The following is a 57,671-nucleotide window of genomic DNA, read 5'->3' on the forward strand; positions in this document are numbered from 1 at the left end:
GACATTTCGCAATTGAGAGGGGTTAGTAAGGAGAGGTTTTATTCTCACACTAACATTTTCTTTTAGTCATAGCTATTACACCCCTCTGTATCTCCCCTGAAGGGGAGACTTTTGCTTCGCAATTAGAAATTATGGGATACTTTTGGAATCAGTTCTTATCGCTTGAAAAAGCTAATCTTCTTTTAATTTTCTGAAACTTGCCTTCCATCTTAATTTCAGCAAACAAGATACCTGCAAAAATCATTAAGCCACCTATAACAGTTCTTTCAGTTAGAGCTTCGTTTAAATAAAAATAGGCTGTGATTGCAGCGAATAGTGGCTCAAATGAAAAAATAATTGAGGTTGTTATTTCAGATATATACTTCTGATAATAATTCTGAACCGTATACATAAAAGCGGTGGCAAATAAAGCAGTGAAGATAATGGCCTGCCAAACCTTATACTCGTTTGGGAAATACAAGTCCCCTTTAATACTTGAATAGCTGATACAAATTATGCCAACTAGAAAGAACTGAGTTATAGATAGTAATATAGCATCACTCTTACCTGCATACCGACCCACCATGATAATATAACTTGCAAAAAGAATAGCTGATAAGAAGACCCAGCTATCGCCAATATTGAGACTCAAATGACTCCCTAATGTCAGAAAAGCCAATCCCATGGTAGCCAAAATTACAGCAATTATAATATTTAAACTAGGTAATCGTTTTTGGATAAGCGAAAGAAGCAGCGGAACAAACACAACTGATAAACCCGTAATAAAACCACCCTTAGATGCACTTGTATATTGCAAGCCTATGGTTTGTGCCAGGAAACTAAATAAAAGCGGTATGGCTAATAAAGCGCCATACTTTAAAGTCGCCCAGTCGTATTTTGCAAAGCGTTTAAAAAAAAGACACACTAACAAAAGCGTAGCCAATAGAAACCGATAGCCAAGAAAGCTGGCAACACTCATTAAGGATACGGCATCCTTAATAAAAACAAAGGTCATACCCCAGAATATCGTTCCTAATAATAAAAGCAAGATGGCTTTGATTTTAATATTCATATTTTAAATTTTAGAAGTTGAAATTTTGATTTGTTAGCCCATATGATAAGGGCAAAGCATTGACTTACATATCCCAAGTATGTGGGAACGAATAACAAAACCTGCAATTTCTTGTCTAAAAATTAAAACGAATAAAAAGCCTAAAATGGCATACGAGAATAGCTTCATAAGTCATTAATATTTAATGATGAAGCTATGGTACACAGAGGTGATCTATGATGAGCTAAGGTGAATTCCGAAATCTTCCATAGCATGGAATATCACCAATTACAAAATATTTAGATGCTCAATCTGGTGCGAATATATCCTTTTTTCATGAAAGACAAAAACAGGCCTATCAATTTCTGACATACTTTAAAATTGAGCCTAAAAAAAAGGTGCAGCCTCATGACTGCACCCACCTATTTTAACGTCAAATTAAAACAGTCTATTGTAGCTTAGTTGTAAGCTTCCTTTTTCCCATTGATAACTACAGATTTCAATTGCATAAGTGCATAGGCTTCACCAAAACATTCTTGACAGGTCTCTTGAATAAAACCAATGCCAGGTGCCAACCACACCGTCCCACCATAATCGATTAAATTATCATTATGGAAATTGAACATTAAACAATTGTCAATCACAATATCACCAATACTAACACTCGCCTCTCTATCGGCTAAGGTCACTTTCCCAGGGCCATAGTTCCAACTTGTATTTACCTCAGCAGCTAGATCAAATATCATTTCTTCCTTATTCGTTAATGCCTGGCTTATGACATAAACTTTATCATTCTTTACCCTGTAAAATCGAGACGTTTCGTAATCATTAAGCATCTCAAAATACGCTTGCCCATTTAGGCTCTGTATTTGTACCACTTCCCGCTTACCTCTGAGTTCAAATTCCCATTCGTTTCCGATATTCAAAGGGAAATAGTTAAGCACTGGTGCATAATCAATTTCATTTTTTTGACTCACTTCATTATCCTGATCACAAGACATAAAAGCAAATAGTAGTAAGCAAAAGATAAGTAGGTTTTTCATAAGATGAACATTTATGTTTCTTTCAAGATGACTCAATTCTAAAAAGGTTGCTTGGAATACAACTGTTTTTTTCATAAAGAGCACTTGACTTATTCTGTCCAGATAAATCGCGATGGATACAATACCCTAATTTTCAAAAAAAAAAGGTGCAGCCTCACGACTGCACCCACCTATTTTAACCCCAAATCAAAATAGATAAAAAACTCTTTACAGGTAAATAGAATGGCATATTATAATTACAACTGTATTAAAGTTTTACTTAAACAATTCTTGCAAATTTTGGACACTTGCAAATACAAACCTTTTAACTTTAATTATGATGAGAGAATACCATAAAGGTTGCGTCTGGTCCTTACTTTTTTTTATGATATACAATTCGACCAATCTTACACCTAGAAAAAGGAACAATCTAATTCATTCACCTATTGAGCTTTGCGATAATTCATTTCACCCTTTCAGGGCTTTAAAAAAACAATCATCAATTTACAAAGGGCTTTCCCCCTTTGCTAATCGATCTCACCCCTTTGGGGCTTGTATAACCTGACATTTTAAATCAGCGTCGAACTATTCATTGTATTTCTGCGATCATCCGCGCAATCTGCGGGAAATCATTTTAGTCATCCAATTATTCATCACTAATCGATAATTACGAATTAGCTTCAATCATATTTCATCTTAACAGATCTGTGTCAAAAATAATAATTCAAAGGCTCATTATTTGTAAGCTGGAAAACTAAGCTCTACTTGCGAGCCTTCCCCATATACAGACTCTATTGAGATTTTAGCCTGATGAAGACATATAATCTGACGCGTGACACTGAGTCCAATACCAGAACCATTCTCACGCGTTGTGAAAAAGGGCACAAAAATATTCTTGATATCTTCTGACTTGATTCCCACACCATTATCTATGATTCTAATCAAGGTCTGTTCTTCACAGTTTCTACAGGCAATCACCTGTATTATTCCCTTATCGCTTATGGCATGTTGTGCATTCTGAATCAGGTTAACCAAAACCTGTACCAAAAGTTTCTCATCGGCTTCAATAGATAGATCATCAGCCTCAATGGAAAAATCATATTGAATCCTAACATCATCATCCAAAATGAGTAGTGCTCTCACATGCTCAAACAAATGATGTATACTGACTGTTTTTATTTGTGGTTTGGGAATGCGTGTTAATTGGCGGTAAGAATCAACAAAATGCATCAAACCTTCCCCTTGCTCCTGGATCACTTGTAATCCCAAACGTGTTTTCGAAAGATTCTTTTCACCAATCACTGATTTGGCATCAATCTGTGAATAGGTGCGAGACAAAGTTTCAGAAAGGGAGGTTAGTGGCGCAATGGAATTCATGATTTCATGAGTTAAGACAGAAATTAATCGCTGCCAGGATTCCAACTCTGTAGCATCCATTTCACTTTTAATATCCGAGAAGGAAAGCAATTTCCAATTATCGGTGTTAAGTTTGATACAGGTACAGGAAACAAACAAATGCAGCGATTTTTGATTCACAGAAGTTTTCAACACACGACTCTCTCCTGCTTGGATGCTTTGAAAAAGCTCAACCAAATTTGGGTCCGTTTTAAGTAGGGCTTTTATACTCACCAAATGATGCACACCAAGCAATTCTCTTCCTTTTCGATTAATATTCTCAACCAATCCCTGAGAATTAAAGCTTAAGATACCCACCGCGGCATTCTCGATAATGGCATCGCTTACGATCTCCTTTTGCTGGTATTTCATACGCAGGTTCTTGATGATCTGATTCACAACCTGCATACTATCCCGTAAGTCATTAAAGGATTTACCTTCATCTGTATGCTGCAAATTTAGAGCTGTCTCGTCATTCTTAACAGCTAGAAAAAATTGACTGAGTAATCGATTGGTTGAATTCAGGTCATGCATCAAAGAGTAAACCAGATAAATAATCAATCCCAGTGGTGCAAAAGCCATATAAAGATAAGGACTCTCCCATATCAACCACCCCATGAAAATGGAAAGCAAAACAATAAGACCCAATTTTAGAATCAATTGCACAAAGAGTTTCTTATAGATCATACTTTTTCAATTTACTGTAGAGTGTGGGACGAGAAACGCCCAATTCACTAGCAATTCGACTCATATTTCCAGAATGATGCGACATTGCCAAGGCAATCTGTTCCTTTTCCATATCAGCTAAGCTAGCAGGCTTGTATTCCCTTTCTCTCTTTGTGGATTGATGGAATAAAAATTCATCGGCCATTAATTCCTTATTATCAGTCAGAATCACCGCCTTCTCAATGGTATGTTGTAATTCTCTCACATTGCCCGGCCAGGCATATTGCATGAGCTTATCTAAAGTCTTAGTAGAGAAACGAAGCTTGGGTTTACCGTACTTCTGAGCATACTTGCGCAGATAAAATTCAGCCAACACAGCAATATCCTCTCCCCGTTGGCGTAGGGGTGGCACATCGATGTGTATGGTATTAATTCTGTAGAGTAGATCTTCTCGAAATTCCCCATCAGCAACCATTTGTATCAAGTCTCTATTGGTGGCACACACCAAACGAATATCAATTTCTCTGATTTGGTTATCGCCCAGGCGAATCAATTGACGTGTTTGCAAAACAGACAGGAGCTTGGCTTGCATGGCTAAAGACAGGTTGCCAATCTCATCGAGAAATAGGGTTCCTCCCGAAGCCAGTTCGAATCGGCCTAACTTAACGGCCTTGGCATCGGTAAAAGCGCCTTTGGCATGACCAAAGAGTTCACTTTCGAATAAGGATTCGGAAACAGCGCCCATGTCTACGCTTATCAACACAGCATCCCGCCTTGCCGACTGAGCATGAATTTCTCTGGCAATCAACTCTTTTCCTGTTCCATTCTCACCCAATATGAGGACATTCACATCTGTAGCCGCGACTTTCTGTATGATCCTATTCAAATTGAACATGACCTTTGATCGGCCAATCATTTGCGTTTCACTCTTATTCAAAACTTGAGTTAGGCTCTGCTTTTCCCCTTCCAGGCGATCAATCTTTTGTTTGGACTGCCGTAACTGAATGGCCGTTTTGATGGTCGTGATTAGCTTTCGATTGTCCCAGGGTTTCAAAACAAAGTCAACCGCTCCCATCTTAATAGCTTTTACGGCCAGTTCCACATCACCATAAGCGGTCAGAAGAATAATACTGAGTTTGGGGTCGTGCTCCAATATTTTATTCAACCAAAAGAGGCCTTCGTTACCCGTATTTACCCCTGCGGAGAAGTTCATATCTAATACCACCACATCAATAGAGTGATTCTCTAGAGTACTCAACAAACAATTCGGATTTGAAAGTGTGATCACCTCATCAAACTCATCTTGAAGCAGGAGTTGTAAGGCCACCAAGACAGATTTTTGATCGTCAACAACTAAGATTTTACCAGTAGACATAATTTTATAACTTTAGCTCTTCAAATGTAAAAATAAGAAGCATACTAGTCAACATAGTGTAAAGTATTCTTACAGTCTTTTTTTTAATATTTTACAATCTAACTGCACAGACACAGCGACCTTAGACGACAAGCATCTGATTATCTAGGCCTAGAGTCTTATGGCATAGCGATTGAACAATTGTTTTAGAACATAAAGATGAGATCAATAATTAAAACTTGATTAGCATTCAATCAATAAAACAATCGTATCACAAAACCTATTGGCATGATAAAAATTAAAAACCTAAGCAAAAGATTCCAAACTGAAGAAGTTGAGACCACCGCTCTCAACCAGATTAATCTCGATATAAAAGAAGGCGAATTTGTTGCCATCATGGGACCGTCGGGTTGTGGCAAATCGACCCTACTCAATATATTAGGTATGCTCGACAGTCCTACATCCGGCGATTATTATTTTAACGATCAGGAGGTCGGCAATCAGAAAGAGAAGCAGCGCAATGCCATACGTAAGGGTAATATCAATTTTGTATTCCAAAGTTTTAACCTAATTGATGAGCTTAACGTTTTTCGTAACGTAGAATTACCACTCAACTACCTTAATGTAAGCAAAGCTGATAAAAAGGCTAGAGTTTTAGAAGTTCTGGATCGTATGAAGATTGGGCATCGCAAGAATCATTACCCGCAACAACTATCGGGTGGACAGCAACAGCGTGTGGCCATTGCTAGAGCTGTGTCTGCAAAACCTAAACTTCTACTTGCCGATGAGCCCACAGGTAATTTGGATTCTAAAACAGGATTGGAAGTGATGAATTTGCTTACCGAACTCAATAGCGAAGGAATGACGATTGTAATGGTAACACACTCCGAGCGAGATGCTGAGTTTGCACACCGCGTTATTCGCCTATTCGATGGTGAAGTGATGACAGAGAAAACCGCTAAAGAATTCGCTACTATTAATTACTAAGCTAACACCCCAAACCCATGATATTAAATCAAATCCTAAAGAACAAGAAATGGTACGGCATCAACACCCTTGGTATAGGGCTGGCCTTTGCTGTTGCCCTTATCATATTCACCCACGCCAAAAAAGAACTCTCCTACGATAACTTTCATTCAAAAGCGGATGATATTTATCGTATTCTCAATATAAATACTGAAACAAATGGACTACCGCTAACTACAGGAATAAGAGGGGAACTTATTCTTCCTCTTTACGAAAACTTCCCTGAAATTAAAGAAGTCACTAGGTTGATCCCTTCTCAAAATTCAGTCATAACTGCTAATAAAAATAAATTTTCCACAAAACAGATCTTTTTTACAGATAAGCACTTTTTTAAGCTCTTCGATTTTAAATTGATTAGCGGTAACAGAGAAAGCTTATTTGATCAACCCAATCAGGTGCTTATTAGTAAAAAGACAGCTTTGGCTTACTTTGGTACGGAAGAGGTTCTTGGTAAAGAGATTAAAATTCAAACTCAATATTTGTATTCCAAATCTGGCAGCTATACTGTTGCAGGTGTTATGGAAGACTTTCCAGACAATTCACATTTTAAAGCCGAACTGCTATTTTCTTTAAATAACAAGGAAGATCAATCAGATGCTTTTACTAATGCTTATACTTATCTTTTATTAAATAAAGAACGAGATTTAAGCTCACTAAAATCTCTAATTGATTTAGAGTGGAAGAATCATAATGAAAATGGTGAATCTGATCCAATCTCCCAATTAATGCCTTTAAGAGATATCCATTTATACAGTCATAATACTGATGAAATGGATATAAATGGTAGTATGACCTCCTTAATTATATTGATCATAGGTGCGCTAATTGTTTTTCTGATTGCTTTTATCAACTTCACCAATTTAAACTACGTGCAGTTTATTACTGATCTGAAAGATTTTAAAATCCATATGATCAATGGGGCATCTTATTCTAATTTAGCCAGGATCATTGTCACCCGATCACTTATTCCTATCAGTTTTGCTATCTTAGTGGGTGGGCTTTTAGCTTATAATTTTGATGCTTTTAGCGGTTCAGCTTTTAATCTTAGCATCTCAGGTTTAGATATGCTTTGGATAGCTTTCGTCTTTTACCTGATCTTTGCCTTAGCTTCTCTTCTACCATTGGTCACAACTAAAGTTTCGAAAGACCTAGCTCGTTCTCCCTACCAAGGATCCAAGAAGTTTGTAGCCTCATTGCTTTTCCAGTTTATGCTTTCCATTGCTGCAATTATAACAACCATTGTCTTGCACAAACAAATCGATTTGGTCAATGATCTGCATCCTGGCGATGAAAAATCATCCATAGTCATGATGCAGGATGTTCCTTTTCATATGATTCAAAAATATGAAGTCTTAAAGGAATCCTGTTTAAAGCATCCTGAAATTAGAAATGTTAGTGCAGCCTTTTACAAACCAGGACTTAATATGACCTATGCATTTCCTATTGAAATGGAAGGTGTTGATAAATCTGTGGAAACAAAACTGAATGTGTTTTCTATCGAGGCAGATTTTTTCAAGCTATTCAATATCAAACCTCTTGCTGGATCACTAGAAATGGGTATTACTTCATCCATTGGATGGGAAAGACTTGCTCTTGCGATAAATGATATGAACCCTAATCACGAAGCTACCCGGAAGATTTTTGATCAATACACTAAAGAACATCCTGGTTTTCAAGAAAAATATATTTTAAATCTATCAGCTCTAAAAGTTTTAGGCATTCAGAAGCCTGAGGATGCCATCGGCAAATCATTTAAATTTAATTTTGCTTCGCCTGAAATGTTTAAAAAAGGTAAGGTGATTGGAGTCATTGGTGACTTACACTACGGAGACATGTTCTCTAAGGAAAAGCCAATGGTAATGGCAGCCAAGAAGATGTTCAATAGTACGTTTATTGCCAAGATAGATCCCAACAGAAAAGCTGAGGCATTAAAGGTATTAACACAAGAATGGGAAGCTTTAGCACCTGATCATCCCTTCAAATATGAGTTTGTTGATGATTTGTATGAGCAAATCTATTTCAACCAATACAAAGAGATGCGAGCCTTAACACTGTTCTCAATCCTATCGATTATTCTATCCGTATTGGGTATGTTTGCTTTGTCTTCTTTTAGTATTCAACACAAAACGAAAGAGATTGGTATTCGAAAAGCTAATGGTTCCACATCATTTGAAATCCTGATGCTGTTGATCAAGGAATACACACAATGGGTGATCGTGGCCTTTCTTATTGCTTGCCCTATTGCCTATTATATCGCAAGAGATTGGCTCAGCAACTTTGCCTACCGTATTGAACTAAGCTGGTGGATATTTGCATTATCTGGCATCATGGCACTTATTATTGCCATACTAACTGTGAGCTGGCAAACATGGAAAGCTGCAATACAGAATCCTGTTGAAGCATTGAAATATGAATAAAAATAAATCGACTATAATTATGAAGAGAACTTTCCTATTAAAGGGAAAGTTCTCTTTTTATTTTAAGATAAAATGTAAACCAATATACATGACTAAACGACAGACATAGTTTGAAACTATAGTCCACAAGAAAATACTAATTTGTTTATCTTTGGGCTCACTATTTTCTCAAAACATGAACAAAACTCATATTATATTTGCAATAACTACACTTCTTAGCCTAATAAGTTGTGACAAGGAAACTTCTGAATACCCAAGAGAATATACCAGTCACTCTATTGTCGATATTACGATTAAAGTTTATACTAAAGATGGGGATATTAGCTCGAATCCTATCGGTAAAGATTTTATCGAAAGACATAAAGATATTATAAGCAAACTTGATACTAAAAAATTTGCAGGGCAAATGAAGGCGACTTACACCTCTGATTCTAATGTGGATATTGCTTTTGAGAACTATACTGGAATAAGAGATGTGCATCAAGAAGCAAACCTTGTATATTGGGAAGATAAAGAAATAAGCCAGATTTCTACAAAGGATAAGTTCAGTAATAAAACGTTCCTCTTACACAAACCTCTATATTATATTGAATCCGAGCTTCCAATTGCAACGGGATTTACAAAAAACACGGATTTCAAACATTGTTATTATTTAAAGTCAACAAAAGGAATGCTTAAATACCCACTGATCGAAATTTTATTCAAATATCAGAATGGGCTAAGTTATTTCTCAGAAAACAATAATGAATTTGATAAATCATGTGTATCAGAATTTACGGAAACAGATACCCTTCTTGTTCAACAAGCCTGGCTCGAAATGATCTAATCAAATACTTGGTTACATCTACATCCACCTGCTACAAAATAACAAATATCCATTGTCAATTGTAGTTCCCTTATTAACGCTAAAAGTGGAAATTATTTAAAATATTAATATAATGGGTAGGGTTTTCTCAATAGAGATTGTTGTTATCAGATAGAGTAATAAGCAAACATTCAAACCTATTATATGTTGATAAAATCTAAATGGCTAAAGCCCTTTACACAATTATGCTTTTTAAGTAGTATTCTTTTTATTTCTTCTTGTCGCACCTATTACGGAGATGGTCTTGCCGGAGGTATTTATACCCATATGCAAAGTCCCATGGCTGAAGGTGAAGAAAGCGTATCACGAAACTATTTTGGTGGAAAGTACAATAAGGATGTCAGCTATTACGAGAATGAAAAGAATGAATCTGCTGAACTTTCATACCATTATGCAGTATCAGAAGAACACGTCACTTATGCCATTGGCGCATTTGGTTTTTTAGGCAACTATCAGGTTAAAAACTTACCCAGCAAGTTTGAAGATTTTGATGGTGACCACTCTTACTATGGAGGAGGTATACGAGCAAAAATCGCTTTAAATATCCCCCTTAGCAGTAGGACTCACTGGCGTGTTATTGGTTTACAGAGCAGTTGGCATATAGAACGTGGCGACTACTCCCGCTTTAAAGATAAACTAAGACGATTGGAGAACATTGAGAATGGTGACGCCATTAACTCAGGAATTAACACAAGTCAAGATTTCTCAAACCTTTGTTTTTATCCTTATACCGAATTTGCCATCAAGCTAGGAGATGACTGGCAACTGACACCCCAATTTGGTTTTGGATTAAGGCTCAACGAACTGATGGCTTTACGAGGTTTTGCTGGTCTTAATATTTCTTACAAAGGCTTTCATATTTGGGGAATAGTTCAAGATGTTGGGATGAATTTGGATAGAGTTTTATTGAGCGATTTCAGTCAACGACAGATGGGTGATAACAATCACTTTCAGCTGGGCATGGCATTTAGTTTTTAAACTAAGAAATCACCAATAATCTACACGTTCACTTAGGCTTAATAAATAATCTTATGAAATCAAAAAAATTCAAACGCATACTTCTTAGCATTGTAGCACTCTTTATATTGATTGCTTTTGCAGGTATAATCAAGTTCAATGTTTTACAAGATGATATCTACGACGAAACTTCAGCTATTTCATCTGAGGACAAAGCGCTTTTTATTGGTTCATGGGTAGAACCTATACCAGGAACCCCAAATTCTATTCAGGGTTTTACGTTAAACGAAGATGGTACGGCCAGTTCTATAAATATGCACACACTTCTTTATCAGAAATGGGTTTTGAAACCCGTAAAGTTAATCCTAACAGCCAAGAGCATAGGCAATCATAGCTCCTCTATTGATGATGAGGAATATACCATAGAATTTGTTTGTAAAAATAGTCTGAAGCTAAACAATGGCTATGCGAGCTTTACTTATAAGAGGCAATAATGACATTCATTTATCTATTGGGTTTCCCTGTAGATTATCTCACCCTTTCAGGGCTTAACACAAAAAGAGAATTAATCTCCTATCAATTAAACAATCCAGTTATTCATCAATAATTACAAATCCCTCATTATTAATTATTTTTTTTGACCTTTCTTCATGTTGGCCTTTCCTTTAAGCTTTTTATCTTTGCAAGTTCAGAAAAAGCCTATGCAAACAATAGAACAAATACTAGAGAGTTTTGGTGATCGAATCTTATCTAGCCGAAAAATAGCCGCTCGAAAAGCACAATACGTACCCATCCCTTCCGATATGAATCCTGAACTTCAGGATTGTCTTCGTCAGATGGGATATGATCAGCTTTACTCCCATCAAGCTGAAATGTACAAACGAGCCATGCAAGGCGAAAATCTGGTTATTACAACAGGTACGGCTAGTGGCAAATCCTTATCCTTTTATTTACCCGTAATTCAGCGTATACTTGAGAACCCAAGCCGACGTGCTATTTTCATTTACCCTACCAAGGCTCTTACCAAAGATCAATTACGAAACATTGTTGATTTCGTGGAGTATTTTGGCAAGCATCGCATTCAGGCAGGTATTTACGATGGGGATACACCAGCTAATGAACGTAGCCGTATTCGTCAGGAGGCTAATATCATTCTCACCAATCCCGACATGATTAATGCGACCTTTTTGCCCAATCATAATCGCTATGGTTTCCCGCACCTGTTTGCCAATCTCGATTACCTGGTTATCGATGAGCTACATGCTTACAGAGGTGCTTTTGGTTCACAAGTTTCTAATGTGATGCGTCGCTTGTTACGTATTTGCAATTACCATGGCAACACACCTCATTTCCTATGTAGCTCTGCAACCATTGCCAATCCTGCCGAACTAGCCGAAAATATCTGCCATCAGCCCTTTGAACTTATCGACGAAGATGGTTCACCGGCTCCTGAAAAAGAAATTCATTTTTGGCAACCCGAATACATTAAGAAAGCGCAACGTAAACGCTCTGTAACCGAAGAATTGAAAGAACTCTTACCCAACTTGATTGGCAATATGGTGAGAGTGATCACTTTTTGCATTTCGCGCCGGGAAACGGAGATTGTCACCAAAGAATGTCGAGATATTCTTGCTCATGATCCTTTAAAGCTAGGTCCTGATATGTCTGATAAAATATCGGGTTACCGAGGAGGTTATACGCCTTTGGAACGTGCCCGAATTGAAAAAGATTTGCTTGAGGGAAATATTTATGGTGTTGTTTCTACTTCTGCTCTTGAGTTGGGTATCGATATTGGTGGTTTGGATATGGTTGTGATGGGTGGTTTTCCAGGCACACGTGCTAGTTTTTGGCAACAATTAGGCCGTGCAGGTCGTAAAGGGAATAAGGCTCACGCTTTACTGATGCTAAAAGAAAAACCCATGGATCAGTATGTGGGGATGCATCCAGAATGGCTACTACAGTCAGCATCGGAAAATGCGGTGATTGATAAGAACAACCTCTACATACAATTGGCTCACATTCGTGCCGCTTCTGCCGAGTTGCCTTTAACGATAGATGATATCGCAACTTTTCCCGATCTGGGAGAAATTATTCCTCTCCTGCAAAAGGAAGGTGAATTGAGTGAACATTATGGGCAATATCAATGGAGTGGTCAACTCTCTCCTGCTCATGAAATCAGTTTGAGAAATATGACCAGCGATACTATTAAAGTGGTTGACAGAGAAAAGGAACTCACCATTACCACGGTTGATTTGATACAGGCTAAGAAAGAATTTTATCCTGGTGCCATTTATTTGCACGACAGTGTGCAATACAAGAGTATTGATCTGGATTTGGAAGGGAAAACCGCTTGGGTTAAAGAGGTGGATTCCAATTATTATACTGAACCTCACAAGCCGGGTAATATCGATATTCTAATGGAGCATGATCAGCAGGAAGATAAACGCATCTATAGCTGCTTTGGTGATGTTCGTGTTAGTGTTCTCGTCTCGGGATATAAAATGGTGCAATTCAATACCCATCAGAACTTGGGTTACGAAGGTTTGACACAAATTCTTGAATCACAAATGGAAACCGAAGCCTGTTGGATTCAGATACCAGACAATGTGGTGCAAGTCTTCGTGGCTACTGGAAAAGCACCAAGTCTCGAAGCTTCAAAACAAGATGAGGAAGACAAACAAGTGCCTCGATTTGATTATACCGAAGGTTTAATTCATTGCCTAAAAGCCGCAGCATCCATGCGTGTTATGGCTACCCATTCCGATTTGGGTGGTGGTGTCTTTGGTTTTGCTCATCCCAAATCACATTTACACAAACATGCCATTATTCTCTTCGATGAATATCAAGGTGGTTTAGGTTTCTCTGAAAAAGCCTTTGAGTTTATTGGAGAAATTATTCAAAATGCAGGTCAATTGGTTAAAGATTGTCCTTGTAAAGAAGGCTGTCCAGCTTGTGTTGGCGATCATCGCATAAACAAACACCTTATTCTATGGGCCCTTCGTTCTTTCTATAAAGAAGTTCCCTTGCCTAAAGGTATCTACATAGATGGTTTGCCTGCTTCTTTGCCCAAAGTCTTAGAAAAAATTGAATGGCAGCAAGTAGAAAGTCAATGGCAGGAACTGTTGAATCGATTTGAAAAGGGAAAACACTTCGGGGCTCGCTTCTTAAAACAAAGTTCTGATTTCGAAATAAAAGGGACTGACCTTATTCTTTTCTTTGCGGATAGTAGTCTGAAATTGGCTCAAAAACCTGAAGTCATAAAAGGGCTTGAAGCAGAATTGGCTAGACTGATACAGCTACCCGAGCATTTCGAGTTACACTTACGTGTTGATGATGGCGAGGCTAATATCAAAAATCAATTGAAACTGCAACGGATTATGAATAACGGAAAGGGCTATTTGAATAATTGAGTAAAAGAGTAAAAGAGTAAAAGAGTAAAAGAGTAAAAGAGTAAAGTACAAAATTAAAAATTTCCAGACTTCGCATCAAACAAAGTGCTTTAAATAAGGGAATAAGTAACAATTGACAAACGTTAGAGTGAGTTTAAAACATCTACATAGAAAATTAAGAAACACGGAGTTTGAAGGCAATGAGTTTGATCCCATCTCTGCCTTCGAGGCTCAAGCTGTGCCGCATCAGAGTATTGTTATACCCAAGGATAGGTTTACAGAACCAAGTGAAAATTACACCTATGAAATTAAACAGGTCAGTGAAAGAAATTTAAAACTAGGACAGGCTCTCGAGACACTTAACACCTATCAATTACAGGCGGTTTTCTCTGAGGATAGTAAAGTTTTATTAAGTGCTATGGTAGGTAGTGGAAAAACCACTGTTCTTACGCATAAGATTCTCTATTTGCACTTTATCAAAGCCATTCCACTTTCCAAAATGATTGTGCTCACGTTTACCAATAAGGCTGCTCGTGAAATTAGGGAACGTATACTCTCTTTTTATGAAGATTCAGAAGCTATCCAGTCTGAGGAGCTACGCTATTTTGGTACTTTTCATTCGGTGGCCCGTCAGCTAATAAAAGAACACCCTCAATTAAGTAAATTGGGATTTTCACCCACCTTTTCTATAATGGATAAGGAGGCTCAAGAAGAATTTCTTCATCGTTTGATTCTTACACATGAGCTTGATGTTAAATACCAGAATAAACTGGATCAGCGATTGAAACTATATCGCAACGAGAAGCAGATTCTTTATGCAAATATGAAGAATGAAGATGATCTCCCTCAATTGCTAGACATATCCCGAAAGGAAAAACAAGCTAATAATCTGATGGATTTCGATGATTTAATCTCCATTGCCAATTGGCTTTTAAAACAAGAATGCCCACTTGAAGCGAAATGGGTTATTGTGGATGAGTTTCAGGATTGCAATAGCGAACAAGTTCAGCTCTTAAATTACCTTTCAGTAAAAGGCAGCTCTTTCTTTGCAGTGGGTGATCCCAACCAAAGTATTTATGCCTGGCGCGGCAGTACCGATCAAATTTTTGAGAGTTATATTGCAGACACAAGCTGTTGCATGATGCGTTTACCTCTGAATTATAGAAGTTCAGGTCAGCTATTGAGTGCTGCAGCCTGTCTACTCAACCAAGAACAAGAAGATCTGCAAGCTACGCGAACAGCTGGGAATAAGCTGCGATTGGTCAATCATTTCGACGACAACCAAGAAGCCTTTTATTATGCTCGTCAATTTAAAGCCTTGCATTCTAGCGGTACAGCATGGGAACAAATTGCCATTCTGTTTCGTACTCGCCAGCAAATTAATATCTTCGAGTCTATCTTCCAGAAAGAAGGGATTCCCTTTCAGGTCGTTATTAAAAGTAATTTGAAGGATTACCCTGCCCTATTTTGGCTTAAGAAGCTTCTCTTAGCTGGATTACAGCCCAACGACTTGGATAGTATTTTATCTGTTTTCACTTCCAGCGATTTTGGTTGTCTAAAAAATGGTAAAGTCTTACTGAATGCCTTTAGTAAATTCAATAATGAGAAAACGTTCAATAGTAAAATAGAGGCCTTCACAGCTTTTCTTCAGGTTAAATATCCAAAAGAGGAAACTCATATCAAATTGGGGAATGCCTTATTGGCTTTTCAAGATGAACTATTAAACACAACTACTAATTTTGACCTATACAGCTATTTCAATTTAGATGAACAGCTAAAACCCACTTCGGTTCATTACAATGAGAATGCAAATCAGGTGAAGCAAGCCATAAAAGAATTGGAGCTTTACATACAGCATCAGAGCTTTGGGAATCGTGTAGAAGCCTACCAGGCCGCTATGGGTCAGGTGAGTTTGGAAGGTCACTTCCAGATTAATACCGGCATAAAGAAAAGTCAGAATGGCGTTCACTTATTGACTATACATGCAGCTAAGGGCTTGGAGTTTGATCATGTCTTTTTGAGCGGTGCCAACACAGGTTTGATTCCCCTAAATAGACAAAAAGGAGGTCCCAAACATTTGCAGGAAGAAAAGCGTTTACTCTTTGTTGCGCTCACACGTGCCAAAAATAATATGGAAATATCCTGGCACAGTCAAAGTACGGCATGGAATGCTGAAGAAGGGCCTTCCTATTTTCTCAATGCCATTCCTTCGGTACTTATCGAACGTATTGAATCGACTAAGCCAGAAATAATTAATAAACCCGTAGATCCTCAAGAAGCAAAGGATAGCCCTTGGAAGAAGGATATGAAAGTTAGCCATCCAAAATATGGTAAAGGGATTGTAGTTAGTAGTACTGATAAAGAAATCACCTGCGACTTTGGCAAGTTTGGAGAAAAGAGCTTTGCGCCTCAGTGGGCTGCATTAAAGATACTATAAGTGATCAAAAGTTCTTTATATCAAACCCTTGTACGTCTCAATTGTTAGTTTATAGACATATACGTCCAGCTCGTAATATGTGCTTTGTTTATCAATCTGCATTCCATTTTTTTCAGCGACTCTCTGAGATGCTTTGTTTCTAATATCAATAATAGAGACAAGCGATTGGCAGATCTCATTATCGAAAGCAAAGTTTCTAAATAGTTGAGCAGCTTCTGTTGCATAACCTGAGCCCCAGTATTCTGGTAGGATATGGTAACCAATTTCAATCACCTGTTCACCGTCAATTTCTTGACTTAGTAGACCACATTGCCCAATAAATCGATTTGTCTTCTTTTCAATCAAGGCATGGTGACCAAATTTACCATTTTCATAGCGCCACAATTGCCTCTCAATCCAATCAATGGCTTGCACTTTTGAATCAAGTCTCAAATCAAGCCCCAAGTATTCTAATGAAGGGTTATTATCAAAAAACAGTGCCCAAGTATCCACATCAGACTTATTAAGTTTTCTAATTCTTAGCCTTTCTGTTTCTACACCATCTAAATACATCGTTTTTTTTAGTCTCTTGTTTCAATTAAGTTTTCCAATCAGTTTTACCGAATCAGAAATGCATTTGGAACACATATTTTTCTTAAATCCAAATTCTTAAATTCTTTCACACACACATCATGGGTAAAATCATAATCAAGAATTTTATTTATTAAATTCACTATTCCAACACATATTCATATGGTAACTTGTCACCTATGCGCTTGTCTGCCATTTCTCCTTCCCAAAAAAGACCTATATCGAAATATCCTTTTTTATCAAAGTAGACTCTGGGTTCTGTAATTTTTAAATGACTCACTTCAGAATAATGAAAAATATTTAAATCCTTTGAATAGCTTACAAATTTCTTTCTACTTTCTTTTGATCTTATAAGATTAGGTGATACATTTTTCACAAACTTATCGTAGCTTAATTTTATACCACACTCATCTCTAACCGAAAACCCATTCATTGTAAGGTTATTGTTCCAAAGCGATCTGAAAAAATGCATTCTTGATCCAAGAAATGTATCCTTCCTTTCTCTTAAATAATTTAACTTAGTCTTTCCATTGACTGCCAAATCTTCCTTATAAACGATATGCCCTATATAGAAAAACGAGCGTGTTTTCCTGTAGTATTCAAATTTATCCAAAAAATACATAAGCTTATATCCAAGTATTTTGTTTTCAATCTCAATTGGCTTTGAGGCAAAAGCTTTAAGAGTATCAGAACAGCTATTGTAATTAAAACTAATATCTTTTTCATTGGTGATAACACAGCCTATACCATTGTTTGTATCTCCAATAAATTGATTCTTAAATATCCTTAAATAAGCTTTTCTTTTTCTTACAAGAGATTTTTCCTTTACACTTACTTCCTGAATCTGATATTCTTTCGGGGATAAATAAATTATTAGTGAGTCTTTTCTAATATACTTTGGAATACTCACTGAATAATAGCCAACAGAACTCACCACCAAAGGCATATTAGAATTGGTTGGAATTTTTAAAGAAAATTGACCTTTGTTATTAGAAGTTGTACCAACAAATGTATTGTCAAAATAAACAGTTGCAAAACAAACTTTCTTATTGGTGTTTTTATCCAGAACGACTCCTTTGATCGTCTGAGAATGAGACAAAAAACAGATACAAATAATAAAAATTGTCCCTATGATCTTTTTCATCTTAATCAATTTAGTTATGATAACATTCAAATCTAAACTAAACAATAATAATTACTTAACAAAATCTAGATTAGATAAACAAAAAACAATTCAGTATTTATCCTAGGCGTTTATCCATTTTTAATCTGAATTCAAGCTGTAAATAAGTAATGTGACATATATTATGACGTAAAAGCAGCGTGTATAAATAATCAATTTTGTCCTAATAAATTGGCGCTTCGCCCAACCGAGCTTGCGAGCTCATGAGCTTTGCGAATAAACCAGACTTCATTTGTTCATTCAGTGCATAATTTCAATTGTATTCACGATTTCCGCTACGCTCCAATTTTTGGTTTGATCCAAAAAACGAAGCTACCGAACATAGTGAGATCATGAGAGCCCGAAATTATATTTACGAATAAAAAAAATCAATCCCGATGCATCGGGAGCGTTATCTTTCTTATTTGCCTCATGCTTAAGTGCGGCCGGGTGATTTTCGAACAAAGTTCTCAACTTCCCGGTCTTTCTAAAGCTTTCGTAAAACGAAAAACATTTAAAAAAGAGGCCATATTCTGAGGTGCTCAAAAAGAACCCTCTTCATCTTGTTAGTAGTCTTAAACATATGGCTAGCAACAAAATACATAACATGAATAGAAACATTTAGGACGCTATTGATCTTAAAGTTTAAAAGACGTAATCAACAGGTTTAATCCTCAATATTAATTTTTTAGATGAAAAACATCCCAATCGTAATATTTGACTTATGGTTCTCTTTGCATTCGATTTTTTCAGCAAGATGTTGAGATGCTATGCTTAGGTTCACTAGCCATCTCAACAACTTACATATAGCAAGATTCTACTTCATTATTTGAATAAAAATCCTAATTATTAAATTCATTATTCCAACACATACTCATATGGTAATTTGTCTCCTACGCGCTTATCTGCCAATTCTCCTTTCCAAAAAAGACCAATATCAAAATACCCTCTTTTATCAAAGTAGACTCTGTATTCATTAATTTTTAAATGGCTCACTTTAGAATAATGATAAATATATAAATCCTTTAAATAGCCTACATATTTCTTTCTTCCTTCTTTTGAACTTATTAGATTAAGTGATCCATGATGTACGAACTTGTCATACCTTAATTCTGTACCCTGTTCATCTCTAACCGAAAACCCATTCATTGTAAGCTTATTGTTCCAAAGCGATCTAAAAAAATGCATTCTTGATCCAAGATATGTATCCTTCCTTTCTCCTAAATAATTAAGTTTATTCTTTCCATTGGTCGCAAAATCTTCCTTGAAAATGGTATTTCCTAGATAGAGTAATGATTGTGTTTTCCAATGGTATTCAAATTTATCCAAAAAAAACTGAACTTTATATCCAAGCGCTTTATTTTCAATCTCTATTGGCTTTAAGGCAAAGCACTTAAGCGTATCGGAACAGCTATGATAATTAAAACTAATATCTTCTTCATTGGTGATAACACAAGTGATACCATTCTCTGTATTTCCAAGAAATTGCTTCTTAAATATCCTTAAATACTTTTTCCTTTTTCTTACAAGAGATTTTCCCAATACGTTTAACTCCCGAATCTGATAGTCTTTAGGGGATAAATAAATTACTAGGGGATCTTTTCTAGTATACTTTGGAATACCCACTGAATAATAGCCAATTGAACTCACCACCAGTGGCATATTAGAATTGGCAGGTAATTTTAAAGAAAATTGCCCTTCGTTATTAGACGTTGTACCAACAAATGTATTGTCAAAATAAACCGTGGCAAAACAAATTTTTTCATTTGTTTTTTTATCCAAAATAACTCCTTTTACAGATTGGGAATGAGACAGAAAACACATGCTCATAATAAAAACGACGCCTATGATTTTTTTCATACTAATTTGTTTAATTATGATAATATTTGTTTTAAACCTACAAAACAATAATTACTTAACAAAATCTAGATTAGATAAACAAAAAACAATTCAGTATTTATCCTAGGCGTTTATCCATTTTTAATCTGAATTCGAGCTGAAAATAAATCATGCGACATATATTATGACGTAAAAGCAGCGTATATAAATAATCAGAAATTCACATATTAATGTCCTTGCCGGACGGGCTTGTCCTTTTTTATTCATTCATAATTGAATGGGTATTCATGAACTCGCTTCGCTCGTTTCTTGAAAAAAAGCAGCAAAAATTCAAGAAGAATGATTTTCTCAATCTTTAACTGCGTGAATGATAATTACAAGTATAAAACTAGTGATGTTTAACAAATAAAACTTCACCCATTATATTCGACATAGAGCCTACAATTATTTCGTTCGTCTGAATAAGAATAAGCAAAGATTCACATTTAGCTTTAACACGTCATTAGCATTTCTTATCTTTAATTGATAGTAGCTTTGTCTTATCAAAAAGCAATTCAAAAAAAACAATAAATCAAACAAAATGAAAGTAGTTGCACTTAACGGAAGTCCTAAAAAAGAAGGTAATACTTACCATGCACTGAAATTGGTCTGTGAACAACTGGAAGAAAAGGGCATTGAAACTGAAATTATTTCGGTGGGTCTGAAAAATGTAAAAGCCTGTACAGCTTGCAATCTGTGTTTTAAAAACCGAGATGAAAAGTGTGTAATAAAAAATGATGATGTCAACCTTTGGATTCAAAAGATGAAAGAGGCTGATGGGATTCTATTAGGCTCCCCCGTGCATTACGCATCATTGAGTGCTAGCATGAAATCCTTCCTCGATCGTGCCTTTTACGTTGCAGGTGCAAATGCTAATCTATTCCGTCATAAAGTAGGCGCATCAATAGCAACTGTTCGTCGATCAGGAGGCCTGCCCGCTTTCAACGAAATGAATAACTACCTGACTTATTCCGAAATGATGATTCCAACATCGAATTACTGGAATGTCATCCATGGTATGATGCCAGGACAAGTACATCAGGATGAAGAGGGTGTTCAAATTATGAGAGTTCTAGGTAAGAATATGGCCTACCTGCTTCAACTCATAGAGAATGGGAAAGACAAGATTGAAGCTCCAAGTCAGGAAAGAAAGATAATGACCAACTTTGTTAGATAACAATAAGCAGACAGACAGATGTAAACCGCGACTATTTAATCTTATATTCGCGGTCTGTCTTTAGGCAATAATTCAGGCTTAATTATTAGATAACAATTGGAGAAATAGACTTTTGATGAAAAATAACAACTTCTTAATCGGTGTGGGCTTTGCTTTGTTGGCAACAGCATTTTGGTCAGGTAATTTTGTTGTCTCAAGAGGTCTTTCAGATAGTATCCACCCTATTAACCTGGCTTTTTACCGTTGGCTGACGGCAACGCTTTTATTTACGCCTTTTGCCATCAAATCTGTTATTCGAGAATGGGGCATTATAAAGAAACGACTGCCCTATCTCTTTCTAACAGCACTATTGGGTGTGAGCACCTTTAATACGCTTATATATTTTGCAGGATGCTCCACAACGGCAGTTAATATGTCGCTGATCATGCTCACCTTCCCCATCTTTATCCTCCTTATCTCTATCCTGTTTTTCAAGGAACGATTAGGTTTAAAGAAGGTTTTGGGAATCTTTGTCGTCTTATTTGGTGTCATTAGCATTGTTACCCAAGGACAGCCCGCAAAACTAGCAGAATTGAGCTTAAATGCTGGAGATCCGCTTATGCTTATGTCAGCTTTTATATTTGCGATACATAGCCATTTGATTAAGAACAAAGACAAGAAAATGAGTATTATAACGCTTCAGTATTCAACTTTTCTGATTGGGCTAATTCTGCTCTTCCCTTTTCATCTTTGGATCTCGAGCCAGAATCAGGAAGTTGTATTCACACTGCCCATCCTAGGCTCAATTCTATATGTCGCTGTATGTGCTTCCCTCATTTCCTTTCTTTCATGGAATAAGGCTATTGATAAAATTGGAGCTGTCTCTGCAGGCATGATTTACTACCTTCTACCCTTGTTTAGTGGTTTAGTTGCCTTTGTGCTGCTGGGAGAGAAATTACACTTCTATCATCTCGTAAGTGGTCTTCTGATTGTTTCAGGAATACTAATTATCAATCGCAAGACAAAGAAACAGGTAATCAGCCAAAAACAATAGTTCTCTCTTGTCTGTTTAAAAAATTGAGCTTCTCACCACCTATTAAATTAGCTAATGATGGCAAAGGCTTTGTGATGGGATTAGCGCTCTTGCTAAATTTCGTATGCTAAGATTTCGGGATGCTCATCAAGGCTCGTGATACTTTAGCTTAGATGATCCTCTTACTTATTTTGCTTCAACATAAACCTACTAAGCATTAGAATTGAACTTGATAAAAGATACGTGCCAAAATTACTTGGCAAGGCAAATCATTAGAATCCATAACAAACAATTTTTCTTACATTTGCAGCCTGAATTTAGTATACACAAAGCAGGTGGCATCTCCCTGCAAGGAAGTTTAAAGAAAGGCGTAACAACAATTGTTTGTGAATATCCTTTCATGCTTCAATTAAAAAAAACAAAAAAATGCAAAATGAAATTTTATGGCTAGTCATGTTGCTGGCAAATTTCCTGTTAATTATTTTAGCATACCGCTTATTTGGAAAATGGGGACTTATTATTTGGATTCCAATTTCTGTTATTATTGCCAATATTCAAGTTATTCAAACCGTTGAGTTTTTTGGGCTTGTTGCAACTTTAGGCAATATTGTTTATGCTTCGTCCTTTTTAGTGACCGATATTTTGTCGGAAAACTACGGTAAAGAAGAGGCCAAAAAGGCTGTTTGGATCGGATTTTTCAGTCTCATTTCCATGACCCTATTAATGAATCTGTCCTTGCTTTTTATACCGCTAGAAGGAGATGAGTTTGCAGGTGCTGCACACGAAGCGACCAGAACAATATTCAGTTTAATGCCCCGTATAGCTATTGCAAGCCTTGCGGCATATTTACTTTCTCAACGACATGATATTTGGGCTTATCATTTTTGGCGTAAACGCTTTCCCAAAGACAGCCAAATTTGGATACGCAATAATTTGAGTACATCTGTTTCTCAGCTCATTGATAGTAATATCTTTGTACTTATTGCTTTTTTGGGCGTGTTTGAAACGGCTGTTATGTGGGAAATATTTATAAGCACGTATTTCTTGAAATTTATTGTCGCTGCAGCCGATACCCCATTCCTATATTGGAGCAAAAGAATTTTCAAAAAAGGGAAGTTCTATTTAGATTAATACGATTTGTTGATAGTAGCTACTAAATGGAATTTACACGTTATCATCTTATGAGTGGCTTGCTGATTATCTCAGGTATCTTGATCATTAATCACAAGACAAAGAAACAGGCAATCAGCCAGAAACAGTAGATCTCTCTTATCTATACTAAGGATTAACTTCTCACCACCTATTAAATAAGCTGATGATGGCTAGGTATTGACTAATGGAATAAATTGAAAAAGTCAAAGCTTTAGGGTTCCGAAGGCTTTCGGAATGGACTAAAGTCTTGTGAGTTTAGCATTCCGACAGGCTCAGGAACCAGAAAGAAAATCTGTTGTAATATTTTCATAATTAACAATTCATGTTTCATCCATTTACTAAAATAAAGTCTTATTTTTGAACTTTATTTTTGAGCAACAAATAGGTCTATTCATAAACAAATTAAAAACAAATGAAACGCTTAGCATTAATCATTTTAAGCCTTGCATTCGCAGCGCTATTCACAAGCTCGTGTTCTACAGACGAAGAAACTAAACCCAGTTTTGATGAGACATTAATTATTGGCAAATGGAAAAGTGGGACATTATTCGAAAAATACAATCAAGATAAATCAGGTGCTACCTGGGATACTGCTGATGATGTAAAAGAAGAAGAAGCTCAGAAATTCACCTGGACTATAGACAAAGATCAGTTGGAGCAAATTCATATCATCGTAACTGGTGGTGTAGCTCCAAAAGTATACACCATTACAAACTTAACAGCAACATCAATGGAGTATAAAGACAAATACGGAAAAATAGAATCATTTAGCAAATTATAGTAAAATGCGAATATTAAAAAAGGTTGGTAAAGCTTTACTGGTATTAGTTTTTGTATTGATAATAACTGCTGCACTGGGCATGTGGTATATTTTTACACCAGAAAAATTAACACCAATAGTTAATAAACAGGCAAAAGAATATTTAGTCTGCCATACTATTATCGAAAAAGTTGAACCTACCTTTTTTGGTACTTATCCATTTTTTGGGCTTGAGATCACTAACCTCTGTTTAACAGAGAGTACGAATACCTCGAAAACGGATACGCTCTTATACACCCCCAAATGCTTTGCTTCGGTAAATGTGATGTCGTATTTGTTGGACGGCAATATAAAGCTTAACCCATTTCTTGTTGAAGATGGCTATTTGAATTTCAAAATAGACTCGCTTGGTCACTCTAATATCGATATTTTAAAAAGCAGTTCCGATTCGTCAGAAGCTGATTCTCAAGCATCATCATTTGATGATATCGACATTAGCAATGTGGAATTTAAGAATTTTAATGCCACCTATACCGATGAGTCAACATTTAGAAAAGCTGACATTAACAACTTAAATGCTAAGCTGGAGCTTAAATACAACAAAAAGAAACAGTATTTTGATTTGGATATGCAATTAAATAAATTGCTGTTTACAACATCCGACTCAATGGCTCTTTATGTTGAGGCCCAGAATTGTGATCTAAAAATTAAGTCTAAGGCTAAGGACACAAATCTATTCGATTCCGATTTAAAGCTTGTTTGTAAGGCCATGTCGGTTTCTATGGCTGGTGATACACTTTTATCTCAGATGAAATTTGACACACACTTAGCTTTTAATGCCAAGCTATCGGAGAATTCTTATGATTTTAAGAAGTCCAGACTCCTTGTTAACGATGAGCAAGCCATCTCATTTAATGGGCATGTAAACGTATTGAAAGATTATTCGATATCAACCAACATGAACTATTCGACTGAGGAATTGAATATTGAAAAAATTATAGCTCTTGTTCCTAAAGCCTATTCGGAGCCGCTAAAAGATATAAGGGCTAAGGGTTACGCAAAAGTATCGGGATCGGTAACTGGGCTTATGTCTGAGACAAGCACTCCCCTTGTAACAGCAAATATTGAATACTATAAGGGCGAAATTAAGTACACGGGTTATCCAAGCGTTAAGGCTATTCAATTATCAATGTCGACTAAGGTAGATCTGAATAAAAACCAGAGTTCGAACCTGATTATAAACAGTAGTTCTGCCAAAATAGAGCGCAGTTCAGTTTCTCTTAAAGGCGAAATTTCAAACATTTTGGAAACGCCAGTCTACAACATCTATTCGAAAAGTGATTTTAACTTAGCCGATTTTAAGCCGTTTATACCCAAAGATCAAAACATTAGTGTTCGGGGTTCTCTTAATGGCAATCTGCATACCCAGTTTTCTCAGTCTGATTTGGATAAGGAGGCCTATCACCGTATCTATTTAACTGGCGATTTCGAGACCCAAAATTTTTATGCCTGCTATGACGACAGTATAAAGGTGAACTTGCCTCAGGCGAAGCTTAAACTTAATTTACCTAGCCAAAGCAGATTAGATAAAAACCTTAGGTTTGCAAACATCAGTATTGAGGCACCAAACTTGAATATCAACCTGTCTCCTACTATGCGTGCGGCGACAGAAAATCTTGAGCTTTCTGTGGATATCAATCAGCTGGCAAAAGGCGTATCTGCACCCATATCGTCCTGTCATTTTAAATTTGATAGCCTTTATGCTTCGGCTGATACCTTATCGGTTAGCGCCAACCATGCAAAGGGACAATTTGAATATGCTCCAACACGTGAAGCGAAACAAGAAATTGCGCTTATCAATTCTACACTTAACAGTCAAGAAATTGTTATCGCTAGCAAAGACTCTATTCTGTTTGATGCTAAAAAGCTATATGCCAAAACAAATCTGAAGTACGACGACTCGCAGAATAATATTATACTTAAATGGCAACCCGAAGTGGCTATCAATTTCTCCGATGCCATTTATGACTTAGGTGAACAACTGAAGGGTGAGATTCCAAACATATCGTTTACACTTGATCCCGATACTATGGTGATTAAGAAAGCTGATTTAATTTTAGGTGATTCCGACTTTAGCCTTACTGGTAAACTTACCGACATCTCTAAGTATCTTAACAAGCAAGCCTTGCTTAAAGGGAACTTTAATTTGGTCTCTAAAAATACCGATATCTATGAGCTGATGGACATTTTTAGCGGCATGGGAAATCAAGATTCAACTCTTGTTAGCAACGAAGCTATTAGCTCCGAAGACGATCCGTTTATGGTACCTAAAGGTGTCGAAATTCGATTAAACACAACAATTGATAAGACTATCGTAAATGATAATATTATCGAAAACATTAAAGGTGGACTAAGCGTTAAAGATGGTACGCTTGTATTGGACCAAATGGGTTTTACGAGTAGAGCAGCCAATATGCAGTTAACGGCAATGTACCGTTCGGACAGAAAAAATCATCTTTTTTCTGGCATCGATTTTCACCTTTTAGATATTGATGTTTCCGAACTCGTTGCTCTGATTCCTTCTGTTGACGCTATGATTCCAATGCTAAAATCATTCAAAGGGAAAGGCGAATTTCATTTAGCTGGAGAGACCTATCTTAAGAGTGATTATTCTCTTAAGCAATCTACAATTCGTGGTGCGGCAGCTTTCCAGGGGCAAGATCTAACACTTATGGATACCGAAACATTCAACATGATTGCCAGTAAACTCCTGTTTAAGAAAAAAACTGAAAATGTTATAGATAGCCTTAGTGTTGAGATGACTCTTTTTAAAGATGAAATTGATTTATATCCATTCCTTATTGTGATGGACAATTATAAAGCTGTTATTTCTGGACGTCATAATACGGACAATCACTTTAATTATCACATATCGGTAACAGATACACCCTTACCCGTTAGATTGGGCTTAGATGTAAGCGGTACAATGGATGAATTGAAATATAAGCTTGTTCCTTGTCAATATAAACATCTTTACGATCCCAAAAAGCAAGGCGCACTGGAGCAGCAAACGCTACGTTTGAAAAAGCTGATTTCAGAATCGCTTAAGGAGAATGTTAAGGTAATTAAATAGAGTTCTATTTATTTACGACTCCCCCAGCACTCCCGTAATTTAGGGCTGGGTTTATACAAGCTAAATATAGAAATCCTGACAGGCTAAATGCTTGTCAGGATTTTTTTTGTCTTATGGATATTATACCCATTTAGAAGCTAATTGTATGATTTACTTGCTGTGCGAACGCGAAGAATCACATTTCATAATCCTAATCAGATGCCCAGATTGGGCGTCTCTACGTGATATTATTTGGAATAAAAAACATCCTTTTTCCACTTGCGTGGGTTATTTTGTATGTAGTGTTCTATTCGATGATATTCATCAAAATCGCGAACAATATGATCGTGAAAGCGAGTTTGCCATGCAAATTGGGGATTGATTTTGCGGGCGTTTAGCGTACAAATTCTTTTGTATTGATTGATGATTACACCCAATACCCCTGGTTTCCAATGTTTATTCGTAGAGATGTCCAATTTGGGCGTCTTGGTATTATTATCGGTATTTGTACAATCATTTTCCAAATTAGGCGCCATTACATTATTTGAACCCGTTATATTGGTATTATTCCAGACACCCAGCTTGGTCGTCTCTAGCTTATTGATTTCGATAATACCGTGCATATGGTTTGGCATGATGACAAATGCATGCAATTTTACGAATGGAAAATGATTGGGGATTGTCATCCAAAAGTTTTGGGCCAATTTCCCTATTTCGTTCAATATCATTTTGCCGTCTACTATTTCGCCAAAATAATATTCGCGGTGCTGCGTGCAAGGGGTAACAAAATAAATGGCATTCGATCCGTAATCCCAATCTTTTAATCGGGCAGATGGTATACGGTATTTATTTTGAAATTTATCTACCATAATTTCTAATGATCTAGATATACAAACGCAATGAATCACATCTCATAACCCTTATCAGACGCCCAGATTGGGCGTCTCTACGTGGTATTATTAATTTGAATCCTACGTAATTTACCCAAATACAATGATATATTTTGGGTTTCTATGATTTACAAACGCATTTTTTTTAGGTAATGGTACTCAACCTGGGGATCTAAACGTATTTTTTTTTGATTTGCACGATTTACAGATGCCCTAGTAGGGCGTCTCTACGTATTTTCCATTATAAATTTCACCCCACCATTGCAGAATCGACTGCGCCACCTTATTTTGTTTCGCATTTCTACTCTTATCAATGACCAAAAAGCTCAATACAAGGCTCAGCTCGATGCATAGGTGCAGGATATGGAAAGGTAAACTCTTAAAATGATGAGCATTGAAAAAGCCAAAGCGTTTTGGGCTTTGGCATTTCGACTTCGCTCAATGACCGAAATATTGCACCACCCCTCCTTAAAATAAGGAAGGGAAACTATGGGAAATATTGAAATGGAGGAATTGAATTCGTACAAAAAAGCCCAAACCTGATTCAGGTTTGGGCAGTATTATGTGGATTGATTGTCTAAGCTTTGATTTAGGACTATCAATTTATTTATCCCCTATCAAACCTTCAATCAATTTAACTGAATCGGCTAGACATTTAGAACACACATTTTTCTTTAGGTCCTTATCTTTGAATCGTTTTTCACCCTCATCGGTTGTAAAATCACAATCTAGAAGGGCTTTGCAATCAAGCGAACCATGCATAGCCTCAAAATCGACCGTAAACTTCTGAATCATTTTATTGGTTGCATTACGAGCTTCGATATTCTCGATGTGCTTTTGAGAATTGTATATTCCCAAAGCCATAAAGGATCCGGTAACCGCACCACAAGTTTTTTGCAACTTTCCCATGCCCCCACCAAAACCGCTGGATACAGACAATGCAAAGTTCGGATCGAATTTCAACTGATCGGCATAAGCCGTTAATATAGATTGAGCACAATTCATCCCATTATAGAATGAGTGAATTACTTTTTCTTCAATTTCTTTCATGAGCTTCTAATTTCCTATTAATTCCCTCTTAATTAGTTTTAATGCTTAAGATGTAAATGCGTTGTTTCATGAAACTGATCGCCTAATAGAGACAATAATTCACGAACAACCCTTGGATTTCCATCTACGCCTAAGGCTGCATAACCTTTATTACCACGATGCCCCAATTGAAGATCTAGAATATTGATATTCTGGGAAGCCATGGCAGAGAGCAATATAAGCAAAACTCCTGATACATTATTATGGACTGTCACTAACATCTGTGAACTAATTGCTATAGGGAGATCTACACCATCCACCTCCAATAGATAGTTATCGCCATCTTTAAGATCAGGTATTTCAAGATTATCACCAAAATAGATATCAAAAAAGTTATCCCCTGATGTTCCTTTTACAAAGTCAACCGCATTCCTGATCTGCTCATCATTGCCCGAAAGAGTTAGGAAGGCAGTCGCTGTTCCATCATCATTGGAATTGAGATAAGCTGTATCCACATTGATCTCCTCAGATGCCAAGGTATTGAATAAGATAGATAAGACACCTGCTTTATCCTGGTGATGAGAAAAAAGTCCCTTTACACGTTCAAATGGTTTATCTGGTTTTTGATGGCTGATGGTTATCGATTTGGTTCCTTTCCGAATTCGAATAGCCTCATATTCTCCTAAGGAAGTTGAATTGTGATGATCATCACTCAATTCTAAAAAGGCGCCTCCAAAAGAGAACTTAGGTATTCTTCGCTGTTTTGAACTTTCAAATCTACTGTTCAACATTTTAATACCTAAATTCAAAACCTTGTATTGCTCGGCTTTCTCTTCACCAAAGATCAACGAATGCTTCTCAGGAATACATTTGGAGAAACTGACATAATACTTGTAACCGCTATCTAAAGCGTAGTCTATTCCTACTTGATAATCCTTAGCCAAATCCTTTAATGAATGGGCATCCGTACCGATCGCAATGGGTATATTTAATTCTTTAGCTCTGGTAAGAATAGATACATCGGGGTAAATGCCACATTTCTTTCGGATACCTGCAAGATTGATATCCAATGCTAAATTGTATTCACTAAGCATTTCTAATAAGACACGCATTCGTCTAGCCAAAAAATGCTTAGACGTATCTAGTTCTAGTAAAGGTTTAGGTATCGGAACATATAGTTTTGGTAAATCAATATGACCAATCACTTGAATCATATCCCAAGAACTATCAATCATTTCAATGACTTCTTCGATATAAGCACCCCAATATTGTTCGACTCCCCCACGAATTTCAACTAAGCGTTGAGCTTCCTCAAGCGATCCATCATAGGCTATTCCTTCACGCGAAAAGTGAACAGAGCCAATAACAAAATCGGCATCCTGAGCTTGGAAAATTTTGGATCGATTCCACTGTAAACCCAGATCAGGCCCCAACCATTCTAATTCTATTCCGTATTTGATATTAATAAGATGTCCGAACTTTTTTTTCAGGTTAGAAATCTTCTTTGGGTAGTCTAAATAGGCGTTATGCCCACGAATAAATTTAATATCAGTCCGCTTTTCTGCCTCATAACGGAAACGAGTCATGCGTGGTGTATGAATGATGAATGTAATATTGGGATGAGCTCTATTGATCGCTTCCTGGGTAATAATTTCAATATCGTCAATTCCATGTTTCACATGGTCGTTTCCTGTTCCCACATGAATACCATGAGTTTCCCATAAAAACGCATCAGGAAAACCTATTTTCTTTTCTTCTTGCATCGGTTCCATATTATTCTTTCGAAATAGACCAGTAAAAAACTGATCGAAGCCTAAAGGTAAACTTTTTGTTCCTCTGAACACCGCAAACAGAATGCCTTTTCATCAGATAATCAGACACAATCGATATTTTTCAAAACGAAAACGTTTGTAATAGAAATGATCTACCAAGAAGAGAGATAGGCTTCATCATTACATCAAAAAAAAGAGGACTCGAGGTCCTCTTTTCATTTTAATTTATCTGCTCTACTTCTTTAGTTTACTTTCATAAAGCTCTATCCATTCTTGTGCACTCATATTAGCAACAAGCTGACCAATCAATTCAAAAGATATTTGATTCATTTTTACTTAAGGCTATTTTTAAAATTAAGTTGGTTTAAAGCAGGTAAACTCCTTTGAAAAAAAGGGATTGTTTCAACAAACAATCCCCATTATACTGTAAGCATATTGAAGAATAAACCTTATTCTCCCCAAATATGAATATGCGAAAAGTTTTGATCGATACTTATTGTATTATTATCTATCAGTTTCACTTGACTTAATGGAAAATCTTCATTGTCAATCTGTATCTTTTTTATTGCGAAAGGAAGACCATGAATCTTCAATTTATACATTTTATAGTCTGTCACAAACTTACCTTCTTTATGTTGATGTATGATCAGCTCTTTAGATTTACCTTTAAGCTTAAAAGTACTTAAGTTGTATCTTCCTTTAAGGTAATCGTACCCATCGTGGGCATCTTCGAAGAATATAGAGCTTTCTTTTCCTTCTTTATAATACACATCAAGAACGACTTCATCTATTGTTTTTTCTCCCACATATTGCTGAATTGGATATTTAGGGATAATCGCTCCTGCCTTTATAAAAATTGGCATTGTCTCAATAGTTGCATCAACCCACATTTCTTTTCCACCAGAAATCATTTCTCCAGTCCAATAATTATACCAACTTCCTCGTGGAATATACATTCTTCTTCCAATGGCATTAGGCTCTTGAATAGGACAAACCAATATCTTATCACCAAAAATGAATTCATCAGTTCTATAATGTGTATGAACATCTTCCTGATCGAATAGTACCAAGGATTTTAAAAGAGGTGTACCCTCTGTCACGTATTTCCAAAAAGCGGTATACAAATAAGGAAGAAGTTGATATCTCAACTCAATGAATTTTCGTACAATGTCTGTTACATCATCTCCAAAAGTCCACGGTTCCTGATCTCCGTGATCTCCCGACGAATGGGTTCTACAGAAAGGATGAAAGACGCCTAATTGAATCCATCGAGTATATAACTCACCAGAAGGTTGATCGGCAAAACCACCAATATCACTACCTACAAATGAAAAACCCGACATGGCCATTCGTTGGGCCTGTATATTGGCAATACATAAATGTTCCCAAGTAGCTACATTATCTCCAGTCCAGGAAGAGGTATATCGCTGAGTTCCTGAATAAGCCGATCGCGTAATAACAAAAGGACGTTTAGGGTAATTGAATTTTTTAAGTCCATGATAGGTTGCTCTTGCCATCTGCATCCCATAAACATTATGTGCTTTTCTATGACTACATGGATTTCCATCATAATCGTGTCTAACATCATCAGGGAATGTCTTGTTTGGAACATCCATAACGGCTGGTTCATTCATATCATTCCAAACACCTTGTACACCAACTTCTTCAATTAACTCTTTAAACAAACCCGACCACCATTCTCGCACTTCAGGTTTTGTGAAATCAGGAAAATAACATTCTCCAGGCCAAACTTTCCCTTTCATATAGGGTCCATCAGCACGTCTGCAAAAATAATCATTTTCCAAAGCTTCTTTAAAGACAGGATAGTCTTTATCCACTTTAATACCAGGATCGATAATGGCTACTGTTTTAAACCCTTGATCGGATAATTCTTTCACCATACGCTTAGGATCTGGGAAATAGTCTTTATTCCATGTAAAGCATCTAAAACCTGCCATATAATCGATATCTAAATAGATTGCATCGCAAGGAATTTTCAGGTCTCTAAACTTCTGAGTAATATCTGTCACCTTCTTTTCAGGATAATAACTCCATTTACATTGATGATAACCCAAAGCCCAAAGTGGAGGTAGTTTATGAGGTTTCCCTGTTAAATCAGTATAATTAACAACCACATCTTCCATTGCTGGTCCGTAGATAAAATAATAGTTCATCTCGCCTCCCTGTGCCCAAAAGCTGGTTACATTTCTTCTTTCTTGAGCAAAATCGAAGTAAGTTCTAAAGCTGTTATCGAAAAAGATACCATAAGCTTTAGAGTGATGTAAACCCGTGTAAAAAGGTATGGCCTTGTAGATAGGATCGGTCTTTTTCCCAAAAGCATATGAATCGGTCACCCAATTCTCAAATCGTTTCCCTTTTAAGTTCAGGTGCTCTGGTTTATCACCAAGACCATAATAACTCTCTCCATCATGAGAAACTTTACTCATCTTAACAATGTTACCTCCATGCTGATAGCATTCCTCCCAATGGAAACCTTGCTCATCCTGACTAATTAAAGTATTATCTAAAGCATCGAATATGGATACTCTTAAATCATCCTTAGCAATATGACAGATTAGTTTTGAGGTAATTATTTTATAGAATTCATCTTCCTCAACAATTTCCAAATGATTGTATCCAGTGCTTACTTTTTCTGATATGGCATATGAATAATCATTCTCAAACGTTCCTACGGTTGTATATCTAAATCTTAATATACTATCGCGAAGAACCGTTAGTTGTAAAACAACTTCGTTATCTGTTGTGAAATATAAAGTATCAACATCTTTATTATAGCCAGTTACTTTTGAGGGAAACAAATTCCCTTTCTGTTCTAATTCGGTATTAATAATCATAAATTATAATTTGGAGTATTAATTATTCAAAGGTTTCACAATAATCATAGCGAGTTCACGTATGAAAACAGCTTAAAATTAGACTTGCTTAAGCCAAACACAACCTGTTAAGGCATGCTTATACCAGCAAGTCTCGTTCTTATTTTTTTATGTATTTAAAGGCAAGCATAGCCAATGGAGGTATTTGTAATAAACCTGAACATTCCTTCGATTGCCATGGCTTATCTTCTGATTTTATCGTCTCATTTTTAAAATCATCCGTTCCATTAAAATCTTTTATATCACTATTGAAAACCTCTTTTAGCAATCCTAACTTCGGTAGTCCAATTCGATAATCTATTTTTTCTTTGGGGTTAAAATTGCAAACAACAATAATATTGTCATCTTCATTTTGTCCTTTTCTCATATAAACCAATACGGAATTTTCTGAATCACTATAATCGATCCATTCAAAACCTTCTTGCTGAAACTGTTTTTGATAAAGAGCCGGTTCTTCTTTGTAAAAAGTATTTAAGCCTTTTACAAGCTCCTGAATGCCTTTATGCCCCTCATATTCCAACAGATGCCAATCTAAGCTTTGCTGAAAGTTCCATTCCTCACTCTGACCAAATTCGGCACCTTGAAATAATAAATTTGCCCCAGGGTGCGTATACATATAGGCATATAATAATCTTAGGTTAGCGAATCGTTGCCATTCGTCACCCGGCATCTTATTTAATAGCGACTGCTTACCGTAAACAACCTCATCGTGAGACAAGGGTAACATGAAGTTCTCGGAGAAAGCATATGTCATGCTAAAAGTTAGGTTGTCCTGATGATGGGTTCTGTATATCGGATCTTTCTTAAAAAATTCTAAGGTGTCGTGCATCCATCCCATCATCCATTTCATTCCGAAACCTAGTCCGCCCATGCTGGTTGGTTTAGATACCATAGGAAATGAAGTCGATTCTTCTGCTATGGTCTGTACATCAGGAAAAGATTTATAAACCTCTTCATTAAGTTCTTTCATGAAAGCGATGGCTTCCAGATTTTCTTTTCCTCCTAATGCATTAGGCTCCCATTCTCCATATTCTCGAGAATAATCTAGGAACAACATTGAGGCAACAGCATCAACACGTAAGCCATCGGCATGAAATTGATCTAACCAAAATAGTGCATTACTAATCAGAAAGGATTTGACTTCGTTACGTCCATAATTAAAAATTAAACTCTTCCAGTCAGGATGATAGCCTCTTTTTTTATCAGGATGTTCATATAGATTTGAACCATCGAATAATCCTAGTCCGTGTGCATCTTCAGGAAAATGTGAAGGCACCCAATCCAGAATAAGACCTATATCATTCTGATGAAGCTTGTCGACTAGAAACTTAAACTCTTGAGGATTACCAAAGCGCGAAGTCGGTGCAAAAAAACCTGTCAGTTGATATCCCCAAGAAGGATCGTAAGGGTATTCCATTACAGGCATCAATTCAACATGGGTGAAATTCATCTCCTTCACATAATCGACCAACTGTTCTGCCAAGTCGTTATAAGACAAGAAACTATTATCTTCCAATTTACGTTTCCATGAGCCTAAATGAACTTCATAAACAGAATAAGGAGCATTAAGAGCATTGTTCTTTTTTCTCTTGTTCATCCATTTCTTATCTTTCCACGAATATGAATCATCCCAAACAACAGAAGCTGTTTTAGGGGGATGCTCGCAACTTCGAGCATAAGGGTCTGCCTTTTCTGTTTTTATATCATTGTTATTACTCAGTATACTGTACTTGTATATACTCCCCTTTTCTACATGGGGAATAAAACCTTCCCATATACCACTTTCGTCCCAACGGACATTAAGAGCGTGTTCTCCTTCTAACCAATAGTTAAAATCACCAATAACTGAAACCATTTTCGCCGTAGGAGCCCAAACCGCAAAGTAGGTTCCTTTTACGCCATCCAATGTTATAATATGTGACCCGAATTTTTCGTAAAGTCTGTAATGTTTTCCTACTTTAAAAAGGTTAATGTCAAAATCTGAAAACAAGCTATATGCTTTTACTTCTGTCATACGTTTATGCTATTGTTTAATTGTTGATGATGTTTAAGATGCCTTTTAAAGGGATAACAGCCCAGCTAGGACGAGAATTTAACTCATAACCCAACTCATAAACAGCTTTCTCTAACAAACAATATTTCAAAATAAAAATGCGCTCCTGATCGTATCCAATATTTAAATTCGCATTCTGAATCTCCTTAATATAGGTACCTAGGAATATGCCTATAAAATAGTGATACAAAATCTCTCCTGCTTTAAATAAGCTTTCCTGAGAATGCTTATAGTCATCTGCATGATTAAATATTGTAGCATATATCGCATAATGAAAAGATCGAAATAAACCCGCAATATCCTTTAGTGGCGGTTGTTTAACCTTTCTATCAATGATGGTACTTTCTGGCTCTCCTTCAAAATCGAGGATATAAAAATCATCATCTTTAACAAGTATTTGTCCCAGATGATAATCCCCATGGATACGGATACGTTCGCCTTTCAGCTTGGTCCAGTCATAGTTCACAAAGCGTTTTCTTATTTGATTTTTCTTATCAAGAAATTCCAATGCTAATTCGTGAGCTAAACCATTCAGGTTATGCAAATTATTCTCAATTGTATTTAACCTGTTCTGAAACTGATAGAGCATTTTATTCTTTAGCCACACTGTATAATCACTGTTAAAGTGAGTTGGTGTAAAAGCAGCATCTTCAAATTCTGAGCCCAACTTACTATGCATTTCGGCACTACGCTTTGCTAGTTTCTGAATTTTCAACAAGAGGTTTAAGCCCACCCAGTCAATTATTTGCGGAGGGACATCTCCAATTTCTAATCTTAAAAAAGGATCAACAAGTGGCAGTTTATCCACATTGATATTTTTATCTTCAAGATTACGAAATACTTTATCTAACTCTTTTAGCATATAGTCCCATGCATCTCCTTGGTTTGGCACCAATTCCTGCATTAAGCCAATGGTAATATGCCCATCATCTGAATCTGTAATATTTATGCTAGCCAGATAACGTGGCGTATTTTTAAAATTTTTCTTTTCAGACAAAAACCTGCTCATTTCATAGTCGGGATTCTTATCGGCATATATTCTTCTAAAAAATTTAAGAACATACTTCTCGTTATAAACGATAGACGTATTGCTTTGCTCAAGCCCCATAAATCGAGAAGACTCATAAGTCAGCTTCCTAAATTCCTTATTCTTATGATATCGTAAACTACTCGAATTACTTTTGGGTGAACTTAAGATTTGCTCAAAAACAAGCTTTCTAAAGGCTTCTAAGTTTAAAGCATCTATTATATAACCCTCTTTTCCTTCTATGCTTAGAGAATTTATTCTATCCTGATTTGAATAACTTTCGTCGGTAACAAAAGCAATTGGCAGAAAATAATGCTGATAAAAAGCCTCTTCGAAATTTATCTCCAGGATTAAGCCATAATATAATTCATTCTGTTGTTGAATTTTAAAATAGTCAGAAAGCTCTATATATTTTAACTTACAAGCTTTACCACCATACCAACGTTGTTTAATTATATATCCCTCTAAAACTTCAGAAAGAAACTCTTTTACAAAAAACTTATCATCAAGCAGGGCTTCCCATTTCTTATCAGAAACAAAAGTAGAATGCAGGGTATTTTGGGTTGTTTTATCGGTCATATTATTTGTGGATTTTAAATATATGAAAGGGTAAACTTGTGTGTAATTCGATATAATTCCATTCGTTACTCCAATTGTAAGTATGATCAGTTATCAAATCGTGAACTTGAACCTGATGTCCCGGATGAATTCCCAAATTCTCAAAAGGCAATTTCACAGAAGCTTGTTGCGAATAATAGGGATCTAAGTTGACAACAATTAACAGCTCATCGGTTTTGGAGTCATTCCATTTGTAGTAAGCAATTAAATTATCATTCTCAATAGGACAAAACTTGATATTATTGGTTTGCTGAAGCGCTTCATGCTCTTGTCGTATCTTATTTACTTTACCAATTATGGTCGTCAGCTTATTTTCTTTAAACCAATCGTAGTTGTATAATTGAAATTTCTCAGAATTTAAATACTCCTCTTTACCTGGAAGCGCATCACTTATCATCTGTTCGAACACAGGCCCATAAATTCCTGTATTAGAACTTAAGGTTGCTGCTAGTACATAACGCTGCATATATTTGGCTTCGTTGGCTCCCTGCAAATGAAATGGATTTATATCTGGGGTATTCGGCCAAAAGTTTGGTCGCATATATTCACGCTGATTTGTTTGGGTCAACTCCTCGATATATTCAACAAGTTCCTGTTTAGTCTCGCGCCATGTAAAATACGAGTACGACTGAGTAAAGCCTTGTTTTGCAAGCTGCTGCATAACTTTAGGCTTGGTTAATGCTTCCGCCAAAAACAGGACATCCGGATGTTTTTTCTTTACCTCATTAATAATCCAGTTCCAGAAATAATAAGGTTTAGTATGAGGGTTATCAACTCTAAACACACGTATACCACAATCTATCCAAAACATTAATACATCTAAGCATTCTGCCCATAGCTTATTATAATCTTCTGATTCCCAATAAATGGGTAGTATATCTTGGTATTTTTTAGGAGGGTTCTCAGCATATTGAACTGTTCCATCTGGTCTCCATTTAAACCATTTTGGATGATCTTTCACCCATGGATGATCTGGTGCGGCTTGCAGAGCGTAGTCCATAGCAACTTCAATACCCAACTCATCTGCCTGCTTTATAAGCGATTTGAAGTCATCAAGACTACCCAACTGAGGATGAATATCTTTATGTCCTCCATTTTTAGAACCGATACCCCAACAAGAGCCTACATCATTGGTGTGAGCTGTTGTCGTATTATTTTTGCCTTTTCGATTCTCTTCTCCAATAGGATGAACAGGTGGGAAATACAGAGTATCGAAACCTAATTCGGCTATTTTAGGAAGTAGATGCTCACAATCTTTAAAAGTACCATGTACACCATCCTCTTGAGAGGCTGAACGTGGGAAGAATTCATACCAAGTACTATATCTAGCCTTCAATCTATCGACATAAACTTTTTGCTCCTGAGATGTATTAGCTAAAAACTTAACAGGGTACTTTATAAATAGATCAGTCAATTTTTCGCTTACCGCTTCTTTTATTGCTGTTTCATACTTAGTTTGATCACAAAAAATTTCAAGCAAATTCTTGAGATAGGCTTTTTCCTTTGCTAAAGCTTTTTTTAATACCTCCTTTATATACGCTACACCCTCGAGCAATTCCGACTTGACTTCCTGATTATCTTCTATCTTTCTGCTTAGGCCATCTTGCCAATTTAAAGCATAGTCAACCCATCCTTCTACTTTAAAAGTGTAGTAACCTTGTTTATCAACCGTAAAAGAAGCTTCCCATTCGTCATTATTAATATGACTCATTCTTACTTCTTGCCATCTTCTGGCTTTTTCATGTTTATATAAAACCGAAGCAGCAATCACATCATGACCATCAACTAGTATATGCGCATCAACATTTACACTTTCGTTAATCACTCTTTTTATTGGGAATTTTGCATTATTTACTTCTGGCGAAGTATAATCTATAACGACTCTTTTTTGGTTCTTCATTATTCAAACTTTTTTTTTATTTCAGATCAGATTATCAAGCCCTATTTAATCAACTTTATGTTGCATGAAAAAAAATAAAAATAAAGGGCTAAAAAAACATCCAATTTGTAGAAAACACTTTTTTTATGTGTTTTCACATAATTTAACCTTAAAATAATTCTCATTTTCTGCATTTTTCTTGCAACCGATTGTTGAATTGACAATCAGGGACTTAAGAGACTCAAAACTCTACAAACCAAGGAATCTCTGATTAAAGCTATCAAAAAATATCAAAATAGCACAGAAATAAGGAGCTTTTATATAACACTTCTAAGCCAATTTTCGTGCAAAAAGCAAACACTTCTTCAGGCATTACAAATATGTCATTTGACTAATTATATATTTTTTTGTTCAAGTAATTAGCTTATAAAGCACACTTAAATTAGGTCTCTTATTAAGACTTAATTTGAACTCAATTTCCTTAATCAATACTAATTCCTACTTCGTGTATTTAATGATTACTACTTAACAAATCAGGACAATCTGATATATCATAAATTGGCTACTAATGCATCAGATTAAAATTATATGAAATTAAAAAGCAGTAAAAAATTGAATGAATCAATTTTTTACTGCTTTTACTATTTAAGAGTCTTTTTCATCGACCTTACTAGTGAGACCCTATTGCTTAATTAAGCTTTCATAGTGATCTATCCATTCTTGTGCACTCATTTTAGCAACAAGCTGACCAATCAATTCAAAAGGAATTTGATCTACCTTTTTAAAACGCACACAAGATTTACCCATATCAAGTTTCAATTTACAATGCTTGGGATATTCCGAGACAAACCAATCTAGTAGGTCTTTATTAGCATAGAGTCCCATATGATAAAAGGCTACAAAGTTCTTTTGCGATGCGATATTCATAAATGATAAAGGCAATCTTGTATCGCAATGATAACCACTTGGATATATGGAATGAGATACTACATAGCCAATCATACCAGAACTCATACATTCTTCAAAACCCTGTGGGAGATTCTTTAGAATCATATTTCTCAATTTAGCAAAAGCAGCTTGCCTTTCTTCAGGGATTTGCTTAATATATTGCTCTGGATTATCAGCTTCTATTTGCATCTTTCGTTCGTTATTACAATATTCTAATATCAATGTTTTAGAGCGTACTTTGTCAGTCTGCCGTTAGGCGTGAAATAATTGTAACCACAGATAGCCAGCTAGGATCAGACTGACTTGATTCTTTTATTCGCTGATTAAATTTCAGGTGCTCATGAGCCCTTCGGGGTAGTCTACTTTTCTCATCTAAGGAGCATTGAAAATCATGAATTCCTTAATATGATATTACTCTATGAGTAAAAGTAGAAGCCTAGCGGCTTTAGCGAAACATAGCCAACAAATAACAATCGATTCTCATATCAGATGTTATCCTACGCCACCAAATTTAATTCATATTAGGTCGCCACTGCATTCAAAATGAGGTCACACACTCTCTATAGAAGACTTTAAATCCTGTAAGAGTGCTTTATATAAAGGATTCAGGAATTCAGCAACACCTTCTTTTTTTTCTAGTTCCCATGTCGTAGTCCACAATACAAATGAGGAATTATTCTCAGTAACAGGAAATACGGTCAATTCTCCTACATATCCGATAAGATTGTCTTTTGAAGCAACTCCTGGCCCATCATCTATGCTATAGCTAAACTTTTTTGCATGATTATCGAATGATAATAAGCTTTCATAAAAGCTATCATTCACAATTCTCTTAGCTCCAACTTCAAAAAAGGGTTTATTCCCTACAATTTCAACCTTAGTTATAATATTTCTTGCCCATGATAACTCATGAAAATTCCTCAACACATCCCACACTTTCTCAGCTGGGGCTTCGATCACGATTGAATTATAACATCCCATTTCAAATAAGTTAATTGGTTAATAAAATATAGTTAACGGCTAACACTTATAGGCGCACCGACATTCATATCATATCATTTTATTCCTCCAAAATTAATTCCCGTTAAATCAGCCATCTCTTTTTTCCATGTTGTAATATCAGTCTCATTAAACTGATTCAAATGCTTATGACCACAAGCACGTGCCATAACTTTCATCAATTCAGTAGAAGCTGAAAAGAAGTTGTATAGCTGAGCAGCCGACTTATCCACATCAATCAATTTACGCAGTTCAGGCTTTTGAGTTGCTACGCCAGCTGGACAATTATTGGTATGGCACATTCGCGCAGCAACACAACCGATTGATTGAATAGCTGAATTGGCCAAGGCAACACCATCAGCTCCCAAAGCCATTGCTTTTATAAAGTCATCGGGAACACGAAGTCCTCCTGTAATAATCAAGGTGACATCTTTTCTGTTGCGCTGATCAAGGTATTTACGGGCTCTTGCTAAGGCTGGAATGGTAGGTACTGAGATATTATCTCTAAAAATTAAGGGTGCAGCTCCTGTACCGCCTCCGCGACCATCAAGAATAATATAATCGGCAGAAGCATCAAGTGCAAATTGAATATCCTCTTCAATATGATTGGCAGATAGTTTAAACCCAATAGGAATTCCTCCTGTTATCTCACGAACCTTATTCGCGAAATTCTTAAAATCTTCTACGGTATGTAAATCGTCAAATGTTGGAGGCGAAACCGCTGGTGTTCCCTCAGCCAACTTTCTTACCTCAGCAATCTTTCCGACTACCTTATTGCCAGGCAGGTGTCCTCCAGTTCCTGTCTTGGCTCCCTGTCCACCTTTAAAGTGAAAAGCTTGTACACGCTTTAGCTTATCCCATTCAAATCCAAACTTAGCTGAAGCATATTCGTAAAAGTATTTGCTGTTAGCCTGCTGTTCTTCATCCAGCATACCGCCCTCACCCGAACATATTCCTGTTCCAGACAGCTCTGCTCCCTTTGATAAAGCCATCTTTGCTTCTTCAGACAAAGCACCAAAGCTCATATCTGAAACAAAAAGAGGAATATCTAATCGTAATGGTTTTTTTGCATTGGGACCAATAATCAGCTCTGTACCAACTTGAACATCTTCCATAAGAGGCTTTGTTGCCATTTGAGCTACCAATAGCTGAATATCTTTCCACTGAGGCAAGTCAGGACCAGGAACACCCATGGCATCTACTTCACCGTGGTGGCCTGTTTTAGATAAACCATCGCGAGCCAAAGCTTTTATATAAGCCAATGTCGGCTCTTCCTTTGTAGGCTCACCCAAGGCGGATTTCTTTTCTTCAGGCTTCTTATCTGAATCCTCATCCTTTAAACTCTTGTGCGTTCCATCGCAATAAGGCAGGTTTTTACTCTGCTTACACATACACAAATAGGCTTCTCCAGTTTCTTCAGGATTAAAGAATAAAGGCTTAAAAGAAGTGCTAATATGAGATCCGTCGCAAAAGGGTTGCGACTTTGATTCCCCACATGCACAAAAATACAAATCATCATCTTTCTGCAATTCAACGACTATAGGTTTCTTACCTGCTTGTTTTGGTTCACTCATCATTTTTCAGTTAAGTTTAGACTACACCTCAATTTAACAACTTATTCCCAATTACTTAGTACAATCTGAGTGAATTTCATCGAAGAAACTATTGATAAATATCAATGACATAAAAAAGAGCTGCAATTGGTGAATTGCAGCTCTTTTTATTATTCTTGTGTCTAGTCCTAAGATAGTATTTCTTTTCGTATAAGGCCATATTAGGATGACTACCTAAAGGAATACTCCAAGCTTATTTGGAGGTAGGTCTTCAATAAAAACTTCTTCACGCTTATAAAACTAAAGCATGAAAATACAATAGCCACAATCCAATGATTGTGGCTATTGTTTTTTATATGAATCAGCGCTATGGCTATTATCTTTAATCAGATACATTGTCTTTTTGACGACAGGGACAAAATTTCAACATGATTATGGCTACAAACATGAGCAGATAACCTGATATCAAAACCCACTTATTAAGTGCATACAGATCAAACAGATCAACGATTAAAATTAGGGCTCCTATTAAGGCCAATAGGTAGGGTATGTATTTCATATATGATTTTTTTAAGAACTCGAATATAATGAATTGGATTTTTCAACTCAAATTAAATCACCCTTTATTTTATTAAATCTATTGACTGATGATTGCTTTTGGAAGGCTTCTTTGATTCTTAATTAGAATTCCCACTCTTTGTTTTAATCAATATGATACCTGTACCACCTCGAATCCCATAAAAAGCAGCCTTACCATCTTTTACCACTTTTACACTCGCAATCTGGAATGTAGGTATATTCGGTATTGCTGTTGACTCTATCATTACGCCATCCAGTACGAATCTGGCAGCAGTAGAATTTTGAACAGAAGACACTCCCCTTATAACCACTTCTCCTTTTTCTATTTGCAAGGATGGAAATTCATTTTGGATGAGGTGCAGTACACTTGTATATTTTGAATAATCTTTAATATCAGACCTTTTCTTTAGTAATTCTTCAAATTCACTAACTTGAAGAATATGTCCTTTTTCAATCGCCATTTTTGAAGCCTCTGATGACTTCTTCAATCTCATTCTGGCAACCAACTGTTTGGCTTTCTTCTTTTTTACTTTGATGACTAATTTTTGGAACCCAGCTGCTGTTATAACAAGTTTATCTTTTTCATTACAAATACAAGTAAAACTACCATCCTGATCTGTTTTCACAGATGTTTCACTACCAGGCATCTTTACATTAGCATTAACAACTGGTACGATATTAAAAATTACAACTTTGCCTTTCACTTCTATTTTTTGGGCCAATAGAGTAAGATTGGAAAAAGCAAAAAACAGTAGGAACAGTAGGAACAGTAGGAACAGTACTAACTTATTTTTTTTCATCATCTAAAATTTAGAATTAAACAGTTTTGAATTTAATATAATTATTGTAATACAACAAATCAATTAAGATTAAACACACTCTTGCTAGCAAAGGATATTTTTCTGCTTTGCAGAGCACGAGCTACAAGATCGCGCTAGTGGAGTATTTCATTTCAACATGATTCATTTAAAATAAGATCCTTTGTCATCTCTTTATATTCTTGATGTGTGATAATTGACGCCTCTTTACCTTCTGCAATATTAGCCTGCATTTTCGTTAGCTTCGAGGGGCCAACATTTTCACCAGCTATTAAAAAATTTGTTTTCTTACCTATACCAGTGTCTACGTCAGCACCAAAATATTTTAATTCTTGAGCAATCGTTTTTTTATCAGCACTAGCAAATCCTGACACTACAACCTTTTTCATATAAAAAGGGTTCTCTTTGTTCTTAGCATTCTCAAAGTCAGGCTTAAAAACATCCCCTTTTAATCTTTCTCCATAAGAACTAGTACTTTTTTTCTTAGCTTTCCTTTTAACAGGATTAGCCTCTTCTATCTCATTCAATGGAAGTTTATTATTTTGATACAAGTCAAATATTTTTGCACATGCTTTTGCATCAGATAAAGCTTCGTGATGGTTTAATTCGATATGACATATTTGTGCAACTAAATTAAGTTTTGCATTTGTAATCCTATACGTACATTGCCAATCCAAATTCAAATCTTCATTTATTCCAGAATAATCCATAGCTTGTTCCAAACATGCTTTATCAGTAGAGAATGCATTATGTGCAACTAAAACATTTCCATTAACTCTCTTTTTTATTTCTGGGTACACATCAATAAACGAGGGAGCATTTCTAGTATGCTCAGGAGTTAGGCCATGTACTTTTGTAGTAAAATAATTATATTCATTATTGGGTGGCTGAATAAGAGTAGAATATTCATCTACTATATTACCGTCCTTATAAGAAACAATTCCTACCGAACACACACTCCCCTTAAACGGCATTGCATGTTCAAAATCTATTGCAACAAAATCCATTTTGTTCATAGTTATTTTAAGCTATCTATTAATTTTCTAGTTACAGTATCATTAATCTCATTACACCTATTCATAATGTGATTTAAGAATACTTCCTCACTAATAATTTGAAGGCTTTTAAATTTATAATTTCGTATACGCTTCTTTTCAGCTATAGAATAAACATTTAGTTTTTCATTTAATTCATTCAAGAGAAGATGATTATCATTTTCAATTATTTCACTAATTATTACATCAGATATGATTAAATAGTCTGCATCAATTGTAAGCTCCTTATCATCTCCCCATCCACCTAAATTGCCTATAATCTGAAATTCTTTATACTTACTGTCTCTAAGTTTCTCAGTGAAAATCACATTTTTATTATAAAAAGGATTGCTTTTACTATTCTTAGTAAACTTAAAGACTTGTTCTTTTATATACCCATAATTAACTATAAGCTCAGGCTCAGACTCAGACTCAGTTTTTTTTGACTCCTTACTTTCCTCGTCAAGGATTTGTGAAAAAAGATCCATTTTTTTTTATATGTTTTTGATTTGTTCTGTTTTATCCCCAGTTACCGTAAGGATTTATTACATGATTAGTTCCACGTTATTCAACTTTAAGGTGCAAGAGCTACAAGCTCTAGCTAGTGGACGCTTTTATCATATTCTTTCAATATTTTCATATCTCCATGATTTTACAATTGGAAGTAATTGATTAAAATCATTGTGATATAACATTTCTAACCCTTCTATCATTAAATTTTCACTCCAGCCATTTTCTTCATTACTTCGATATCTCAATAAATCTAATTTTTCAAAGCATTCCCTAGTGTTCTTGGTCAAGCCAGTTTTGTCATTCTTGTGTTTAAAATAGTTTGCAAGCTCAATAATTAGTCTTATTTGAGAAACATCGTTTGCTATCACCTTCGTGTTTTCAGAATAATATTGATAATTCTTTGTATAACCATCTGGTTTTATTTTAATAAAATCCGCACAACAACTATTAATATAATTTTGAAGACTAACCAAAACAACTCCATATATCAATTCTGTTTCTTCATAATAAGTATCACCTTCGTACCAGCTTATTTCTTCAAATTTCTGTTTGAAATTATCAAGAGCCTTATTAAAACCTTTAAACATTTCCATTAATGCCTCGTAACGATAATCGCCAACTAGTTTTAAATAATGGGTCTTTTTTTGAATAGTTTTCATTATTTCTGATTTGTATATTTTACAGCACGCATTGCATACAACGATTGTAAGTAAACGTCACTCGTTACCTTTATAACTATTATCCATTTACAACATTGTACGTTTACACATACTTAGGGTCGTGATAAAACACAATCTCATATGGAATTCATTCAAATTTATGAAAACTAGAGAGTAAACAATAAATAACTCAGAAGTAAAACAATAAGGGTACACAAAACGGAATAAATCTATATAATGATGAATAGTATTTCGACTTAGCTCAATAAGCATATTTCAGCATATGCATATTTCTTTATAGGAAGCCCTCCTCTAGATCTCATCTCTCCTTTTACTCCACTCAGTAAGCTAAATGGAGATCTTGCTGCAAACACTACTGTTTCACCAATATTCGACTTGCTCAATACATCGCTCCGATCAGTGTTTTGATAAGCCTAAAACGCAAAAGAGCTGCAATTCATGAATTGCAGCTCTTTTATAAATATTATGATTAATCCAATATGAGAATATTCATTCTTGAGTCATGCCCCATTGAGGTGACTCCTATTTTATTTTCCACCTCTAAGGTTGTATTCATATACAACGAGTTCGATATCACGGCTTTTATAGGTCTTATTTTTAATCTTTTCGGCAATAACCGGACAATCCTTAAAAAATTTCAATCCTGTTTTCCTAAGGCCTCTTCCCAGACCACTACCAACTTTTGTGACAGGTTCTACAAGGTGATTATCGTTCATGCAGATATAATAGCAAGTCGTTCCACCACCCATGGAAAAACCAAGCGAGACTCCCGTACCGCCCATACTTCCCATGCCTCCCATAGGCGTATTATTCTCAAAATATTCCGAATACAAGCTCATCTTTCCTTTCACACACAATTTCAAAAGCTTAGGACGCCTTACATGCTTCTTTTTTATCATTTTATAATGATAGGTATTCATCCCGAACCCCTCCTCTATCTTCAATACTTTGATATCTCGGAATGTATAAATACGTGCTTCACTGATCTTGCCTTTTCTGAATTTAACGGTTTGATCTGTTTTTATTCTGGCTAATCCTGTGAGTTTTTCTCCAGATCGAAGTGTAATAATGGCCTCTTTTTTCTGAGCAAAAACTGTGGAACTGATTAACGACAGTAATAAAATAATTAGATACTTTGGGGTATTCATATTGATTGAATTGTGAGTAGACTTATTGTTTCTGAATAATCATCACCCTTGCTGCAGGATCTTCAATTAATGACTTTTCAGCATAAGTAAGTTCCAAATCATTTATAAGCTTATCCTTACCTGGTGCTTGTATTATGAATATGATTAGAATCAATCCCGCGAATCCCAGAAAAATCAAATTACCTGTTAGCAAAAAAGAGATAATTGCAAAAAATACAGGCCCTTCTAATAAAGCCAGTCTAGCAATTGTAAGCGCACGATAATCATTTAATTTATCCGATAAATTTGGCTTCTCATTAGCAGCTATAAGTTTTGACTTTGTAATGAATATTCCTGCCGCAATACTACCAAAAGTAATTACCGATACCAGAATTAAAAAGATATCATTCAAATCTTCCATGCCATTAGATATAGGTGTGATGAAATTAATGATGTAGGCTAAAGTTGCAAATGCCAACTGCCCCAACAAAAGAGCTATATGAATGACTTTTAAAGACTTAAAATATTGTTTCGAAGTTTGTTCTTTTTCCTGCATTATTTTTTATTCCTTTTGTTTTATTCCTGTTTGAATATTTATCCCAATATCTACTCTACAGCTATAAACATATTCTTATAGCTTAAAACGACCTTATCAAACTTCTGTAAAAAGTCTGTCCCAAATATGCCATCTTCACACCAAGTATGTATAGCTGTTTCTGTGCTAACTTGAACCTGATTAAAATTAAACTCACGACCTTCAAGCTCAAACTTAGTCAGTGGTAATCGATATGATTTCTGGATAGAAATGCCTCCAAAACCACCAATACGAAGTGAATCGATCATTCCTAGCTTCTCTATACCTGGCTTATTTCGCTCGTAATAATGATGGGTCAAATAAGTTTGCACATTACCTGTATCAAAATGCATCAAGCAGGATTTTCCATTCAAGCTTAGTTTAAGATATGGTTGTCGATTTTTCATCACCAGGTTGTTGCCGCTCTTGGGTAAAACGGATAATTGAACTGGGAATATGATTTTCTTTTTCTTAGGAAGGAAAATCAGCTCATCTAAGGCATTAAAGATATCAGCTCCCAATACTGCAAAGTCATTCAATGTTGTATCTGTTACAATTTTGGGTACAACGTAAAAAATTGGGTTGTAACAGATGATCTCTCCAAGACGTATACTATCAGCTGTACCAATCCATGCCGTTCCTTTGCCTACGCCTACCATCGATATGGAATCGCCAATCTTGACTAGTCCAATTTCTTCAGCAGTGGCTTCAGACAATAAACTATACTTGGGACAACCTGTATCAAAGATCATCGATAAATCAGTATCATTTATCTTAGCATCTACCATTAAACTTTTACCTCTACCCGCTTTTTCGAGATAAAAGTCAATTTCACAATCCTTATCGGGACGTACAACTTTAAATGCTTTGGCTTTAGCTAAAGATCTATTAAGCTCCAACTTATTCTGAAGTATACCTCTGATTTGTCCTAAAGGGACTTCTTTAGTCTGCTCGATAAAAGATTGTAAAAGCTCAACAGAAGCCTTAAAATCGTATTTATTTTCAAATACATCTGCATAGAGATACATGAAGTTAGCAATGGTGTTTATTCCCATTTGAGCCTGATAGTTTTCATTGCTCAATAAGCTCTCTAAAGCTTTGATTCCTTTATCAGGCTGATTAAATGAAACGGCAAGCATAGCTTCCGACATACTATCAAGCATAGGAATGATACTATCCTTAAGGAGTTCATGCTGCTTTTGCAATTCAAACATATCATCACCTCCTATCAACTGACCAATTAATTCATTGGGAGACTGAGCTTGTATGGATTGACAAAAAATGAATAAATATATTGATACTAAACTAATCGTGTATGAAATTTTCCTCCTCATCATTAAGATTATTTATAAGACATGAGATGCCAGTATTTTCTGAACATCATAAACATTCACTGACTTATTAAATTGTTTTCTAATACTAGGTTCGAGTTCACTAGAGACCCAAATCTTCAATTCTGCATCCAAATCAAAGGTGCCATTCGTCTCAACACTAAACCTGGAAATGCTTTTATAGGAAATTGATTTATATTCTGTCTTACTACCTGTAATACCTTGTTTATCTATTAATATCAATCGCTTAGTCGTAAAAATGAATGTATCTCGAATAAGTTTAAATCCCAATTCTATCGTTTCGCCATCAATAAGTAATTGATTGTATTTCTTAAGTAATTCTTCTTGACTTACTTCGCCTGCATTTCCAATAATTGCTGATAATAGTCCCATATTTATTTTATTAAATTTCCTATTCTTTCATTTATTTGCATCTCGCTTATTCACCTGTTTACTAGACTCCGTCTTCCAGGATTTGAAGCTTAAAATCTAATTACCGTAAAGAAGTTTTAAACGCTTCATTGCTCCTATTGATAAAGGAATTGCAAATACACATGCAGCCACAACAGCAGCTATATAGCTTATAATATTCTCACTTGAAAATAGAGAGCTCATGAAAAAATCGTATGATTCCATTTCCATTGCTCTTTTTGCTAACATGCCAACAAAAGCACCCAATGATAGAGCAAACATCGCTTTAAGTATAACTGAGCTAATCTTCGCATTTTTCATTTTAGCCCAATTGTTAGTTTCTCTTCTCACTCGAATTTTATCATTTAATGAGATGATTATATAGACCATGCCACCCAAAGTACTACCGACTAAACATGAAAAAAGAAAAGCTAATGTTTCTTTCTCAAACAGTAAACTCAAATCAATCTTCTGATTTAATAAAGATTGTGTTAGAAATTGATAAACAAATACAGCTAATATAATTCCTAACAAGAAATATTGAGCCAGATATAAATACTTCGATTGCGTAATTTTAGTCCACATACTTTCATTTTTAAATTAACATGATCCCAAATTTATGAAAAGAATATAATAAACAATATAAAGAACAAGCAAATACATAGAAGTAGGTATAAAATAGAATTTGTCTACTTATTTTAAGCTTATAAAAAAAGGAGTAGACTTTACAAAGTCTACTCCTCATCACTCAATATAACTAACCAACTATTAATTCTCTTTTAACTCTCTTTCAAACTTTTATTATTAAAAATAAGCTTCTCACCTTTCAAATCTATTGATATCGTATTATTTGAAATCAGTCTTCCTGATAGAATTTCTTTAGATAACTGATTCAATATGACTCTTTGAATAACCCGCTTAATTGGTCTGGCTCCAAACTGAGGTTCGAAACCAATCTTAGCCAAGTATGAAATAAGCGCATCACTCAATTCAAGGTTGATGTCTTTTTTCGCCAAGCTTGCTTTTAGTGCATTGATTTGAAGCAGAACAATCTCTTCAACTTCCTCAAGATTCAGAGGCGTAAACATGACCGTTTCATCTATTCTATTTAAGAATTCAGGTCGAACGCTTTGCTTCAAAAGCTTAAGTACCTCAAGTTTTGTTTCATCTAATATGCCCATTCGCTTAGTCATATCAATATTCTCCATTCTATCTTGAATGATATGAGCTCCCATATTCGAAGTCATAATAATAATGGTATTCCTAAAGTCAGCCACACGCCCTTTATTGTCAGTCAAACGTCCTTCATCAAGCACTTGCAAAAGGATATTGAAAGTATCGGGGTGTGCTTTCTCAATCTCATCAAGCAAAACAACTGAATAAGGTTTGCGACGAACGGCTTCGGTCAATTGCCCACCTTCTTCATAACCCACATATCCCGGAGGCGCTCCTACCAATCGGCTTACAGCATGTCTCTCCTGATATTCACTCATATCAATACGTGTCAGCGCATTCACATCATTAAACAAGTACTCAGCCAATGTTTTAGCCAACTCTGTTTTACCAACCCCTGTTGTTCCCAAGAATAAGAAGCTTCCTATAGGGCGACGACTATCTTGCAAATCAGCACGAGAACGACGAACCGCGTCAGACACCAATTCAATGGCCTCATCTTGTCCCACCACACTCTTATGTAACTCATCTTCCAAAGTCAATAATTTTTCTCTATCGCTTTGCAACATTTTAGAAACAGGAATCCCCGTCCATTTTGCTACAACCTCAGCAATATCTTCACTGGTCACTTCCTCTTTAATTAAAGCATTATCCTGATTAGCTGCTAAATCATTTTTAAGCTGATTCAAGAGTTCCTCATCCTCTTTAATTTTCCCGTATCGAAGTTCAGCAACAAGTCCAAAATCACCATCGCGTTCGGCTCTATCAGCCCTTTGTTTGTGGTCCTCAATTTGAGCTTTTACATGTTGAACTTTATCAACCAAATCTTTTTCCAATCGCCACTTGGCATAAATACCTTTTCGGTTTTCCTTAAGATCGGCTAGTTCTTTCTTTATTTTAGAATTCTTTGCTTGATCTTTCTCACGTTTAATAGCTTCCAGTTCAATTTCGAATTGCATAATTTTACGATCAAAAACATCCAACTCTTCAGGCTTGGAATCGATTTCCATTCGCAACTTGGCTGCCGATTCATCCATTAAGTCGATAGCCTTATCTGGCAAGAAACGATCAGTAATATAGCGTTGCGACAATTCAACCGCAGCTATTATAGCCGCATCTTGGATTCTCACTTTATGATAGCTTTCATACTTATCCTTAATCCCTCTAAGAATAGAGATGGCACTTTCTCGATTAGGTTCACTAATCATAACCTTTTGGAAACGACGCTCCAAAGCCTTATCCTTTTCAAAATATTTTTGGTACTCATCTAAAGTTGTTGCTCCTATAGCACGTAATTCACCACGGGCCAGAGCTGGCTTTAATATATTAGCAGCATCCATAGCTCCTTGACCGCCACCAGCACCTACAAGTGTGTGAATTTCGTCTATAAAAAGAACAATTTTTCCATCTTCTGCAATTACCTCTTTTATAACAGCCTTTAACCTTTCCTCAAACTCACCCTTGTATTTCGCTCCGGCAATTAAAGCACCCATATCCAAGGAATAAATGATTTTATCCTTCAGATTATCTGGAATATCTCCCTTCACCAAACGGTGAGCTAAACCTTCAGCAATAGCCGTTTTTCCCGTACCGGGTTCTCCGATCAGCATGGGGTTATTCTTAGTTCTTCGCGAAAGGATTTGTAAAATCCTTCTGATTTCTTCGTCGCGACCAATCACAGGATCCAATTTACCATCATTGGCAAGCTTATTTAGGTTTCGCGCATATTTATCGAGGGTATTATAGTTATCTTCCTGTGATTGCGAAGTCACATTTTGTCCTTTACGCAACTCATTAATCGCTGCAGAAAGATTACTCTCATTAATCCCACTATCTTTCATCAAACGAGAGATCGAATCATTAGCTTTCAAAATGGCCAAAAGAAGATGTTCAATTGAAATATACTCATCTTTCATTTTCTTAGCCACATTCGCCGCATCGTTTAAGCTTTTATTAGCTTCACGCGACAAAACCAATTCACCCCCCTGTACTTTGGCAAAGCTTTGAATAACATGATCGAGAGTTTTCTGAAAGAGGTCAGCATTAATACCAATCTTTTTTAAGATAAAGGGTAATACATTTTCATCGAGCTCAAAAATGGCTTTTAGTATATGTGCATTTTCTATCTGTGGGTTTTCATAGCCCTGAGCAATTTGCTGGGCAAGCTGTATCGCTTCCTGCGACTTTATGGTATATTGATTAAAATTCATAGTCTAATCATTTAGTGTTAAATATTATTCGACAAATAAGCAATCAAATCTCATACCTCTTTCAAAACTAAGCCATCTTGACAGAAATCAAGACAAACTGTATGACATAATAACAGATAATGAGTGAGATAGCATGCTAAAACTGCATAAGAAAAGGTGTAGCCATTAGACTACACCTTTTTCGTTTGAAATAATATTCCAACTTACGCAAACAATACTAAGAAAAGGCTATTATTTTATTCTGCTCGTAGTCAATTTGATATCAGCAGTTGACCAAACAATACTTAGTTTTTTATCAACTTCGGATACACCTTTTTTATCCTTAAGTTTTAAATAGGCTAGCTTTAGACCATGTAAAGCCCATCCATTTTTTGGCAAGCGTTCCAGATCTTCTTTAAATGTTTGTATTGCATCTTCATACTTTTCTGCTTCAATCTGAACCGCTCCTAAATGATGACGAACTGAAAAGAACCAATCAGGCGGTTCATTGTAATTTAAACCATCTTCAATTACCGCCGCCTCTTTTAGCAACACTATACTTTCTAGATAATTTGACTCACTAGACAGAATTTCAGCTTTCAAGACTCTTTTAGCTATTTGCAAAAGTACATCTACAGAATTAATGTCCCATATAGTGATCTTATTCAAACTTTCATCTTCCGAATAATTCTCTAATGCAAGCAATTCATTTTTAGCACTTACAATATCTCTTAAACCAAGAAAGGCCATCCCACGAGCATAATGTCTAACTGCCTCAGGATATTTTAAGGATGGGGCTTCATTCTTCAGATCAAGAATTTCTTTCCATTTCCCAAATTTCACATACACATAATAGGGAATTGTATAATAATGCTGAATGGTTCCCCAACCAGGTAATTTCATCAACTGTAGATTAGAATGCTCTGAAACTTTATTCGAGGCTTTTATTGCCCATTTACTATTCCCCTCCAGAGTGGCAGTTGCTGCCATAAAATGATAATTGTGAGGAAAGTATGCCAATGGATAAGCACCTTGAGCATTACATGCTGTCACATAAACACGATCCACTTCAACTGCCCTAATATTAGATAGAGTCCCTTTATGGTAATCTCCTGTACGAATATAAATATGAGATGGCATATGTATCAAATGACCAGCACCTGGAACCAATCCTTCATCAAACAATTGAGAACTATATAATCCTTTCTCTGGTTCAGCTGACGCTTCTACAGCATGAATATAAAAATGGTGAGCTCCAGGATGTTTAGTGTCGATCTGAAATACACTCTCAAGGGTTGAAATTATTTCAGGTGTCCACTCCCTGGCATTACCAGCTTTATCCCATAAATCCCAGGGATGTAAATTCATTAAAGATTCAGCATATAAAGAACCGATATCAGCATCATCTGGAAAATTTATAAAAACAGCTTTCATTGCTTTAGAATAAGCAATATCTAAAGGCCTCCTATTTTCAATAGCGCCACTCACATATCGTTCTGACAAGGCATGAATGAGTGCTTTTTCTTTTGCTGATGCATGATTAGATAGTTTTATTGCTTTCTGAATCGCGTTATACGCCCTTTCATAATTATCTGATTCCATTCCAGCATTATAATTAGGTCCCAAAACATAGGCGAATCCCCAATATGCCATTGCACAATCCGGATCAAGTTTCGTAGCATAATAAAATGACCGAGCAGCCTCTGCATGATTAAATCCATATGATAAGACCAAACCTTGATTAAAATACGCTTGAGCTAAACTATTCTTGGTTGTAATGGGAAAATGCAAGACATCAAGGCCTTCAATTATTGGTGCTCTATTATCGAAATCGTACCACGCTTTATCCGTCGTAATAGGAGCACACAAGATATACTGACGTTGGGACGCATCATTCAATTTATTCAACTTGCCTTTACAGCCTGTTAAAAAGAAAATGGCAATTATGACAAGACTCTGGTATCTGATATTCATATCACTAATAATAATTGTACAGTATCCTTAGATTTTACTAGCTTGTATTTGCAATAATAGTAAGTAGTTATAGACCACCATTTTCATAAAAGGCACCTATTAGTATTCACAAAAAAGGTATAGCCTACCGACAATACCTTTTATGCATTTCGATTCAAATCGTCATCATCATTTTCGATACGCACCCCCTCTCAATCCCCACTTTCTGGTTCTCAGAGATGGATTTAACAAATGTCTCCTTGCGTGTATAAGACTCAAAATCAGTCAGGATTTTTCAAATCTCATATATATCGAATATGAATTCTGTTTCTATCAGTTTTATTTAGATTAAAAATCAGAAAATTGTTTTTCAACTGCTTTAGGTGATTCAAAATAGGCTTTACCAACCTCGCTTGACATGGAATCAGGAAAGATATCCTCTACACCAGCTTGCAAGCCCTTTATAATATTCTCAGCCACATTTCCAGGGCTATCTTTCGCCATATCTAAATCCTTTGTCATCTCAGTATCTATAGGACCAGGATAGACTCCAGTGACCAGAATATTCGAATCTTTCAGTTCGCCTCTTAAACCTTGAATAATACTGTGAACCGCAGCCTTCGAAGCACAATAAGTCAAACCCATAGGCATACTTGCCAAACCGATAATGGATGAAACGCTCGCGATAGCAGCAAATTCTTGTTTCTTTAAAGTCCCAAGAAAAGCATTAGTCAATTTAACTAGCCCCAATACATTCACATCGAAATTGATTTGAAGACTTTCAAGGAGATTCCCATTTAAGAAATTTCCAACCGAAAAAATGCCCGCATTATTTATAAGGATTTCTACATCTGTGGCTAAATAAGCCGCATTGGCAATTGATTCATCATTTGTAACATCCAATTCCACAGGAACCAGCCGATCTCCATAGCATGACTTTAGACTATTTAAAGTATTGATATCTCTTGCTCCTGCATAAACTTTTTTAGCCCCATGTTCTAATAGGGCTATCGTAACTGCTTTTCCAATTCCTCTATTCGAACCACTTACAAAAGCAATCTTTCCTTCAATTTTCATTTTTTTCATAAGGAACTTATTTTTTAATGGCTAAATGATATTAATGAGCCTCATCAAAGCCAAGCATCCATTGAATACCAAACTTGTCGACTAACATACCGAAGTAAGAACCCCAAAAAGTTGTATCCATAGCCATAATAACTTTTCCATCAGCAGATAATTTATTAAAGAATTCATCTGCAGCCGCTTTACTATCAGCAGAAATAGATACTGAGAAATTATTCCCTTGATTAAATTTCTTAGCCCATTCGCCACTCGTATCACTACCCATTAGAACCGTTTCCTTGCTAATTGGTAAAGAAACATGCATCACCTTGTCTTTATCCTCATTACCGATTGGACAATTAGGATTTTCAGGCATATCAGCAAATTTGGCTATATGCGCATATTCCCCACCAAAAACTGATTTGTAAAAAAGAAAGGCCTCTTCACAGTTACCATTAAAAGTTAGATACGTGTTAATTGTAGTCATACAATAAGTATTTAATTATATCGATTCAGCAAATTCTTTAAAATTGACTAGGTATTTACAGGTTTCTTTTTTGAACATTCCAGGCATAAAAAAGATCATTATCTTCAAAAAACCAGAGCATCTAAACTCATTTACAGATTTCCATAGGGTTTTATTTTCATCAATTTCGATAAAATGGTTTTGCACATGATTCCACACGCCTTTGGCTTCATAGGTTCCAGAAAATTCATTGGGGAAATTCTTACAAGTGATGGTCTCAATCATCTCGACTTCACGTTTTCCCATCTTATAATACAATTTGGACTTGGCTCCAACTTCGCCAGGCTCACCACTCAAATGTTCAAAATGTACAAGTCCTGGCTGCCAATGTTTCATATTATCAGGATTGTCAAAGAGTCTGATAACGATCTCACGAGAGAGATTAATGTCAACTTCTACTTCATATTTCATCCTATCAATTTTTTAAGAATAAAAACTTTTAATAGGCGTAGGTAGCGCTTCTAACGATTCTAGAAACTAGATTACCCAATTTATGAAAATTTAAGATAGCAATCAAAATAATTCGGACATAGACATCTTTTTTTATTAAAATTTAAAGAATTTAAAACAAAAAAAAAGCTGCACCTTAGGGTACAGCTACTTATTAATTCGATTGACTATCTACAAATGCTACTTAATTAATCTTTTTATAAGATTA

45 protein-coding genes (1 of these 45 running past the window's edge) are annotated in these 57,671 nt (G+C 35.9%); 12 read left to right on the plus strand and 33 right to left on the minus strand.

Annotation, left to right across the window (positions count from 1 at the left end; translation table 11 throughout):
- Positions 1 to 148: 148 nt before the first annotated feature.
- From ACXR6G_RS16535 to ACXR6G_RS16550, 4 genes are all read right to left on the minus strand, one after another.
- Positions 149 to 1,051: a DMT family transporter gene (locus ACXR6G_RS16535; protein WP_458362555.1), complete on the minus strand. Its 903-nt coding sequence runs from the start codon at positions 1,049 to 1,051 to the stop codon at positions 149 to 151.
- A 437-nt stretch (positions 1,052 to 1,488) separates the two neighbouring features.
- A complete protein-coding gene (locus tag ACXR6G_RS16540; protein WP_458362556.1) occupies positions 1,489 to 2,148 on the minus strand; it encodes a hypothetical protein in 660 nt (219 codons plus the stop codon).
- 639 nt (positions 2,149 to 2,787) lie between these two features.
- Positions 2,788 to 4,134 carry a sensor histidine kinase gene (locus ACXR6G_RS16545; RefSeq protein ID WP_458362557.1) on the minus strand — a complete coding sequence of 449 codons (1,347 nt, stop codon included), beginning with the start codon at positions 4,132 to 4,134 and terminating at the stop codon, positions 2,788 to 2,790.
- Complete coding sequence (locus ACXR6G_RS16550) at positions 4,124 to 5,488, minus strand: sigma-54-dependent transcriptional regulator (protein WP_458362558.1); 1,365 nt, start codon at positions 5,486 to 5,488, stop codon at positions 4,124 to 4,126. Before ACXR6G_RS16550 ends, ACXR6G_RS16545 begins: the two co-directional genes overlap by 11 nt.
- A gap of 267 nt (positions 5,489 to 5,755) precedes the next feature.
- Between ACXR6G_RS16550 and ACXR6G_RS16555 the strand changes: the two genes are divergently transcribed.
- The 7 genes from ACXR6G_RS16555 to ACXR6G_RS16585 all read left to right on the plus strand — a co-directional run bounded on the left by ACXR6G_RS16555 (position 5,756) and on the right by ACXR6G_RS16585 (position 16,558).
- A complete protein-coding gene (locus tag ACXR6G_RS16555) occupies positions 5,756 to 6,454 on the plus strand; it encodes an ABC transporter ATP-binding protein (protein ID WP_458362559.1) in 699 nt (232 codons plus the stop codon).
- A gap of 17 nt (positions 6,455 to 6,471) precedes the next feature.
- The gene (locus ACXR6G_RS16560; protein ID WP_458362560.1) at positions 6,472 to 8,910 is read left to right on the plus strand and encodes an ABC transporter permease; all 2,439 of its coding nucleotides are present in this window, start codon (positions 6,472 to 6,474) and stop codon (positions 8,908 to 8,910) included.
- A 175-nt stretch (positions 8,911 to 9,085) separates the two neighbouring features.
- The gene (locus tag ACXR6G_RS16565; RefSeq protein ID WP_458362561.1) at positions 9,086 to 9,736 is read left to right on the plus strand and encodes a hypothetical protein; all 651 of its coding nucleotides are present in this window, start codon (positions 9,086 to 9,088) and stop codon (positions 9,734 to 9,736) included.
- A 183-nt stretch (positions 9,737 to 9,919) separates the two neighbouring features.
- On the plus strand, positions 9,920 to 10,753 hold the full coding sequence (locus ACXR6G_RS16570) for a hypothetical protein (RefSeq protein ID WP_458362562.1): 834 nt from the start codon (positions 9,920 to 9,922) through the stop codon (positions 10,751 to 10,753).
- Between the two features lie 53 nt (positions 10,754 to 10,806).
- A complete protein-coding gene (locus ACXR6G_RS16575; protein ID WP_458362563.1) occupies positions 10,807 to 11,226 on the plus strand; it encodes a lipocalin family protein in 420 nt (139 codons plus the stop codon).
- Positions 11,227 to 11,433: 207 nt separating this feature from the next.
- Entirely contained in the window at positions 11,434 to 14,142 is a 2,709-nt protein-coding gene (locus ACXR6G_RS16580; RefSeq protein WP_458362564.1) for a DEAD/DEAH box helicase, read from the plus strand.
- 127 nt (positions 14,143 to 14,269) lie between these two features.
- Positions 14,270 to 16,558, plus strand: coding sequence for an ATP-dependent helicase (locus ACXR6G_RS16585; RefSeq protein WP_458362565.1), 2,289 nt, complete (start codon positions 14,270 to 14,272; stop codon positions 16,556 to 16,558).
- A gap of 15 nt (positions 16,559 to 16,573) precedes the next feature.
- Here the strand turns inward: ACXR6G_RS16585 and ACXR6G_RS16590 are convergent, their stop codons facing one another.
- From ACXR6G_RS16590 to ACXR6G_RS16600, 3 genes are all read right to left on the minus strand, one after another.
- Positions 16,574 to 17,110, minus strand: coding sequence for a GNAT family N-acetyltransferase (locus tag ACXR6G_RS16590; RefSeq protein ID WP_458362566.1), 537 nt, complete (start codon positions 17,108 to 17,110; stop codon positions 16,574 to 16,576).
- 160 nt (positions 17,111 to 17,270) lie between these two features.
- Positions 17,271 to 18,272 carry a carboxypeptidase-like regulatory domain-containing protein gene (locus ACXR6G_RS16595; RefSeq protein WP_458362567.1) on the minus strand — a complete coding sequence of 334 codons (1,002 nt, stop codon included), beginning with the start codon at positions 18,270 to 18,272 and terminating at the stop codon, positions 17,271 to 17,273.
- Between the two features lie 876 nt (positions 18,273 to 19,148).
- Positions 19,149 to 20,150, minus strand: coding sequence for a carboxypeptidase-like regulatory domain-containing protein (locus tag ACXR6G_RS16600; protein ID WP_458362568.1), 1,002 nt, complete (start codon positions 20,148 to 20,150; stop codon positions 19,149 to 19,151).
- Positions 20,151 to 20,709: 559 nt separating this feature from the next.
- On the opposite strand from ACXR6G_RS16600, the gene ACXR6G_RS16605 reads away from it, so the two are divergent.
- From ACXR6G_RS16605 to ACXR6G_RS16625, 5 genes are all read left to right on the plus strand, one after another.
- Entirely contained in the window at positions 20,710 to 21,345 is a 636-nt protein-coding gene (locus ACXR6G_RS16605; protein ID WP_458362569.1) for a flavodoxin family protein, read from the plus strand.
- A gap of 115 nt (positions 21,346 to 21,460) precedes the next feature.
- Positions 21,461 to 22,378 (plus strand): DMT family transporter, encoded by a 918-nt coding sequence (locus ACXR6G_RS16610; protein ID WP_458362570.1) that lies wholly within the window; start codon positions 21,461 to 21,463, stop codon positions 22,376 to 22,378.
- A 405-nt stretch (positions 22,379 to 22,783) separates the two neighbouring features.
- On the plus strand, positions 22,784 to 23,488 hold the full coding sequence (locus ACXR6G_RS16615) for a queuosine precursor transporter (RefSeq protein WP_458362571.1): 705 nt from the start codon (positions 22,784 to 22,786) through the stop codon (positions 23,486 to 23,488).
- A 433-nt stretch (positions 23,489 to 23,921) separates the two neighbouring features.
- The gene (locus tag ACXR6G_RS16620) at positions 23,922 to 24,290 is read left to right on the plus strand and encodes a lipocalin family protein (protein WP_458362572.1); all 369 of its coding nucleotides are present in this window, start codon (positions 23,922 to 23,924) and stop codon (positions 24,288 to 24,290) included.
- 4 nt (positions 24,291 to 24,294) lie between these two features.
- Positions 24,295 to 27,402, plus strand: a complete 3,108-nt coding sequence (locus ACXR6G_RS16625; protein ID WP_458362573.1) for a hypothetical protein — start codon at positions 24,295 to 24,297, stop codon at positions 27,400 to 27,402.
- Positions 27,403 to 27,629: 227 nt separating this feature from the next.
- On the opposite strand, the gene ACXR6G_RS16630 is transcribed toward ACXR6G_RS16625, so the two are convergent.
- The 26 genes from ACXR6G_RS16630 to ACXR6G_RS16755 form a co-directional block, all read right to left on the minus strand.
- Positions 27,630 to 28,250: a transposase gene (locus ACXR6G_RS16630; protein ID WP_458362574.1), complete on the minus strand. Its 621-nt coding sequence runs from the start codon at positions 28,248 to 28,250 to the stop codon at positions 27,630 to 27,632.
- Positions 28,251 to 28,874: 624 nt separating this feature from the next.
- Entirely contained in the window at positions 28,875 to 29,321 is a 447-nt protein-coding gene (locus tag ACXR6G_RS16635) for a C-GCAxxG-C-C family protein (RefSeq protein WP_458362575.1), read from the minus strand.
- Positions 29,322 to 29,359: 38 nt separating this feature from the next.
- A complete protein-coding gene (locus tag ACXR6G_RS16640; protein ID WP_458362576.1) occupies positions 29,360 to 31,072 on the minus strand; it encodes a histidinol-phosphatase HisJ family protein in 1,713 nt (570 codons plus the stop codon).
- 449 nt (positions 31,073 to 31,521) lie between these two features.
- Positions 31,522 to 33,927 carry a glycoside hydrolase family 31 protein gene (locus tag ACXR6G_RS16645; RefSeq protein ID WP_458362577.1) on the minus strand — a complete coding sequence of 802 codons (2,406 nt, stop codon included), beginning with the start codon at positions 33,925 to 33,927 and terminating at the stop codon, positions 31,522 to 31,524.
- A gap of 139 nt (positions 33,928 to 34,066) precedes the next feature.
- Positions 34,067 to 35,980, minus strand: a complete 1,914-nt coding sequence (gene glgB, locus ACXR6G_RS16650; protein WP_458362578.1) for a 1,4-alpha-glucan branching protein GlgB — start codon at positions 35,978 to 35,980, stop codon at positions 34,067 to 34,069.
- A gap of 16 nt (positions 35,981 to 35,996) precedes the next feature.
- Positions 35,997 to 37,625, minus strand: coding sequence for a hypothetical protein (locus ACXR6G_RS16655; protein WP_458362579.1), 1,629 nt, complete (start codon positions 37,623 to 37,625; stop codon positions 35,997 to 35,999).
- A 1-nt stretch (position 37,626) separates the two neighbouring features.
- Complete coding sequence (locus tag ACXR6G_RS16660; RefSeq protein ID WP_458362580.1) at positions 37,627 to 39,564, minus strand: alpha-1,4-glucan--maltose-1-phosphate maltosyltransferase; 1,938 nt, start codon at positions 39,562 to 39,564, stop codon at positions 37,627 to 37,629.
- A gap of 660 nt (positions 39,565 to 40,224) precedes the next feature.
- The gene (locus ACXR6G_RS16665; protein WP_458362581.1) at positions 40,225 to 40,680 is read right to left on the minus strand and encodes a DUF1801 domain-containing protein; all 456 of its coding nucleotides are present in this window, start codon (positions 40,678 to 40,680) and stop codon (positions 40,225 to 40,227) included.
- A gap of 360 nt (positions 40,681 to 41,040) precedes the next feature.
- Positions 41,041 to 41,472 carry an SRPBCC family protein gene (locus ACXR6G_RS16670; protein WP_458362582.1) on the minus strand — a complete coding sequence of 144 codons (432 nt, stop codon included), beginning with the start codon at positions 41,470 to 41,472 and terminating at the stop codon, positions 41,041 to 41,043.
- Between the two features lie 74 nt (positions 41,473 to 41,546).
- Entirely contained in the window at positions 41,547 to 43,067 is a 1,521-nt protein-coding gene (locus tag ACXR6G_RS16675; protein WP_458362583.1) for a glutamate synthase-related protein, read from the minus strand.
- 358 nt (positions 43,068 to 43,425) lie between these two features.
- Positions 43,426 to 43,602, minus strand: a complete 177-nt coding sequence (locus ACXR6G_RS16680; RefSeq protein ID WP_458362584.1) for a hypothetical protein — start codon at positions 43,600 to 43,602, stop codon at positions 43,426 to 43,428.
- A gap of 118 nt (positions 43,603 to 43,720) precedes the next feature.
- The gene (locus tag ACXR6G_RS16685) at positions 43,721 to 44,422 is read right to left on the minus strand and encodes a carboxypeptidase-like regulatory domain-containing protein (RefSeq protein WP_458362585.1); all 702 of its coding nucleotides are present in this window, start codon (positions 44,420 to 44,422) and stop codon (positions 43,721 to 43,723) included.
- A 152-nt stretch (positions 44,423 to 44,574) separates the two neighbouring features.
- Positions 44,575 to 45,447 (minus strand): exonuclease domain-containing protein, encoded by an 873-nt coding sequence (locus ACXR6G_RS16690; RefSeq protein ID WP_458362586.1) that lies wholly within the window; start codon positions 45,445 to 45,447, stop codon positions 44,575 to 44,577.
- Between the two features lie 11 nt (positions 45,448 to 45,458).
- Positions 45,459 to 45,962 carry a hypothetical protein gene (locus ACXR6G_RS16695; protein ID WP_458362587.1) on the minus strand — a complete coding sequence of 168 codons (504 nt, stop codon included), beginning with the start codon at positions 45,960 to 45,962 and terminating at the stop codon, positions 45,459 to 45,461.
- A 129-nt stretch (positions 45,963 to 46,091) separates the two neighbouring features.
- On the minus strand, positions 46,092 to 46,646 hold the full coding sequence (locus tag ACXR6G_RS16700; RefSeq protein WP_458362588.1) for a hypothetical protein: 555 nt from the start codon (positions 46,644 to 46,646) through the stop codon (positions 46,092 to 46,094).
- A 548-nt stretch (positions 46,647 to 47,194) separates the two neighbouring features.
- On the minus strand, positions 47,195 to 47,815 hold the full coding sequence (locus ACXR6G_RS16705) for a hypothetical protein (RefSeq protein ID WP_458362589.1): 621 nt from the start codon (positions 47,813 to 47,815) through the stop codon (positions 47,195 to 47,197).
- 22 nt (positions 47,816 to 47,837) lie between these two features.
- Positions 47,838 to 48,350, minus strand: a complete 513-nt coding sequence (locus ACXR6G_RS16710; RefSeq protein ID WP_458362590.1) for a hypothetical protein — start codon at positions 48,348 to 48,350, stop codon at positions 47,838 to 47,840.
- A 50-nt stretch (positions 48,351 to 48,400) separates the two neighbouring features.
- Entirely contained in the window at positions 48,401 to 49,705 is a 1,305-nt protein-coding gene (locus ACXR6G_RS16715; RefSeq protein ID WP_458362591.1) for a retropepsin-like aspartic protease, read from the minus strand.
- A 9-nt stretch (positions 49,706 to 49,714) separates the two neighbouring features.
- On the minus strand, positions 49,715 to 50,092 hold the full coding sequence (locus ACXR6G_RS16720; RefSeq protein WP_458362592.1) for a PH domain-containing protein: 378 nt from the start codon (positions 50,090 to 50,092) through the stop codon (positions 49,715 to 49,717).
- 96 nt (positions 50,093 to 50,188) lie between these two features.
- Positions 50,189 to 50,695, minus strand: a complete 507-nt coding sequence (locus ACXR6G_RS16725; RefSeq protein WP_458362593.1) for a hypothetical protein — start codon at positions 50,693 to 50,695, stop codon at positions 50,189 to 50,191.
- 194 nt (positions 50,696 to 50,889) lie between these two features.
- The gene (clpB, locus tag ACXR6G_RS16730) at positions 50,890 to 53,493 is read right to left on the minus strand and encodes an ATP-dependent chaperone ClpB (RefSeq protein ID WP_458362594.1); all 2,604 of its coding nucleotides are present in this window, start codon (positions 53,491 to 53,493) and stop codon (positions 50,890 to 50,892) included.
- Between the two features lie 231 nt (positions 53,494 to 53,724).
- Positions 53,725 to 55,446 (minus strand): hypothetical protein, encoded by a 1,722-nt coding sequence (locus ACXR6G_RS16735; protein WP_458362595.1) that lies wholly within the window; start codon positions 55,444 to 55,446, stop codon positions 53,725 to 53,727.
- Between the two features lie 327 nt (positions 55,447 to 55,773).
- Positions 55,774 to 56,511 carry an SDR family oxidoreductase gene (locus tag ACXR6G_RS16740; RefSeq protein ID WP_458362596.1) on the minus strand — a complete coding sequence of 246 codons (738 nt, stop codon included), beginning with the start codon at positions 56,509 to 56,511 and terminating at the stop codon, positions 55,774 to 55,776.
- A 31-nt stretch (positions 56,512 to 56,542) separates the two neighbouring features.
- Entirely contained in the window at positions 56,543 to 56,974 is a 432-nt protein-coding gene (locus ACXR6G_RS16745; protein WP_458362597.1) for a VOC family protein, read from the minus strand.
- A 15-nt stretch (positions 56,975 to 56,989) separates the two neighbouring features.
- Positions 56,990 to 57,424, minus strand: a complete 435-nt coding sequence (locus tag ACXR6G_RS16750; protein WP_458362598.1) for an SRPBCC family protein — start codon at positions 57,422 to 57,424, stop codon at positions 56,990 to 56,992.
- Positions 57,425 to 57,643: 219 nt separating this feature from the next.
- Positions 57,644 to 57,671 carry the final stretch of an amidohydrolase gene (locus tag ACXR6G_RS16755; RefSeq protein ID WP_458362599.1) on the minus strand. The gene runs 1,256 nt beyond the window's last position, so only the last 28 of its 1,284 coding nucleotides appear in the window; the start codon falls outside the window, past its right edge; its stop codon occupies positions 57,644 to 57,646.

The organism is Ancylomarina sp. YFZ004 (assembly GCF_054254355.1).

Coding starts and splice junctions, on each gene's coding strand:
- ACXR6G_RS16740 (WP_458362596.1), bottom strand. CDS start 56,511: ATGAAAAAAATGAAAATTGAAGGAAAGATTGCTTTTGTAAGTGGTTCG.
- ACXR6G_RS16655 (WP_458362579.1), bottom strand. CDS start 37,625: ATGACCGATAAAACAACCCAAAATACCCTGCATTCTACTTTTGTTTCT.
- ACXR6G_RS16545 (WP_458362557.1), bottom strand. CDS start 4,134: ATGATCTATAAGAAACTCTTTGTGCAATTGATTCTAAAATTGGGTCTT.
- ACXR6G_RS16590 (WP_458362566.1), bottom strand. CDS start 17,110: ATGTATTTAGATGGTGTAGAAACAGAAAGGCTAAGAATTAGAAAACTT.
- ACXR6G_RS16550 (WP_458362558.1), bottom strand. CDS start 5,488: ATGTCTACTGGTAAAATCTTAGTTGTTGACGATCAAAAATCTGTCTTG.
- ACXR6G_RS16605 (WP_458362569.1), top strand. CDS start 20,710: ATGAAAGTAGTTGCACTTAACGGAAGTCCTAAAAAAGAAGGTAATACT.
- ACXR6G_RS16670 (WP_458362582.1), bottom strand. CDS start 41,472: ATGGGATGTTATAATTCAATCGTGATCGAAGCCCCAGCTGAGAAAGTG.
- ACXR6G_RS16620 (WP_458362572.1), top strand. CDS start 23,922: ATGAAACGCTTAGCATTAATCATTTTAAGCCTTGCATTCGCAGCGCTA.
- ACXR6G_RS16595 (WP_458362567.1), bottom strand. CDS start 18,272: ATGAAAAAGATCATAGGGACAATTTTTATTATTTGTATCTGTTTTTTG.
- ACXR6G_RS16745 (WP_458362597.1), bottom strand. CDS start 56,974: ATGACTACAATTAACACGTATCTAACTTTTAATGGTAACTGTGAAGAG.
- ACXR6G_RS16700 (WP_458362588.1), bottom strand. CDS start 46,646: ATGAAAACTATTCAAAAAAAGACCCATTATTTAAAACTAGTTGGCGAT.
- ACXR6G_RS16690 (WP_458362586.1), bottom strand. CDS start 45,447: ATGGATTTTGTTGCAATAGATTTTGAACATGCAATGCCGTTTAAGGGG.
- ACXR6G_RS16715 (WP_458362591.1), bottom strand. CDS start 49,705: ATGATGAGGAGGAAAATTTCATACACGATTAGTTTAGTATCAATATAT.
- ACXR6G_RS16680 (WP_458362584.1), bottom strand. CDS start 43,602: ATGAAATACATACCCTACCTATTGGCCTTAATAGGAGCCCTAATTTTA.
- ACXR6G_RS16640 (WP_458362576.1), bottom strand. CDS start 31,072: ATGGAACCGATGCAAGAAGAAAAGAAAATAGGTTTTCCTGATGCGTTT.
- clpB (WP_458362594.1), bottom strand. CDS start 53,493: ATGAATTTTAATCAATATACCATAAAGTCGCAGGAAGCGATACAGCTT.
- ACXR6G_RS16540 (WP_458362556.1), bottom strand. CDS start 2,148: ATGAAAAAAACAGTTGTATTCCAAGCAACCTTTTTAGAATTGAGTCAT.
- ACXR6G_RS16635 (WP_458362575.1), bottom strand. CDS start 29,321: ATGAAAGAAATTGAAGAAAAAGTAATTCACTCATTCTATAATGGGATG.
- ACXR6G_RS16675 (WP_458362583.1), bottom strand. CDS start 43,067: ATGATGAGTGAACCAAAACAAGCAGGTAAGAAACCTATAGTCGTTGAA.
- ACXR6G_RS16615 (WP_458362571.1), top strand. CDS start 22,784: ATGCAAAATGAAATTTTATGGCTAGTCATGTTGCTGGCAAATTTCCTG.
- glgB (WP_458362578.1), bottom strand. CDS start 35,980: ATGACAGAAGTAAAAGCATATAGCTTGTTTTCAGATTTTGACATTAAC.
- ACXR6G_RS16705 (WP_458362589.1), bottom strand. CDS start 47,815: ATGAATACCCCAAAGTATCTAATTATTTTATTACTGTCGTTAATCAGT.
- ACXR6G_RS16580 (WP_458362564.1), top strand. CDS start 11,434: ATGCAAACAATAGAACAAATACTAGAGAGTTTTGGTGATCGAATCTTA.
- ACXR6G_RS16570 (WP_458362562.1), top strand. CDS start 9,920: ATGTTGATAAAATCTAAATGGCTAAAGCCCTTTACACAATTATGCTTT.
- ACXR6G_RS16575 (WP_458362563.1), top strand. CDS start 10,807: ATGAAATCAAAAAAATTCAAACGCATACTTCTTAGCATTGTAGCACTC.
- ACXR6G_RS16610 (WP_458362570.1), top strand. CDS start 21,461: ATGAAAAATAACAACTTCTTAATCGGTGTGGGCTTTGCTTTGTTGGCA.
- ACXR6G_RS16625 (WP_458362573.1), top strand. CDS start 24,295: ATGCGAATATTAAAAAAGGTTGGTAAAGCTTTACTGGTATTAGTTTTT.
- ACXR6G_RS16630 (WP_458362574.1), bottom strand. CDS start 28,250: ATGGTAGATAAATTTCAAAATAAATACCGTATACCATCTGCCCGATTA.
- ACXR6G_RS16555 (WP_458362559.1), top strand. CDS start 5,756: ATGATAAAAATTAAAAACCTAAGCAAAAGATTCCAAACTGAAGAAGTT.
- ACXR6G_RS16665 (WP_458362581.1), bottom strand. CDS start 40,680: ATGCAAATAGAAGCTGATAATCCAGAGCAATATATTAAGCAAATCCCT.
- ACXR6G_RS16565 (WP_458362561.1), top strand. CDS start 9,086: ATGAACAAAACTCATATTATATTTGCAATAACTACACTTCTTAGCCTA.
- ACXR6G_RS16600 (WP_458362568.1), bottom strand. CDS start 20,150: ATGAAAAAAATCATAGGCGTCGTTTTTATTATGAGCATGTGTTTTCTG.
- ACXR6G_RS16535 (WP_458362555.1), bottom strand. CDS start 1,051: ATGAATATTAAAATCAAAGCCATCTTGCTTTTATTATTAGGAACGATA.
- ACXR6G_RS16750 (WP_458362598.1), bottom strand. CDS start 57,424: ATGAAATATGAAGTAGAAGTTGACATTAATCTCTCTCGTGAGATCGTT.
- ACXR6G_RS16685 (WP_458362585.1), bottom strand. CDS start 44,422: ATGAAAAAAAATAAGTTAGTACTGTTCCTACTGTTCCTACTGTTCCTA.
- ACXR6G_RS16720 (WP_458362592.1), bottom strand. CDS start 50,092: ATGGGACTATTATCAGCAATTATTGGAAATGCAGGCGAAGTAAGTCAA.
- ACXR6G_RS16560 (WP_458362560.1), top strand. CDS start 6,472: ATGATATTAAATCAAATCCTAAAGAACAAGAAATGGTACGGCATCAAC.
- ACXR6G_RS16645 (WP_458362577.1), bottom strand. CDS start 33,927: ATGATTATTAATACCGAATTAGAACAGAAAGGGAATTTGTTTCCCTCA.
- ACXR6G_RS16725 (WP_458362593.1), bottom strand. CDS start 50,695: ATGTGGACTAAAATTACGCAATCGAAGTATTTATATCTGGCTCAATAT.
- ACXR6G_RS16695 (WP_458362587.1), bottom strand. CDS start 45,962: ATGGATCTTTTTTCACAAATCCTTGACGAGGAAAGTAAGGAGTCAAAA.
- ACXR6G_RS16735 (WP_458362595.1), bottom strand. CDS start 55,446: ATGAATATCAGATACCAGAGTCTTGTCATAATTGCCATTTTCTTTTTA.
- ACXR6G_RS16710 (WP_458362590.1), bottom strand. CDS start 48,350: ATGCAGGAAAAAGAACAAACTTCGAAACAATATTTTAAGTCTTTAAAA.
- ACXR6G_RS16660 (WP_458362580.1), bottom strand. CDS start 39,564: ATGAAGAACCAAAAAAGAGTCGTTATAGATTATACTTCGCCAGAAGTA.